This window comes from Pseudomonas sp. zfem001, assembly GCF_032621725.1.
GTDB classification, from domain to species: domain Bacteria; phylum Pseudomonadota; class Gammaproteobacteria; order Pseudomonadales; family Pseudomonadaceae; genus Aquipseudomonas; species Aquipseudomonas sediminis.
Genome location: NZ_JAVYJI010000009.1, coordinates 115,343 through 169,815, shown reverse-complemented (window position 1 = coordinate 169,815; position 54,473 = coordinate 115,343). Strand labels below are relative to the sequence as shown.

Sequence of the window (54,473 nt, the reverse complement as noted above, 5' to 3'; positions counted from 1 at the left end):
TCAACACCCATGTCGAAGAGCCGGATGCCGACGATCCTTACGCGGCCTATCAGATTCCTGATGATCTGATGTGGTAATACCGCATCGCAGGACACCGTAGGGTGCGCCGTGCGCACCGCGATGCCCTGCGATTAGCAGCGATTGCCGCTCAACAGCACTCGACCAAAACTGGCGCCTGCATCCTGTGGGGTGATTGCCAGCAGGCGGTCCATGCGCAGGCGCTGCTCGCCATCGGTTGTACGCACCAGCAGAAACTCTTCCTTGCTCGCCGTGGTTTCGGTGGTCAGGGCCTGGCCTAGTAGGGTCGAGCCGTCGACCAGTTCGATATCCAGTTGATAGCGGTGCATGCAGGCGATCTCCAGATAGTCGTAGAGATCACAGGCCAAGGGTTGATAGTTGTCCATCAAGTCGTCCTCCGAGATCGTTAGAGCCTAGCCGACTGTTTTTCAGATAGACAAAAAACGCCGCAACCCGTTACCGGTGTTGCGGCGCTTTCTTTTCGGCGTGGAGCTTACATCAACGGAATTGTGTAGCTGACGATCAGACGGTTTTCATCCAGATCGCCAATGCTCGCATTGGAACGCACCATCGCGTTACGCCAGCGTACGCCGAGGTTCTTCAGCGGGCCCTCCTGGATGATATAGCTGATATCGACGTCGCGTTCCCATTCCTTGCCACTCGCTCCACCCACACCGTCGAAGCCGTCACCGGTGACGTAGCGGACGAAGGCGGTCAGACCCGGAATGCCGTAGCTGGCGAAGTTGACGTCATAACGTGCCTGCCAGGATTTCTCGTCCTTACGGGTGAAGTCGAGAATCTGGATGTAGTTGACGATGTACGGATCGGTCTCGGTCAGGAAGGGGAAGGCGTTGTCGCCGCCGACCTTCTGGTAACCCACGCGGAAGGTGTGCGCGCCGATACCAGCCCACAGATTGACCGATGTCAGGTCGTTGTCCAGCTTGCCGCCGAGTTTGCGACCGTTATCCTGGGAGTCGAAGTAGGCCAGGTTGGCGCCCAGCTTCCAGTCGCCGATCGGCTGCACATGGATCAGGTTGTACAGCTTCTGGTCGTAGATATCCTCCAGTTCGCCGTACCACACGCCAACGGTGGTGTTGCCGCCGTTGAACTTGTAGTCGCCACCGGCGAAGTTGTAGCGGTCGCTCTCGCCGCCGACGTTGGTGGCGGTGATGTCGACCCGGTCGGTGGAGGCGCGCTGGTTGACCTCACGCAGTTGGCCTCCGTTGAGGGTCAGACCGTCGATTTCCTGCGAGGTGATCATGCCGCCGGTGAACACCTGTGGCAGCAGGCGCGAGTCACCGGAGGAGACGATGGGCAGCTTGGGCATCAGTCCGCCGACCTTGCCGACGGTCTTTGAGATGCGTGCCTTGACCGCGCCGCTGAACTCGGAATACTCGTCCGGTCCCTCGTTGCCGAAGCCGTTGGGCAGCAGGCCGGTTCCGGCGCGCTCGTCAGATGAGTCGAGCTTCAGGCCCAGGCCCGCATAGGCGTCCAGGCCAAAGCCGACGGTGCCCTCGGTAAAGCCGGACTCGGCCTTGAGGATAAAGCCCTGTGCCCATTCCTCGCGCTTGGATTGCTGCGCGGCGGTGGTGTCGCGCAGGTCCCGATTCATATAGAAGTTACGCAGCTCCAGAGAGGCTTTGCTGTCACCGATGAAGTCAGCCTGTGCCAGGCTTGGCAGGGTCAGGCTGGCGCCCAGCGTGGCGATGGCCACGGCGCGGGCGAGGGGAGTTTTACTCATTATTGTTGTCTCCTCGTTGTTATAAGCAGGTCGGCCACGAAATGACCGGCCAGTTACGGCGCGATGAAATAAAGCATTTCGCCTGCGAGTCGACTGTAAGACTTTAGTCTGTCGAGCCTTGAGTGGAGCCGGAGCGTAAACAGCCGTGGGCTCTAGGTCGTGCTTATCAGGGATTTTCGGCGGCTGGCCATCGATCGGGAAAATTTCGCTGGAGCACAATCGAGCTGAGAAAAATCGACAACCGTTGGTCGATAAAGGTTAAAGCTTGCCTTTCAACGGCCGTTAAGTTCGGCAGATAACTTGTTCGGGTGCCCAGTCATGAATCCTTTGAACTCACTGAATTCCGCCGCTTCCCGCGCTGCGCAAGCCAGCCAGTCCATGGCGGCGCGCAGCAATAGCGCCGATGCCCAAGCCACCTTGGCCAATCGCCTCGCCGAGAAGCTCGGTGTCCCGGCCGGCTCGTTGTCCGGAACGCGTGATGACTACACCCCGGAGAAAGTGGCTGGGCGGATTCTGGGTTTTATCGAGCAACGCCTGCAAAGCGAGGCCGCTGCAGGCGCTGATCCGGCCAAGCTGGACAAGCTGTTGTCCCAGGCGCGTGATGGCGTCGAGAAGGGTTTTGCTGAGGCACGCAAGATCCTCGATGGCATGGGCGTGCTCAAGGGGCAGGTGGCTAGCGATATCGACGATACCTACAAGCGTATTCAGGATGGCTTCGGCGATCTCGACAAGCGTTTCGGCAGCGCCGCCCCTGGCGCCTCGGGCCAGGTGGCGATGGCGGGTTACAGTGAGCGCTTCAGCGCGCTGGCGGAGACCTTCGATTTGTCCGTCACTACTCGCGATGGTGACCGCCTGCGCATTTCCGTGGCGCAGGCTTCCGCCAGTTGGTCGCAAAGCAGCTTCGCCGCGTCCAGCGATGGCAAGTCCACCACCGTGAGCGGTAGCAGCCAGTCTGGCAGCATGCGCATTGGTGGCTGGCAAGTGGATGTCGAAGGCGAGCTGGACGATGATGAGATCAAGGCGCTGGAGAAGCTCTTCAGCCAGGTTCAGGATCTCTCCGACAAGTTCTACGCCGGTGACCTGGCAGGCGCTTTCGATCGCGCCATGGCGCTGGACATGGATGGTGAGCAATTGGCTTCTATGTCGCTGCGTCTGACCCAGACCACTGTGCGTCAGGCCACCGATGCCTATGGCGCCGTGGCTGGGCAGGGCGCCAGTGCGGTCAATGCCGGGCTGCAGGAATATGCCCAGGGCCTGCTCGATGCGCTGCGCAGTGCCGGCGACCTGGCGCAGGATGCCGGCGGCATGCTCAAAGAGTTGCTCAAGGGCGGCTTCTCGCTCGATGAGCGCTTCGACCTGCCGCGCCTGGAAAAGGCCGACAGCCTCAACCGCAGCCTGCTCGACGGTTTGCAGTCGCTGCTCGCTGGCCAAGCGGGCAAGGGCGTTGACGCGAGCTGATCGACAGCCGGTGCTAAACTGCGCACCTTGCTGATAGTGAGGTGCGCTCATGACGCCTGAATGCCAACTTTTCGGAACCCTGGGCTGCCATCTTTGCGAGGTGGCCGAGGCGTTGCTCATGCCGTTCGTCGAGAATGGCCTGTTGGTCGAGTTGATCGACATTGCCGAGCATGAGGGGATGGTCGAGCAATACGGATTGCGTATTCCGGTATTGCGCCGTTGCGATAATGGCCGCGAGCTGAACTGGCCATTCGATGCCGAGCAGGTGGTGGTCTTTCTGAGTTGAGAGAGTCAGTTCGACAAAACGCAGCCAATAAAAAACCCGCCGATTAAGGCGGGTTTTTGATTTGGTCGGAGAGACAGGATTCGAACCTGCGACCTTCTCGTCCCGAACGAGACGCGCTACCAAGCTGCGCTACACTCCGAATGCCGCGTATTCTACCGAAAAACTTTTACCGCACAAGGGGTTAGCCCGAAAAAAACTACGAGTCGGCAACCCGGTTGTCGACTCGTATCATTCATCTGGCTGGCCGATATAGGCGCTCAGGCTGTTGCCTCAGAGCTCCTTGACGGTCTGCACCTGATCCTTGTTGATCGTGGCGCGTTTGCCGTCGAGCTGTTCGAACTCGTAAAAGCCGGATTCTTCATCGAATTTGGGCTTGTCCACGGTCTGGATCTCACGGCCGTCATTCAGCGTGATTACCGACGGCGAGGAGCAGCCGGCCAGCACAGCGAGGCCGATCGTCATAAGCAGGGCGGGGATTATCCGTTGGTTCATGGTCTGTCTCCTTGAGTACAAAAGGTGGGGCTATACCCTCGCTCAGACGTAAAACTGTCGTATGAGTTCCGCTGAGTGCGCGGTGTTTCAGTGCGAAGGGGCATGACCTGCCAAGGTTTCCGGCGTATTGAGGTTGGCTAGTCGTGCATCCTCTATAGGGCAATCGACAGCGATGGGCGCTAATTTACCGAACCAGCGCTGCGGGCTGCGTTCTCCGGATTGCCATGCACGTTCCAGGTCGTCTTTCAGTCGTGTCGGCAGCAGGCAGAACAACGGTTGCCAATAGTTGCCCTGGCGAATCACCACCGGGTGGGGCCCCGCGTGCGCTAGCAGCGACTCGATCAGCGCGTGGTCGACCAGCGGAGCGTCGCAGGGCAGGACCAGCATTTGCTCATGGCGTGCCGTAGCCATGCCGGCGCGGATACCAGCCAGTGGGCCCTGAAAATCCTGATCTTCGTCGGTGACCAGTTGGTCGGCATAAGGCGCATAGCGCTCGGTGTTGCGGTTGCAGGAGATGATCAGGTCGTCGCTCAAGGGTCTGGTCAGGTCATGCAACCAGGCGATCAGTGGGCGGCCGCGCCAGTCCAGCAAGCCCTTGTCGCGGCCACCCATGCGCTGGCCTCGGCCGCCGGAAAGCAGCAGCACCGAGCAGGTGGGAAGGGGGTTGGATACGGGCATGCGGGCAGTCTCCGAAGACAGGCTGTGTGATATAACAGCGCCCATTCTCTCCCAATTGGATGCCTGCCATGAACCACAAGGCCGATGCGGTTTTCGTGCCGCTGAACATTGCCGTGCTTACCGTCAGCGACACACGCACGTTGGAGACCGACACCTCGGGTCAACTGCTGGTCGACCGCCTGACCGCCGCCGGCCACCAGTTGGCCGCTCGCGTTCTGCTCAAAGATGATCTGTACAAGATCCGCGCCCAGGTGGCGACCTGGATCGCCGAGGATCAGGTGCAGGTGGTGGTGATCACCGGCGGTACCGGTTTCACTGGGCGTGACAGCACGCCGGAGGCGGTCGCCTGCCTGCTGGACAAGCAGGTCGATGGTTTCGGCGAGTTGTTCCGGCAGATCTCTGTGGCCGATATCGGCACTTCTACCATCCAGTCGCGCGCGCTGGCCGGTCTGGCCAACGGCACCCTGGTGTGCTGCCTGCCGGGCTCGACCAACGCCTGCCGCACTGCCTGGGACGGCATCCTCGGTGAGCAACTGGATGCGCGCCATCGTCCCTGCAACTTCGTGCCGCATCTGAAGCAGGTGGGCGCCTGCGAGACGCGCGGATGAGTGGTTGCGATCATCCCGGACTGTTGCCGATGGAGGCAGCGCTGGAGCGCCTGCTGGCGTTGGCAGAGGCGGCGCCCATCGAGCAGAACCAGCTGGTTGCGCTGGCCGAGGCCGATGGACGGGTGCTGGCCGAGCCGCTGATTGCGGCGCTGGATTTGCCACCATGGGCCAACAGCGCCATGGACGGTTATGCGCTGCGCCTGGCTGATTGGAGCGGCCAGGCTCTGCCGGTCAGTCAGCGTATTCAGGCCGGGACTGCGCCTGTGTCGCTGGAGCCGGGTACCTGTGCGCGCATCTTTACCGGTGCGCCGCTGCCGGCAGGTGCCGATACCGTCGAAATGCAGGAGAACGTCGAGCTGGATGAGGCGGGGCGGGTGCATTTCCGTGAGCCGCTGAAAATCGGCCAGAACGTTCGAGCTCAAGGTCAGGAAACTCGCGTCGGCGAAGGTGTGTTGCCAGCCGGTACGCGCCTGGGGCCTATCGAGCTAGGGTTGGCGGCGTCTTTGGGGGCGGCGCAGCTTTCGGTGCGCCGGCGCCTGCGCGTTGCCGTGCTGTCTACTGGCGACGAACTGGTAGAGCCGGGTCAGGCGCTTGGCCCGGGGCAGATCTACAACAGCAATCGGCGTCTGCTGATTGCCTGGTTGCAGCGGCTGGGCTGCAGCGTGGTGGATGCGGGCATCTTGCCCGATGACCTGCAGCGTACCCGCGAAGCGCTGGGGGCCTTGGGCGAGGTCGATCTGATTCTCTCCACGGGTGGCGTTTCGGTGGGGGAGGCGGATTTCCTTGGCATAGCCCTGCGTGAGGCGGGCGAACTGGCGCTGTGGAAACTGGCGATCAAGCCGGGTAAGCCGCTGACCTTCGGTCATTACCAGGGGGTTCCGGTAATAGGTCTGCCGGGCAACCCGGCTTCGACACTGGTTACCTTCGGACTGCTGGCGCGTCCTTATATGTTGCGTCGTCTTGGCGTGCATCGGGTCGAGCCGTTGGGCTTCGCGGTACCGGCAGGTTTTAACTGGCGCAAGCCGGGCATGCGCCGAGAGTACCTGCGGGCGCGTATCGAGCAGGGGCGTGTGGTGCCTTACGCCAACCAGAGTTCTGGCGTTTTGCGCAGCGCCGCCTGGGCAGAAGGCTTGGCCGAGGTGATGGAAGGCAGCACGCTGAGCGAAGGGGATATGCTGCGCTTTATCCCGCTGAGCGAGATTCTCGGCTAGCGTTTCGCAAGCCCGACCAAGCAAGTGGTCGGGCGCTTTAGATGTCGCGGCGAAACTACTGGGTCACATTTATAACGATAGAATTTGCAAATGGGCTTGGTAGAGGGCATAGTCGCCAACTTGTAAATCCAACCGACACGGTCGTGCCCATGCTAAAACGCTTCGCACCCCTCGTGCCTCTCGCACTCACAGTCTTTCTCGCTGCCTGCGCCGGCCACTCGCCGCAACCGCAGATCAGCGAAGCCACGGTCGAGCCAGTTGCTCGTCCGCTCTCTCAGCAGGTTGAGCCTGCCGATGATGATGAAATCACCGCGCTGATCGACGACAAGCCCTATGAAATGCCGCAGCTGGCAGACAGCCTGCTCGATCTCGGCCGTTCGCTGATTGGCACTCGCTATCGCTATGGCGGCACTTCGGTGCAATCCGGTTTCGATTGCAGCGGTTTTGTTGGCTACCTGTTCCGCGAGGAAGTCGGCCTGGAATTGCCACGTTCCACTCGTGAGCTGATCAACCTCGATGCGCCGAAGGTGGCGCGTGCCGATCTGGAGCCAGGTGACCTAATCCTGTTCAACGATCGCGGTCGTGGTCGCGTCAGCCACGCTGGCATCTATCTGGGTGATGACCAGTTCATCCACTCCAGCAGCAGCCGCAGCGGTGGTGTGCGCATCGATAGCCTGGACGACAGCTACTGGAACCGCAGCTATCTGCAAGCCAAGCGCGTGCTCGCCCTGGCTCCGGTTGAAGATCAGGTCGCTGTCAAGCGTCATAACTGATGCATACGGCGTAACTGCAGAATCTGTTCAAAGGCTGTCTTGTCAGCCTTGAGCAGGTGCTGAGGGTTGCGCCGTTTGTCTGCAAGCGGCAGAGTAGAGCGCATTCAGGCTCAGGATCGCCTCGCTTATGCCCGTCACGACCCGTGTTGCCCTCATCGCTCTCGCTCTGCTGCTGAGTGCTTGCAGCAGTCACGCTCCCTCTCCCCAGCCTATCTATAGTCCTCCAGTCTCTGCTTCGTCCTATCAGGGTGGTGCCGAAGATGTGCTGTTCCGCGCCCTCGGCCTGGTTGGTACGCCCTATCGTTATGGTGGTAATACCCCGGAAGGCGGTTTCGACTGCAGTGGCCTGATTGGCTACGTTTATCGCGATGCTGCCGGTATCAGCCTGCCGCGTTCGACGCGTGAGCTGAGTGCCATGCGCACCCCAGATGTGCGTCGCGACGCGCTGCAGAGCGGTGACCTGGTGTTCTTTGCCACCAATGGCGGACGCACCGTCAGCCATGCCGGCATCTATGTCGGCGACGGCCGCTTCGTGCATGCTCCCTCTACCGGCGGTACGGTGCGCCTGGACAGCCTCACCAGCGGTTATTGGCAGGGCGTCTATCTCGATGCCAAGCGCGTCATCACGCCAGAGCTAGCGCGTAACCCCTGAATTACTGTCCATGGTCGATCCCATTCGCCTACCGCCTCAGCCCGAGGTGTGCGAGCTGTGCGCGCGGCCCGTTGCGTTGACGCGTCATCATCTGATTCCCAAGGCCCTGCACGACAAGACCTACGTGCAGAAGCGTTTCGCTCGTCATGAGCGCATCACGGCTACGCTCTGGGTCTGCCGCGCCTGCCACAACCAGATTCATCGGTTGTTCAGCGAAAAGGAGCTGGCGCTGACCTACAACAGCCGTGACGCGCTGCTGGGTGATGAGCGACTGCGCACCTTCGTCGAGTGGCTGGCCAGCAAGCCGCCGGGCTTCACCCCCAGGCATTGAGCGGTCTCGGCGTTGACGCGCAGGGCTGCCAGCCTCTACCCTGCGCGCCTTGCTTCAGGTGCCCCGAGTTGCCGTGAATGGCGGCCAAGGGGTGAAACAGGGAAGCCGGTCCGAATGCCGGCGCTGCCCCCGCAACGGTAGGTGAGTCAAACACCGCATAAGCAGACCGAGTGAATACGTCAGTTTTCACACAGCCTGCAAGGCCACTGTGCACTGCACGGGAAGGCGCGGTGCTGAACCCTGGTTCGCTCACAAGCCCGGAGACCGGCCTGTCGCATTTTCACGGCATCGCGGAGGGCGTTGTCCGGCCGACGCTCCGGTTTTCCCGGGGTGTTGTGCTTCCTGTCTTCCGCTCGCCTGACCAGCCATTGGCGCCTGGGTGAGGACGCGCGGACCATCGCGATCTGCTCCCCATCGTTGCTCGTACTGTTTACCGACAGCCGACGCGGGTGCCTGATGTACAGGAGCACAGCATGAGCGAGTCCACCGAACGCGATGCCCGCCACAAGGCGCGCATGCAGCGCAAGAAAGCCCTGATCGACGAAAAGATCGCTCAGGCTCAGGACGAATACGGCCTGTTGCTGGTGCATAGCGGCAATGGCAAGGGCAAGAGCAGCAGTGCCTTCGGTATGGTCGCGCGTGCGCTCGGTCATGGTCTCAAGGTCGGTGTGGTGCAGTTCATCAAGGGCGCTGCCAGCACCGGTGAAGAAACCTTCTTCCGCCGCTTTCCCGAGGAAGTCAGCTACCACGTGATGGGTGAGGGCTTTACCTGGGAAACCCAGGACCGCCAGCGCGATATCGCCAAGGCGCAAGAGGCCTGGGCGGTGGCTCGGCGCCTGTTGAACGACGAGTCCGTCGGCCTGGTGGTGCTGGACGAGCTGAACATTGCCCTCAAGCATGGCTACCTCGAACTGGACGCAGTGCTGGCCGATCTCGAGGCTCGGCCGCTGCTGCAGCACGTGGTAGTGACCGGGCGTGGTGCCTTGCCGGGGATGATCGAGGCGGCCGACACGGTCACCGAGATGAGCCTGGTCAAGCATGCGTTCAAATCCGGGGTAAAGGCGCAGAAGGGCATCGAATTCTGATGGAAGCACGTCACTGTCCGGCTCTGTTGATTGCCGCCCCGGCTTCCGGCCAGGGTAAGACCACCGTGACTGCTGCCCTGGCGCGCCTGCACACGCGCCAGGGACGGCGGGTGCGAGTGTTCAAGTGCGGACCGGACTTTCTCGACCCGATGATCCACGCTCGTGCCAGCGGTGCACCGGTGTATCAGCTCGACCTGGCCATGGTCGGCGAGGCGGAAAGCCGTCGCCTGCTGTGGCAGGCCGCTGGCGAGGCTGATCTGATCCTTATCGAAGGGGTCATGGGCCTGTTCGACGGCAAGCCTTCGGCGGCCGACCTGGCGCGCCATTTCGGCGTACCGGTGTTGGGGGTTATCGATGGTGCGGCCATGGCGCAGACCTTCGGTGCGCTGGCCCACGGCCTAGCCACCTTCCAGCCTGACTTGCCCTTTGCCGGGGTGCTCGGCAACCGCGTCGCCAGCACGCGCCATGGCGATATCCTGCGCGATGCCCTGCCGCCCAGCATTCGCTGGTTCGGCGCCTTGCCACGCAGTGCCGCGGTGGAGTTGCCGAGTCGGCATCTGGGCCTGGTGCAGGCAGCTGAGTTGGCCGATCTGGATGCGCGCCTGGATGCTGCGGCCGATGCGCTGGCGGCCAGCGCCGATGTCGACCTGCCGCCAGCGGTGAGTTTTGCCGCGCCGCAGTTCGATGAACCTGCGCCCTTGCTGAATGGCGTACGCATCGGCGTCGCTCGCGATGCCGCGTTCGCCTTCCTTTATCAGGCCAATCTCGACTTGCTGCAGGCGCTCGGCGCCGAACTGCGCTATTTCTCGCCGCTAACCGATCAAGCGCTGCCGGACGTGGACAGCCTGTACCTGCCTGGTGGTTACCCCGAGTTGTACCTGTCCGAACTGGAGAGCAATCAGGCCATGGCCTACGCGATTCGAGCCCATCACCAGGCCGGCAAGCCGATGCTCGCCGAATGTGGCGGCATGCTCTATCTGCTCGATGAACTGCGCGACAAACAAGGTGCCAACGGGCGCATGCTCGGCCTGCTCAGCGGCAGCGCGGCCTTGCAGCCGCGGCTGACCGCGTTGGCCCTGCAGGAAGTGACGTTGCCCGAAGGCGAGCTACGTGGCCACAGCTACCATCACTCGCGTCTGGAAAGCCCCTTGCAGCCCCTGGTGCTTGGCCGTTGCCCGAATGGCAAACCAGTGGCCGAAGCGGTGTATCGCCTAGGCCGACTCACCGCCAGCTATATCCACTTCTACCTGCCCTCCAACCCGGAGGCAGCCGCCGCGCTGTTGCGTCCGTGACCGACCATGCCTTCAGCGCGCAGGAGCGTGCTGCGGTATACCGCGCCATCGCCGAGCGCCGTGACATGCGCCATTTTGCCGGCGGCGAGGTGCCGCCCGAGGTGTTGGCGCGACTGCTCGAAGCGGCGCACCACGCGCCCAGCGTCGGCCTGATGCAGCCGTGGCGCTTCCTGCGCATTCGCGATCCGCAATTGCGTGAGGCGGCTCATGCGCTGGTGGAGGCCGAGCGTGTGCGTACCGCTGAAGCTTTGGGCGAGCGCAGCGACCAGTTCATGCGGCTGAAGGTCGAGGGCATTCGTGACTGCGCCGAGCTGCTGGCCGTGGCGCTGATGGAGGGACGCGAAGCGCATGTCTTCGGGCGGCGCACCTTGCCGGAAATGGATATGGCATCGGTGGCCTGCGCCATTCAGAATCTGTGGCTGGCTGCACGAGCCGAAGGGCTGGGCGTGGGCTGGGTGTCGCTGTTCGACCCCGAGGCGCTGGCCGAGCTGCTGGGCATGCCTGCTGGTAGCAAACCGGTGGCGTTGCTGTGCCTGGGGCCAGTGCACGCCTTCTATGAGAAACCGATGCTGGTGGAAGAGGGCTGGGCCACGCCACGGCCGCTGAGCGAGCTGCTGTTCGAGAATCAATGGGGAGTTCGGGGTGACTGAAAGATGAGTCTGGCGCTGATCACCTGTGTCGGTGTGGCGCTGGACGCCGTACTGGGCGAGCCCCGACACGCGCACCCGCTGGTGGCCTTCGGTCGCCTGGCCGAGCGCCTGGAGCAGCGTTTCAACCCGGCTGGCGGCGGCTGGCGCAGTCATGGCGTCACCGCCTGGTGCCTGGCGGTGCTGCCGCTTACCCTGCTCACCTGGCTGCTGGTACAGATCAGTGGTCTGGGCTGGGCCGTGGAAATCTTCGCTCTGTATTTCGCCCTCGGCCTGCGCAGCCTTTACGAGCATGCGCAACCGGTGGCGCAGGCGCTACGCCTGGGGGACCTGGCTCTGGCGCGCGAGCGCGTCGGCTGGATGGTCAGCCGCAACACCAATGAGCTGGACGCCAGTGGCGTGGCGCGTGCCGGCACCGAGTCGGTGCTGGAGAACGGCTCCGATGCGGTCTTCGCCGCCTTGTTCTGGTTCATCGTTGCGGGCGCACCGGGTGTGGTGCTGTACCGCCTGAGCAATACCCTCGATGCCATGTGGGGCTACCGCAACGAGCGTTTCGAGCGTTTTGGCTGGGCAGCGGCGAAGATCGATGACGTGCTCAATTACCTGCCGGCGCGCCTGGTGGCGCTGACCTACGCACTGCTTGGGCACGCCGCCCTGGCGCTTAGGTGCTGGCGCAAGCAGGCGCCGCTGTGGGACAGTCCCAATGCTGGCCCGGTGATGGCGTCTGGCGCAGGCAGCCTGGGCGTGAGCCTGGGCGGGGCGGCGGAGTATCACGGCGAGCGGCATGAACGCCCGCAGTTGGGCGAAGGCCCGGCGGCGCGTGCGCGGGATATCGAGCGGGCGATGAATCGAGTCGTCGCGGGCGTTGGCTTATGGTTGCTGTGCCTGATCGTATGGGAGGTCTGGGTTGCTTGAGCATGGAGGTCGACTGCGCGCCGCTGCGCAGCGCTATGGCATCCCGCTGGAGGATTGGCTGGACCTGTCCACCGGGGTTGCGCCCTACGGCTGGGATCTGCCTGCTGTACCGGGGTCTGCCTGGGCACGCCTGCCTGAGGCGGATGACGGCCTGGAGCAGGCCGCGCGCGATTATTACGGCGCCGTCAGCCTGCTGCCGGTAGCCGGTTCGCAGGCGGCGATCCAGGCCTTGCCGCGTCTACGTCGTAACGCCAGCGTGGGCATCATCGCGCCCACCTACGCCGAGCATGCTGCTGCCTGGCGTCGTGAAGGCCATCGCGTCACTCGACTCAGCGAGGGTTCTGTGCATCGCGCCTTGCCGCAGTTGGATGTGCTGCTGGTGGTCAACCCGAACAATCCGACAGGCCGGCTGATCGAGCCGGCGCGCCTGCTTGACTGGCATGACGAACTGGCCGAGCGCGGCGGCTGGCTGGTGGTCGACGAAGCCTTCATCGATTGCACGCCGGAGCACAGCCTGGCTGCCTACAGCGACATGCCGGGGCTGATCGTGCTGCGCTCGTTCGGCAAGTTCTTCGGTCTGGCTGGACTGCGTCTGGGCTTCGTCCTGGCTGCTCAGGCTCTGCTGGAGGAGCTGGAAACGCTGCTGGGGCCCTGGGCCGTCAGTGGCCCAGCGCGCAGTGTGGCGCTCAGCCTGCTGGTCGATGGCGAGGGGCAGCGCCTTCAGCGTGAACGCCTGCTGGCCGATGGCGAGCGTCTGGCGGCGCTGCTGCGTGATTGCGGCATGCCGGTGACCGGTGGCTCGGCGCTGTTCCAGTTCTGTTGCACCCGTCGCGCCGTGCCTTGTGCCGAGCTGTTGGCGCGGCGCGGCATTTTGGTGCGGCTGTTCGCCGAGCTGGACAGTCTGCGTTTCGGCCTGCCGGCGGATGAGGCTGGCTGGCTGCGGCTGGAGCAGGGGCTGCTGGAATGTGCGCCGATCCTGGCCAGTCTCGAGGAAACGCCCTGATGGCCACCTTGATGGTGCAGGGCACCACCTCCGATGCCGGCAAGAGCACCCTGGTGACGGCCCTGTGCCGCTGGGCGCGGCGCCAGGGCATTTCCGTGGCGCCGTTCAAACCACAGAACATGGCACTCAATTCCGCCGTGACTGCCGATGGCGGCGAGATCGGCCGGGCGCAGGCAGTGCAGGCGCAGGCGGCCGGGCTGCAGCCACATACCGACATGAACCCAGTGCTGCTCAAGCCCAACAGCGACATGGGCGCCCAGGTGATCATCCACGGCCGGGCCATCGGCAATATGCAGGCGCTGACCTATCACGGCTACAAGCCGGTGGCGATGGCGGCGGTGCTGGAGTCCCATGCCCGGTTGCTGCAGCGTCATCAGCTGGTGTTGGTCGAGGGCGCCGGCTCACCGGCCGAGATCAACCTGCGTGCCGGCGACATTGCCAACATGGGCTTTGCCGAGGCCGTCGATTGCCCGGTAATCCTGATCGCCGATATCGACAAGGGCGGCGTGTTCGCCCATCTGGTCGGCACCCTGGAGCTGCTCAGTCCGAGCGAGCAGGCACGGGTCCAGGGCTTCGTGATCAATCGCTTTCGCGGAGATATCGCACTGCTCAAGGCGGGGTTGGACTGGCTCGAACAGCGCACCGGCAAGCCGGTGCTCGGCGTGCTGCCGTACCTGATGGATTTTCATCTGGAAGCCGAGGACGCCGTCGATACCCGTCAGCAGGCCAAGGATGAACAGGCCTTGCGCGTGGTGGTGCCAGTATTACCGCGCATCAGCAACCACACCGATTTCGATCCGTTGCGCCTGCATCCACAGGTGCAGTTGACCTTCGTCGGGCCGGGTCAAGCCATCCCGCCAGCGGACTTGATCATCCTGCCTGGCTCCAAGAGTGTGCGCGCCGATCTCGCGCGGCTGCGCGAGCAGGGCTGGGACGCCGCCATCACCCGCCACCTGCGTTATGGCGGCAAGCTGCTGGGTATCTGCGGTGGCCTGCAGATGCTCGGGCGGCAGATTCACGATCCGCACGGCCTGGAAGGTGTTGCCGGCAGTAGCGAAGGTCTCGGTCTGCTGGATTTCGAGACGCTGCTGGAGCCGGAGAAACAGTTGCGCAACGTGCGCGGTCGGTTGTGCCTGGAGCAGGCTGATGTCAGCGGTTACGAGATTCATGCCGGCGTCAGTAGCGGGCCAGGGCTCAATGGCGCCGTGCGGCTCGATGACGGGTGTAGCGACGGTGGCCTTAGCGCCGATGGCCAGGTGTTCGGTACCTACCTGCATGGCCTGTTCGAGCAACCCTCGGCGTTCGCTGCGCTGTTGCGCTGGGCCGGGTTGCATGAGGTGCAGGCGGTGGATTACCAGGCGCTGCGCGAGCGCGATATCGAACGCCTGGCGGATCAGGTGGAACTGCACCTGGATACCGAAAAACTCAAGGCGCTTTGCGGCCTGGGCTAGGGGGCGCGGCGCCCGCAGGTTTTGAAATGGTGCGCACAGCGCACCCTACGGAGTGAAGATGCTTGAATTGATCCTCGGCGGTGCTCGTTCCGGCAAGAGCCGGCTGGCCGAGAAGCTGGCCGACGAGTCCGGATTGGAGGTCGTATACATCGCCACCAGCCAGCCGCTCGATGGCGAGATGAACGAGCGTGTCGCTCAGCATCGCGCACGGCGGCCAGAGCATTGGGCGCTGGTCGAAGAGCCGCTGGCGCTGGCCCGCGTGCTGCGCGAACAGGCTGCGCCCGGCCGTTGCCTGCTGGTGGACTGTCTGACCCTGTGGCTGACCAACCTGCTGATGCTGGATGATCCTGCTCGTCTGGCAGCCGAGCGTGAGGCGCTGCTCGACTGCGTGGAGCAACTGCCGGGGCGCATTCTGCTGGTCAGCAATGAAACCGGGCTGGGCGTGGTGCCGCTGGGCGAGCTCACCCGTCGTTATGTCGATGAAGCCGGCTGGCTGCACCAGGCACTGGCCGAGCGCAGCCAGCGCGTGCTGTTCACAGTTGCCGGTTTGCCCATGGTGTTGAAGGGGGAGGCGTTATGAGCCTGCAATGGTGGCAAGGGCCGTGTCAGCCGCTGGATCATGTTGCACGGATCAAGGCCGAGACGCGTCAGCAGCAATTGACCAAGCCGGCGGGTTCGCTGGGGCGACTGGAGAGTCTCGCCATCCATCTGGCCGCATTGCAGGGGCGCGAGCGGCCGAGCCTGGACAAGCTGTGGATCGCCATCTTTGCCGGTGATCATGGCGTGGTGGCTGAGGGCATTTCCGCCTATCCGCAGGCAGTGACCGGACAGATGCTGGCCAACTTCGTCACTGGCGGTGCGGCCATCAGCGTGCTCGCGCGTCAGTTGGACGCAGCGCTGGAGGTGATCGACCTGGGGACTGCCGAACCACTGCCGCCGCTGTCTGGCGTGCGTCATCTGCAGGTCGGCGCCGGCACGCAGAATTTCGCCCGCGATCCGGCGATGACCTTGGCCCAGGCGATGATTTGCCTGGAAGCTGGCCGCGACAGCGTCCAACGCGCGCGCGCCAGTGGTTGCGACCTGTTCGTCGGTGGCGAGATGGGCATCGGCAACACCACCACGGCGGCCGCGCTGGCTTGCTGGCTGCTGGATTGCCCGGCGAGCGAGCTGGCAGGCCCTGGTACCGGATTGGATGGCGCTGGTGTGGCGCACAAGGCACGGGTGATCGACGCCGCGCTGGCACTGCACCGGACGCAGATCGCCGATCCGCTGCAGGCGCTGATCCACTTGGGTGGCTTCGAGATCGCCGCCCTCGTTGGTGCTTACCTGGCCGCTGCGCAGCAGGGTGTCGCAGTATTGGTCGATGGCTTTATCTGCAGTGTCGCTGCCTTGCTCGCCGTGCGCCTGAACCCGGGTTGCCGCGACTGGCTGTTGTTCGCCCACCACGGCGCTGAGCCAGGGCACGTACGCGTGCTGCAGGCACTGCAGGCCGAACCATTGTTGGAACTCGGCTTGCGCCTGGGCGAGGGCAGCGGTGCAGCATTGGCCGTGCCGTTACTGCGCCTGGCCTGCGCCCTGCACGGACAGATGGCGACCTTCGCCGAAGCTGCCGTTGCCGAGAGACCGAGCTGATGCTGCAGCTGGAATTGCTGCGCCATGGCGAGACCGAACTGGGTGGCGGTTTGCGCGGCAGCCTGGACGATGCGCTCACCGAGCAGGGCTGGGCGCAGTTGCGTGCCGCCGTGCAGGGCGCTGGCCCCTGGGATCGCCTGATCAGCTCGCCGCTGCAGCGTTGTGCCCGCTTTGCCGAGGAGCTGGCCGCCGCCCATGGTTTGCCGCTGCACCTTGAGCCCGGCCTGCAGGAGCTGCATTTCGGTGACTGGGAAGGGCGTAGCGCTGCCGAGCTGATGGGCAGCGATGCCGATGCATTGGGCAGGTTCTGGGCCGATCCCTATGCGTTCACGCCGCCCAATGGCGAGCCGTTGCTGCAGTTCGAGGAGCGTATTCTGGCTGCCATGCGGCGCTTGCAGCAGAACCATGCGGACGAGCGCCTGCTGTTGATCACTCATGGCGGTGTCATGCGTCTGCTGCTGGCGCGAGCCCGCTGTCTGCCACGCCAGGAGCTGCTGCAGGTCAACGTCGGCTACGCCCAGCGTTTTCGCCTGAGCCTGGATGCCGACGGGCAGCTGACGGAATTGCCATGATTGCGCTGCTGATCGCCCTGCAGTTCCTCACTCGCTTGCCTGTCACGCTGCCTGGCATGCCCGCGCCGGAGCAGGTGGGGCGTTCGCTGCTCTGGTATCCGGCCGTGGGCCTGTTGCTCGGCCTGCTGTTATGGGGCGCGCACCTGCTGTTGGGGCAGACGTCGGCCTTATTACAGGCAGCGATCATTCTGGCGCTGTGGGTGGGGCTGAGCGGTGGCCTGCATCTGGACGGCCTGGCCGATACGGCTGATGCCTGGGTCGGCGGTTTTGGTGACCGTGAGCGCACCCTGGCGATCATGAAAGACCCACGCAGCGGGCCTATCGCAGTAGTGGTGCTGGTGCTGCTGTTGCTACTCAAGTTCGCTGCCTTGTTTACGCTGCTTCAGGCCGGGCAGGGGATCTGCCTGCTGCTGTTGCCCTGGCTGGGACGCAGCCTGTTACCATTGCTGTTGGCGACCACGCCCTATGTGCGCTCCGGTGGGCTGGGTCAGACGCTGGTCGATCACTTGCCGCGCCGACAATTGCCCTGGGTGCTGGGCCTGCACCTGCTGGGCATGCTGCTGTTCGGCTGGCAGGGCCTGCTGGTGCTGGCGACGGGCTTGCTGCTGTTCGCCTGGCTGCGCCACGCCTTGCTGCAACGTCTCGGCGGCACCACGGGTGATACGGCCGGTGCACTGGTCGAGCTGGCTGAGTGCGGCGCACTTTTAGCGCTAGCGCTGAGCCTCTGACACAACTGTTATGCCGACCCAGTGCATAACTGTATGAGTGTGAATCGTTGATGCGGGTATATACCTGTATTCATGTTGCCGACCTCCTGTCTCTGTACCCAACTGCGCCGCGCCAGTCGCGGTGTTACCCGTCTCTACGATGACGCCCTGGCTGCTGTCGGGCTTGGCGGTGCGCAGTTTTCCCTGCTGCGCCACGTACAGCGGCTCGGGCAGCCGAGCATTTCCGTGCTGGCCGAGGCCATGGGGCTGGATCGCAGCACGTTGGGGCGCAACGTGCGGGTGCTGGAAGAGCAGGGGCTAGTGCAACTGGGAGAAGGGCGCGATTTGCGCGCTCGCGAGGTACGGCTCACAGAAGCCGGCCTGCAACGCATCGACCAGGCACTGCCGCTATGGGAACAGGCGCAGCGCGAGGTGACCGCGCAACTGGGCGAGGGTCGCCGTGCTGAGTTGATGAGGTTGCTCGAACAACTGGCCTGATGGCCAACTCATTTTTACTGCCTGGACGGTCGTTAGCGGTCGTTCGCTGGAGAGACTGATGACCACTGCATGGCGTTCAACCACCTGGCTGTTGCTCGGTGCATCGCTGATCCTCGCGCTGTCGCTGGGCACGCGCCATGGCTTCGGCCTGTTCCTGCCGCCGATGAGTGCGGAGTTTGGCTGGGGGCGTGAGGTGTTCGCCTTCGCCATCGCCTTGCAGAACCTGATCTGGGGCATCGCTCAGCCGATCACTGGTGCGCTGGCCGACCGCTTCGGGGCACGCAAGGCCATCGTCGTTGGCGGTGTGCTGTACATGCTCGGCTTGATACTGATGGGCATGGCCGACTCGCCGCTATCGCTGTCGCTGAGTGCCGGCTTGCTGATCGGCATCGGGCTGTCCGGCACATCGTTCTCGGTGATCCTGGGTGTGGTCGGGCGCGCGGTACCTCCGGAGAAACGCAGCATGGCCATGGGCGTCGCTGCGGCGGCAGGCTCGTTTGGGCAGTTCGCGATGTTGCCGGGCACGCTCGGGCTGATCGGCTGGCTCGGTTGGTCGGCAGCACTGCTGGCCCTGGGGCTGTTGGTGGCGTTGATGATTCCGCTGGCAGCGATGATCAAGGAGACGCCTCCACCAGCGAGCAATGGTCCGCAGCAGACGCTGGTCGAGGCGCTGCGCGAGGCCACCAGCCACTCCGGTTTCTGGCTGCTGGCGCTGGGTTTCTTCGTCTGTGGTTTCCAGGTGGTGTTCGTCGCCGTGCACCTACCAGCCTACCTGGTCGATCACCACCTGCCGGCGCTGACTGGTACCACGGTGCTGGCGCTGGTCGGCCTGTTCAATATCTTCGGCACCTACATCGCCGGCTGGCTCGGCGGACGTATGTCCAAGCCGCGTCTGCTCAGTGCGCTGTATCTGCTGCGTGGCGTGGTGATCACGCTGTTCCTGCTGGCGCCGCTGACGCAATGGAGTGCCTACCTGTTCGGTATCGCCATGGGCCTGCTGTGGCTATCCACCGTGCCGCTGACCAACGGTACCGTGGCGACCCTGTTCGGCGTGCGCAACCTGTCGATGCTCGGCGGTATCGTGTTCCTGTTCCACCAGCTCGGCTCCTTCCTCGGTGGTTGGCTGGGCGGGTATCTCTACGACACCACCGGCAGCTACGACCTGGTCTGGCAAATTTCTATCGGCCTCAGCCTGATGGCCGCCGCGCTCAACTGGCCGGTGCGTGAGGTGCCGGTGGCGCGTCTGCAGGGCGCGCCGGCATGAGCCGTAAGGTGCTGACGCTCAGTGCCGTGGCGCTGGGCTTCGGCGTGCTGCTGGCGTTGGCCTGGTGGGGCTGGCGCCAGGGTGGGCTGGCTTTGCTGCAGCTGGGTGTCGGTATCTGCTAGTTGCTTGCGGCTGGGCCTGCGAGTAGCGTGGTGCAATCGCGTCATCGCTTGAGGTCACTGCCATGTCTCTTCGTCGTCTTGCCTGTTCCCTGTTGCTGTTGAGCCTGGCGTTGCCAGCGCTGGCCGCCGAATGCCCGGCCATGCTGCAGGGCGAACTGCCCAAGCTGCGCGCCAAAGGTGAAAACATCGAGCTCTGTCAGTTCTCGGGCAAGCCGCTGGTGGTGGTCAACACCGCCAGCTTCTGCGGCTTCACCCCGCAATTCAAAGGGCTCGAGGCGCTTTACCAGCGTTACAAGGATCAGGGCCTGGAAGTGCTCGGCGTGCCATCTGACGACTTCCGCCAGGAATCCGCCGACAGCAAGGAAACGGCCACTGTCTGCTACGTCAACTACGGCGTGACCTTCGCCATGACCGAACCGCAGCCGGTTTCCGGTGCCAACGCTATCCCATTGTTCAAGGGGCTGGCCGAGCAGAGCCGGCAGCCGCGCTGGAATTTCTTCAAGTACGTGGTCGACCGTCAGGGCAAGGTGGTGGCCAGCTTCTCCAGCCTGACCAAGCCGGATGATCCCGAGTTGATCGCCGCCGTCGAGAAGGCGATCGCTTCGCAACCCTGAGAACCTATTCAAAGTCTGCTGCGCGTCGGCCCTGCTGCGTTAAAAACAGGTTCGGAATGCTCATGTGCTACAGCACACTCCGCTTCCTCTCCTGCTTTTTCCTTGCATGACTCTAGCTCGCGAGACTTTGAACAGGTTCTGGGTCTTTTTGTTTCACGGCCCTTCACCCATCTGGGCGATGGGCCGTGTCCGTCCGCCTGCCTAGACTGGCCAGGCGCCGGACGCAGTTCACCCGGCGTGCCCTACAAGAACAATAAGGAGGCACCCATGCGTCGCGTCTATACCGCTGCCCTGGCAACACTCGCTCTGCTTGGCGCCGTCGAGGCCCAGGCCAACTACACCAAGACCAAGTACCCGATCGTGCTGGTACACGGCGTGACCGGTTTCAACACCATCGGTGGCCTGGTCAACTACTTCCACACCATTCCCTGGAACCTGGAGCGCGACGGCGCGCGAGTGCACGTCGCCAGCGTCGCGGCCTTCAACGATAGCGAGCAGCGTGGCGCCGAACTAGCCCGGCAGATCGTGCCCTGGGCCGCAGCTGGCGGCGGCAAGGTCAACCTGATCGGCCACAGTCAGGGCTCGCCGACCTCGCGCGTGGCGGCTTCGCTGCGTCCGGATCTGGTCGCCTCGGTGACCTCGATCAACGGCGTCAACAAGGGCTCCAAGGTCGCTGACGTAGTGCGTGGCGTGCTGCCACCGGGCAGCGGGATCGAAGGTGGTGCCAACGCCATCGCTAATGCCCTCGGTGCGGTGATCAACCTGCTGTCCGGGTCGAGCAACCCGCAGAGCGGTATCAACGCGCTGGGCACCCTGACCACCGCAGGTACCAGTTCGTTGAACAGCCGTCACCCGTGGGGCGTCAACACCAGCAGCTACTGCGCCAAGTCCACCGAAGTGCACAACGTGCGTGGGCACAGCATCCGCTACTACTCCTGGACGGGTAATGCCGCCTATACCAACGTGCTTGATGCGGCCGATCCCTTCCTGGCCTTCACCGGCCTGGTGTTCGGCAGCGAGAAGAACGACGGTTTGGTAGGCGTGTGTTCCACCTACCTGGGGCAGGTGATCGACGACAGCTACAACATGAATCACGTCGATGCGATCAACCATCTGTTCGGCATCCGTGGCTGGACCGAGCCGGTGTCGCTGTATCGCCAGCATGCCAACCGCCTGAAGAACAAGGGCGTCTGATCCCGGTGAACGCGGCGGGGTGACCCGCCGCAGCGAGGTTGCATGTCCAAGTTCTTCAGTCTTTCCCTGGTCGCCGTGGTGGTTGCGGGTGGTCTTACCCTGTACTGGCGCTGGCCGGCAGCGGTACCCGAGGTGTTGCCAACTGTCGCCGTGCCGTCACGGGCAGCGTCGTCTGAACCTCCGTCGCTTCCTATCGCCGAGGCATCTGTCGAGGCACAGCCGTCAGTGGCCGAGTCCTTGCCCAGCCTGGCCGATACCGACGTGGACGGCCAACTGCGCACCGATGCGGCCGGTAATCTGGTGCTGGACCTGGCGGTGCGCGACTATTTCGATTATTTCCTTAGCGCCGTCGATCATTCCGGGCTCGATGCGGTGATCGAGGCCCTGCTGGCCGATGCCGGCCGGCGTCTGCCGGAGCCCGCTCTCGGGCAGATGATCAGCCTGCTCGGTGATTATCTGGACTACAAGCGCGCCAGCATGGCACTTATGCAGCAGCCGCTGGATGCCCAGCAGCAGGTAGAACCGAAGGCGCAGTTGCAGGCGCTGCAGTCGGCTTTTGCCCGTCTCGACGAGTTGCGCCGCGCCCATTTCTCTGCGGCCGCGCAGGAGGCGCTGTTCGGCGCCGAACAGGCTTATGCCCGTTACACCCTCGATAGCCTGGCATTGCAACAGCGTGATGACCTCGGCGAGGCGCAGCGCGCGCAGATGCTCGAACAGTTGCGTGCGCGTCTGCCCAATGCACTGCGAGAAAGCGAACAGCGCCAGCAGCTCGCGCTCGAGCAATTGCAGCGCAGTGAGCAGTTGTGGCGTGATGGTGCGGATGAGCAGCAGGTGCGCGAGTTCCTGGCGATGACCTATGATCCGCAGACCGTGCAGCGCCTGCTGGATGAACAGCGCCGCGAGCGCGATTGGCAGCAGCATTACCAGGCCTATCGCAATGAGTTGGCCAGCCTGCAAGGGCGGGGGCTGAGCGAGGCAGATAACGAGCAACTGCAGCGTCAGCTACGCGAGCGCCTGTTCAGCAGTGAAGACCGACACCGTGTGGAAACCTATGACGCCATCGCCGCGAAGCAACCGGAGCCGCTCGACCCCTGACGGATACCGCCCATGAGTGAGCGCCTGCTGCTGGCCCAGCAGCGCCGAGGCTATCGCTCGCTGCGTTTCGCTGCCGAGCTGGAGGCGGGATTTGCCGAGCATCGGGTGCAGCGTATTCGTCGGCGCCTGCCGCTAATCGCCCCCATCGCAGCATTGTTTCAGCTGATTTATGCGCTGCTGGATTTTCTGCTCATGCCGCTGCCGGTCAGCCTGTCGGTGCTACCGCTGCGCATGCTCGCGCTGGCGGTGTTGGCGCTGTCCTTTTTCTACTGCCGCCGGGTCGAGGCACCGCCTGCCAGGGTGCCATTGGTCTATGCCGCGGCCTACTGGGTCAACGGCGTCAGCGTCGCGTTGATCGTTCACCTGTGCTGGCAGCAGGGCGTGGAGATGCCCTACGACGGCCTGTTCCTCATCCTGTTGTTCGGTTACGCCCTGCTTGGGCTGTCGTTTCGTGCGATCAGCCTTTGTAGCTGGAGTTTCTGCCTGCTGTTCATTGGCGTCGGCGTACTGTTCGGTGAAACCGGTGGCGCGCTGGCTTACCAGGGCTTGTTTCTGTTCTGCGCCAATCTGATCGGCAGCGTCGGCGCCTATATGCAGGAGCATGGTCAGCGTGGTGCCTGGCTGAACCTGCGCCTACTCGATCTGGCGCGCCAGCGCGCCGAAGCCGATGACGCGCGCAAGCTGCGCCTGCTCGCAGCGGCCAGTCACGATCTGCGCCAGCCGCTCAACGCCATGGGGTTGTACGCCGAACATCTGGTGGAACAGGGCGGTGACCTGCAGACCCGGCGCATCAGCTCGCGCCTGGCCGCGTCGGTGGAGCAGTTGGGACGCCTGCTGCAATCGCTGCTCGACTACACCCGTCTGACCTTGCCCGGTGGTGTGCAGGCCAGGTCGCATGCGTTTGCCCTGCGCCCCTTGCTCGAGCGGCTGATTGCCGAAGTGGCGCCAGAGGCGCAGCAACAAGAGTTGCAGCTTGAGCTGCACTGTGACGAGTGCGGGGTATACAGCGACCCGCTGTTGTTGGAACGCCTGCTGCGCAATCTGTTGAACAATGCCCTGCTACACGCGCAGGCGCAGCACCTGAGGTTGAGCGCAGCGCCTGATGGCGACGAGATCGTGTTGGAGGTGGCCGATGATGGTCGCGGCCTCAGTGAGGCGGAGCAGGCCTTGGTGTTCGAGGAATTTCGTCAACTGGACAATCCCGGGCGCAATGCCGAGCGCGGACTCGGTCTCGGCCTAGCCATCGTGCGGCAGCTGGCCGAGGTGCTGGAGCACCCCTTGCACCTGCATTCACAGCCGGGCGCGGGCGCACGCTTCGTCCTGCGTTTGCCGCTGGCCGAGGTGCCAGTAGCGGCGCCGCGCGCCGATACTGGATTGACCTTGCAGGGGCGCGTGCTGCTACTCGAAGACGACCCAGCCGGGCGTGAAGCGCTGGCTGGCTTGCTGCGTCGCTGGGGCTGCGAGGTGCAGGCTTGCGCTGACCTGACCAGTGCGCTGCAGGTATTGCGTGTCGATACGCCGCAGTTGCTGATCAGTGACTACCGGCTGGCCGAGCAGGAGGATGGCCTGCAGGCCATCGAGCGCCTGCGTGAGGCGGCCGGGCTGATGCTGCCGGCTCTACTGATCAGCGCTGACCTGAGCCCGGAGCTGCACGAGCGCTGCTTGCCCGCTCACGTCATTCCCCTGGGCAAACCGCTGTTGCCGGCGCGTTTGCGCCAAGTGCTGGCCACTCAGTTGCGAGCGCGCCAGACCGTCAGTTGATCACAGCCAGCCACGCTGGCGGGCGGCGCTGACACAGGCGGTGCGGGTATGCACGGCGAAGGTTTCGAACAGGGCCTTGAGGTGGGTCTTGACCGTGTCTTCGGCCAGGCCCAACTGGCGGCTGATGGCTTTGTTCGGCAGACCCTCGGCCAGTAGCTGGAGAATCTCCAACTGTCTCGGTGTCAGCGGTGAGGTGCTGCTTGGCGCCGGCAGGGTTTCACCCAGCAGGACGCGCGTCACAGCTTGGCGCAGGGCGTTGCTGTCGGAGCTCTTGGGGATGAAACCAAGTGCGCCGGCCGCCAGGCTCGCTTGGGCGTCCAGCGCCGAGTCACTGGCGCTGAGAATGGCCACCGGAGTGCTTTCGCCGCGCGCCAGCCAGCGCTGCAACAGCTCCAGGCCAGGCACGTCAGGCAGGCGCAGGTCGAGCAGAATCAGATCATAGCTGTGTTGGCGCAGGCACTGCTCGGCTTCGGCTGCGCTGTGCGCGGTGTGGATCTGCAGGTTCGCACTGAGCGGCGACAGAGCCAGGGACAGGCCATCGAGAAAAATGCGATGGTCGTCGACCAACAGCAGACGGAGATTGTCGGGCAGGGTAGTGCAGAGGGCAGTCATGATGTTCTCACGCGGCTTTTATTGTTGTTCTGCCGCGTGAGTTTAGCCAATGCAGTGGCCCGATTAGAAGCGGTAGCTGAGCGAGGCGCCAAGACCGTGTGCACTGTTCTTGTAACGTGCACTGTAGGTGCCTCGAGTGGCGCTGGCGTGGTTCACGTCCACCGACTCTTCCTGCAGGTAGGAGTAGGCCACATCGATGGTCATGTCCTGATTCGGGCTCCAGCCGGCACCGACGCTGAAGATGGTGCGGTCACCGGATGGCACGCGCGGCGAGCGGTCGACGTTGTTGATCGGCGACTGGTCGATGGCGACACCGGTGCGCAGCGTCCACTGCGGGTTGACCTTGTACGACAGGCCGACCGCATGAGCCCAGGTGTCGTGCCAGTTCTGCTCCTCAACGATGGTGGCGAGGTTGGCCGGCAAGGTGGCGGAGTCGTTCTCCACGCGGATTTCCTTGAAGCGGCTCCAGCGCGTCCAGGTGCTGCCGACATGCAGTGTCAGCGCATCGGTCAGGTCGTGGGTGATAGACATGTCCACCGATTCGGGCGTGGTCAGGTCCAGGTTGGCGTCGTACTTGCCGGCGATGCCGGCCAGAGCGCCACTACCGGAAACGCGAGTATCACCTTCCAGCTCGTACTTCACCCGCGAATGGTAGACCAAGCCGGCACGGGTCTGCGGGGTGAACTCGTAGAGCACACCAACATTGAAGCCGACGGCGGTGTCGTCGCCCTTGACCCGCACCTTGCCATCGTTGCTTCCCGGGCTCAGCGGGTTGAGCACGGAGGAGCTGAGTTCGCCCTCGATATGGTTGAAGGTCGGGCCGAAGCCGACTGACAGCTTGTCGTTGAAGCGATAGCTCAGGCTCGGCTGGATCGTGATCACTCGTACATAGCTCTTATCCGCGTGATAACGGCCTTGGAAATTACTCTCGTAGTCGGTCATCAGGCCGAAAGGTACGTAGACGCCCAGGCCGAAAGCGACCTTGTCGTCCAGCGGCTTGACGTAATAGCCCATGGGTACGCCGGTGGTCGGCACCATATCGCCGTCGTTACTGCCGGACAGCGCGAGCGGGCCCGCATTGGCGCTGGCGTGGCTGATATCGCTCTTGGCGTGAATCACCGCAGCACCGACGTAGACTTCGTCGCGCTTGAGGCGGGCCATACCGGCCGGGTTGCCGAACACGGTGCTGGCATCGTCGGCCGACGATGAGCGTCCGGCGAAGGACGTACCCATGCCCGAAATACTTTGTTCATTGAGGGCGAAGCCGCTGGCGAAACCATGGCTCGAGGTGGCAGTGATGGCGACGGCAAGACCGGTCTTGAGAAGACGTTTGCTCACGGGGAAGCTCCTGTGGTGAGGCGGGGGGGCGCACGCTACAGTTTTTCCTGACCCCTGCCAAGGCGCTGAAGTTCCCGAAATAGAGCGTATTGTCGGGAAAATAGGATTGATTCTGTATGGATCTTTCCAGCGTCATTTTCTGACGACTAGGTCAGGCAACCCGGCTGACTGGTTCGATGCAGCGTTGCCAGGCGTCGAGAAAGTCATGTTGACGAGCCAGGGGCTGGAAAACCTTGCACCAGATCCGGCCCAAGGCCGACAGATCATCGGCGGCTGGCAGCTCGAGTTTTTCACTTTCGATCATCAGCCAGGCAATGGCAGTGGCGTAACGCAGATTGACCGTCAGCTCCATGTGCGGTGCCTCGAGGAAGGCGTGTTGGCTGGCGAGGCCACGTACACGGCTGGCAAGATCCGGGTCGAAGGCCAGATGCTGGTCCCAGAGTATCTGGTGGCGCTGTTCGCTGATGCGATACAAACCGTGGCCTTGCGGGGTGTCCAGCGCACTGCCCAGAGCTGACTGACAAGCCGCAGCCCCTAGCAGCAGTGCCTCGGCAGTGGCGCTATGGCGTTCGAGATAGAGCAGGGTAGGGCGGATCACATGCTGGCTGAGATCGCAGGCGGCAATTCCCATGGCATCCTCGCAAGGGTGCCGGTAGGGCCGGGCGCGTGGCAGCTGTTTGCAGACCGATGAAAAACTATCTCGGCTTTGGCTTCCTGCGTCGCTCTACCTCCTGCATCCATGCAGTCGTGCGTTGGCAATCCTGCGTTAAAAACAGCCTCGTGTGCGAGCCCAGTCGAAATGCTCATTCACGCTTGTAAAATCGAGCGCGATTCCGACCGTTTCTCGGCTGTTTTTGCCTTGTCTTGCCTGCCTCGCTGACGTTTTTCAACGGTCTGGGCTTTTCGATAAAGGCCCCACCGGGAGCGGGGTTAGCCGCTCATTCTCAAGTCTAGTGTGATATTTCAGCTATAAAGGGCTGTTTTTAAATTAATTCCGGATTTGAGTTATTGGGCATATTTCGATTGGTGCTTAAAACCCTCGATCAATCACCCGTGGCTACCGGGCGCGTCGGATCGGTGATCCACTCGCTCCAGGAGCCTGCGTAGAGCGGCGCCAATGGATAACCGGCGAGGCTCATGGCGAACAGGTTGTGACAGGCCGTGACCCCCGAGCCGCAGTAAACCACCAGATTTTCCATCGGGCGTTCGCCGCGCAGCTCGTCGAAACGCTCGCGCAGTACCGTTGCCGGAAGGAAGCGGCCATCCTTACCCAGGTTGTCGGTGAACACGGCGCATCGTGCGCCGGGAATGTGCCCGGCGACCGGGTCGAGAGGCTCGACCTCGCCGCGAAAGCGTGGCAGTGCCCGTGCGTCGAGCAGGGTCAGCTCCGGGTTGCCCAAGTGCTGGGCCAGGTGATCGGCAGTCAGCAGTAGGCTGCTGTCGGGTTGCGCGGAGAAATCGCCCGGGGTGTTGCTAGGTGGCGTGGTGGTCAGTTCCTGTCCTGCTTCACGCCAGGCTTTCAGGCCACCATCGAGCAGGTACAAACCATCACGCTTGCCCAGCCACAGCAGCAACCACCAGGCGCGTGCGGCGAACGCACCGGGGCCGTCGTCATACAGCACGACCTGGCTATCCGCCCGCAGTCCGCAGCTGCGCAGGCGTTCGACCAGAGAACTCGGGTCGGGGAGCGGGTGGCGACCGGTTACGCCCTTGATCACCGGGGCGGACAGGTCCTGCTCCAGGTCGAGAAAGTGCGCGCCCGGGATATGCCCCTCGACGTAGCTGCGGCGCCCATAGGCTGGGTCTTCGAGGGCGAAGCGGCAGTCCAGTACCAGCAGGTCGTTTTGGCCTAGACGCTGTTGAAGGTGTTCCGCACTGATCAGTTGAGCGAGTGGCATGCAGCCTCCTGTTTCGTAGCAGGGTTTGCGGCATCATACCGCCTGGCCCTCTATTGGGCCTCTGCGAAGAAAAGCCTTCTCACACTCATTTGGGAAAGCTGTAACGCCAGCGGTGAGCTCGATCCAAACATGAGTGATCGATATTCGTGCGCGATAGGCCATTATTTGGTGCGTTTATGGGTGGGAATAATTGCGCGATAGAGGCATTTCAAATCTTTATTCGCTGTTAGCGCACTAAAAAGTTTCATCAAGGCGACATTTTGATCTGTTTTGGTGCTTTGCTGCCTGCTAGAGTGCCGGCCACTTTGTCTTTGTGGTGTCGAGGTGCCGCATGTCGTTGTCCGTCGATTCTTTCCTGGCGCGCCTGAAGCAGCGCGACCCCGATCAGCCGGAATTCCACCAGGCGGTGGAAGAGGTGGTGCGTAGCCTGTGGCCCTTCCTCGAGGCCAACCCGCGCTACCGCGATGCCGGCATTCTCGAGCGCATGGTCGAGCCGGAACGGGCCATTCTGTTTCGCGTGCCGTGGGTCGATGATCGTGGTCAGGTGCAGGTCAATCGCGGTTACCGTATCCAGATGAGCAGCGCCATCGGTCCCTACAAGGGCGGCCTGCGTTTCCACCCCTCGGTAAACCTGGGTGTACTCAAGTTTCTCGCTTTCGAGCAGGTGTTCAAGAACTCCCTGACCTCGCTGCCCATGGGCGGCGGCAAGGGCGGCTCAGACTTCGACCCCAAGGGCAAGAGCGAAGGCGAGGTTATGCGTTTCTGCCAGTCGTTCATGACCGAGCTGTACCGTCACATCGGCGCCGATCTGGACGTACCGGCTGGTGACATCGGCGTCGGCGGTCGCGAGATTGGTTACCTGTTCGGTCAGTACAAGCGCCTGTCCAACCAGTTCACCTCGGTGCTGACCGGCAAGGGCCTGAGCTACGGTGGCAGCCTGATCCGTCCGGAGGCCACCGGCTATGGCTGCGTGTACTTCGCCCAGGAGATGCTCAAACGTATCGACCAGGGTTTCGAGGACAAACGTGTGGCTATTTCCGGCTCCGGCAACGTTGCCCAGTACGCCGCGCAGAAGGTCATGGAGCTGGGCGGCCGGGTGATTTCGATGTCCGACTCCGAAGGCACCTTGTATGCCGAGGGCGGCCTCAGCGATGAACAGTGGCAGTACTTGATGGAGCTGAAGAACGTGCGTCGTGGCCGCCTGCGCGAGATGGCTGAACACTATGGTCTGCAGTTCCTCGCCGGGCAGCGTCCGTGGGGCCTGGCCTGCGATATCGCCTTGCCTTGCGCGACGCAGAATGAGCTGGACGGCGAGGATGCCCGCGCGCTGCTGAAGAACGGCTGCATCTGCGTGGCCGAAGGCGCCAATATGCCTTCGACCCTGGAAGCGGTGGACCTGTTCGTTGAGGCCGGCATCTGCTACGCACCAGGCAAGGCGTCCAACGCCGGCGGTGTGGCCACCAGCGGCCTGGAAATGAGCCAGAACGCCATGCGCCTGCACTGGAGCGCTGGTGAGGTGGACGAGCGTCTGCACGGCATCATGCAGAACATTCACCATGCCTGCGTGCATCACGGTGAAGAGAATGGCCGCATCAACTACGTCAAGGGCGCCAATATCGCCGGCTTCGTCAAGGTCGCCGATGCGATGCTGGCGCAAGGCGTGGTCTGAGCCCATCGCAGTAGACTCGAGGCCCCGCGTGAGAACGCGGGGCCTCGTCGTTTTTGGCGGGGCTGTGTTGCCAGGCCGATTCAGGCATGCTGCCTGCCCTCTGGCTCGCTACTCAGGTCTTCGCCTTCTATGAAACGCTTCGTTCTGCTCGATACCGCTCCTATTCCCGGTACGGATGGTGCGCTCAACCTGTTCGAATACGGCGAAGATTTCGTGATCAAGATTGCCGGCGGCGATGGCGGGCAACTGATGAATACGCGCATGCACGGCTCGGAAGATGCCCTGGCCGCGATTCCCTGCAAGCAGATCGCGAGTCGGCCACAGGTGCGGGTACTGATCGGTGGTCTGGGCATGGGCTTCACCCTGGCTTCGGCGCTACAGAACCTTGGAGCCGACGCCGAGGTAGCGGTGGCCGAGTTGGTGCCTGGAGTGGTCGAATGGAACCGTGGCCGGCTCGGGGCGAAGTCCGGTTATCCGTTGAATGACCCGCGTGCAGTGATCATTCAGGAGGACGTCGCCAAGGTGCTGCAGGCCGCTGAGCAGTGTTACGACGCGATCATGCTGGACGTCGACAACGGCCCCGAGGGGCTGACCCAGAAGGGCAATGACTGGCTTTACAGCATGGACGGCCTGCGTCAGTGCGCCAAGGCACTGAGGCCCAAGGGCATGCTGGCGGTGTGGTCATCCAGCGCCGACCGGGCGTTCTCGGAGAAGGTGCGTAAGGCCGGCTTCAAGGGCGAAGCGGTGCAGGTGTATGCCCACGGTAATCGGGGCACGCGGCACACCATCTGGATTGCCCAGAAGGTCTGAGCGGGCTGCCCAGGTCTTGAGTGACCTGGGCAGCTGTGTGCTCAGTGAATCTGCAGTTTACCGATGCGATCGTTGTCCAGGCTGCCGAAGTACAGGTAGTCGCCTACCGGTTTCACCGAGGTGACCATGCGCAGATGCGTGCCGCTGGTGTCATGCAGGCTGCGGACGATCTCGCCTTGCTCGTTGAGGGCGATGGCGAAGCCGTAAGGGATCGCTTTCGGCCACAGCGCGCGCGGCAGTTTGGCCATTTGCGCCTTGAGCCAGGGGTGGCGATGGAGGAAGTCGGCATCGGCCTTGCGTGGGGTCGGCAGGGCCACCCAGAAGGTGCCCTTGCGGTCGCCCTGCAGGTTGTCCGGCAGGCCCGGCAGGTTGTCGATGAAGATGTCGTGCTGGCCGGCCTTGTCGCCCTTGAGCCAGTAGCGGGTGATGCGGTAGCGATAGGTTTCGTTGACCAGCACGAAGTCCTCGTTCGCCGACAGCGCCACGCCGTTGGCGAAATACAGGTCTTTCAGCAGTACACGGGTCTCGCCGCTGGCCGGGTTGTAGCTGAGCAGGCGGCCGTGAGGGCGTGCCTCGAGCAGATCGAGCAGGTAGTCCGGCTGTTCGAAGCGCGAGGAGGCGTCGCTGAAATAGATGGTGCCGTCGCTAGCGATGTCCAGGTCATCGGTGAAGGCGAAACGCAGGCCTTCAGCCTCAGTGGTCAGCACCTTGATCGCGCCCTGCGGGTCGATGCTCAGCAGGCCCTTGTAGGCATCGGCGACGATCAGATTGCCGCTGGCGTCGAAGTTCATGCCCAGCGGGCGGCCGCCGGTGTCGGCGAAGGTTTCCAAGCTGTCGTCTTCCTGCACGCGAACGATGCGGCCATCATGCAGGCCGGCGTACACCCGGCCCTGGCTGTCGACGGCGGTGTCTTCCGGGCCATGCACCTGGCCGCGCGCCAGCAGCTCGGCTTTCATCAGGGTGTCGTTGGGCTCCAGTGTTCCAGTCATCGCCGGGGGGGGCGCGGCATCCCAGGGCAGCGGATCGATCGGGCTGGGCGTCAGGGCCAGGTAACTGGCCGCTGCGGCCAGCAGCATGACGACCAGGGCAAGCAGTTTCTTCAGCATTGTTGTTCTTCCGTTTCGGAGGTGGTGCGCGGCACAGATTACACAGTTCCCGTTATCGGCGGCAGGCTGCTGCCCCGTGCGCTGGCCTGGGCATATATACTGCGCGGCATTCTAGACGGGAGAGCCGCGTGGCTAACGACATTCACTGGATTCTCGACGACGCCAGCCTGGCCGAGCATTGCGCTGCCTGGCAGGCGCAGCCCTTCGTCGCGTTGGACACCGAGTTCATGCGCGTCGACACCTTCTATCCCATCGCCGGTTTGCTGCAAGTCAGCGCTGGCGACGGCGCCTACCTGATCGACCCCCTGCGCATCAGCGACTGGCGTCCGTTCGCCGCGCTGCTCGGAGCGCCGACCGTGGTCAAGGTGCTGCATTCATGCAGTGAAGACCTGGAAGTCTTTCTACGTCTGACCGGCAGCCTGCCGACGCCGCTGTTCGACACGCAACTGGCGGCCGGTTATCTCAATCTCGGTTTCTCCATGGGCTACTCGCGCCTGGTGCTGGCCTTGCTGGACATCGAGCTGCCCAAGGGTGAAACCCGCTCCGATTGGCTGCAGCGGCCGCTGTCTGAGCTGCAGGTGCGCTACGCCGCCGAGGACGTGCTGCATCTCGTTGAAGTGTACCGCGCCCTGATGGCCCGCCTGGCGCCGCAGAAGGTCGAGTGGATTCTGGAGGACGGTGCCGAACTGGTCGCCAATCTGGGCCGTGAGATCGCCCCGGAAGACGCCTGGCGCGAGGCCAAGCTGGCGTGGAAACTGTCGCGTCAACAGCAGGCCGTCCTGCGCGCACTGTGCGCCTGGCGCGAGCGCGAGGCGCGGGCGCGCAACCAGCCGCGTAATCGCGTGCTGCGCGAGCATTCGCTGTGGCCGCTGGCGCGTACCCAGCCGGATAACCTGGTGACGCTGGCGCGCATCGAGGACATGCACCCGAAAACCGTGCGTCAGGACGGAGAGACACTGCTGCAGCTGATTCGTGATGCCGCTGCGCTGCCGCCCGAGCAGTGGCCCGAAGCCTTGCCCGAGCCGCTGCCCATCGAAGCCTCTGCGCTGCTGAAGAAATTGCGCGTCATCGGCCAGCAAGAAGGTGAGCGCCTTGACATCGTCCCTGAGCTGATGCTGCGCAAGAAAACCCTGGAAGCCCTGTTGAAAACCGGCTTCCCCCATGGCCCGTACCAATTGCCCGACTCCCTGCGCGGCTGGCGCCGGGAGCTGATGGGCCAAGCGCTGTTGGATTGCCTGGCCGCCGAAGGAGAATCCGCGTGAAACGCATCTGTTCCATCTACAAGAGTTCGCGCAAGAACGAGATGTACCTTTACGTACTCAAGGCCGATGCTCTGGCGCGTGTACCTGAAGGACTGCTCAGTGTCTTCGGCCCGCCCGCGCATGCCTTCGACCTGGTGCTCAGCCCCGAGCGTCAGTTGGCCCGCGAGGACATTGCCCAGGTGCTGGAGAACCTCGAGAAGCAGGGCTATCACCTGCAGATGCCGCCGCCCGAGGAAGAGTACATCGAGCACCTGCCTGACGAACTGCTGCGCCGCAACGATCCGGTGTAAACGATGCGCCTGCTGATCGCCGAAGAGGAGCATACGTTCTACGCCGAGCGTATCCGTAGCGCCTGCCCCGACCTGCAGTTGGTCGCCAGCGCGCAGCTCGAACAGCTGCGTGTGGTCGCCGGCGAGTGCGACCTGTGGCTGGGGCAACCCGACCTGCTCGCACCGCTGTTGCGCGACGGCGCGCGACCGCAGTGGTTGCAATCGACCTGGGCCGGCATCACGCCGCTGCTGGCGGAAGGTTTGCCGCGTGATTACCGCCTGACCCGTGCGGTCGGCATCTTCGGACAGGTAATGGCCGAATACGTGCTCGGCCATATGCTGGCCCACGAGCGGCGTCTGTTCGCCCGCCTGGCGGCGCAGGTCGAGCAGCATTGGGATCACAGCCTGCCGCGCAGCCTGTGCGGGCGCCGCGTGCTGGTGGTCGGTTGCGGTGATATCGGTCAGGCCGTGGCCGAGTTTCTGCAACCCTTCGGCGTGGAACTGCGTGGCGTCGCCAGTCAGGCGCGCGAGCAGGTGCCTTTTGCCGAAGTGGCAAGCATGGATGACCTACCGCGGCTGACCGCCTGGGCCGATTACGTGGTCAACCTGCTGCCGGACACGCCGGCCACGCACGATCTGTACGATGCTCGGCTGCTCGCCCAGTTCCGCCCGCAGGCGGTGCTGATCAATGCCGGGCGCGGCGTTGCCGTGGTCGATGCCGACCTGGTGGCCGCGCTGGAGCAGAACCAGTTGGCCGCAGCCGTGATCGACGTCTGCCGTGAAGAACCTTTGCCGCCAGGCCATCCGTTCTGGACGGCGCCGCGTTTGCTACTCACCGGCCACAGCTCGGCGCCCACCGATCCGGCCTTGATGGGCGAGTTGTTCATCGACAACCTGGCGCGTTGGCAAGCCGGACAGCCGTTACGGGGTGAAGTGGATTTCGCCCGCGGTTACTGAGCATCCAGTTGGTGCGCATGGGTGCACCGTACGGGCGGCTGCCCAGGGCCGCCGTTCGGCATGCGCCGCTTGGCCGGGGCGGATGCCCACGCTAGACTGCCGCGATTTTTCCGCTTGAATCCATACTGCTGCCATGGCTGCCGACCTCGAACCCTTCTGGAAACGCAAGACACTCGCCCAGCTAGATGCGCGCGAGTGGGAGTCGCTGTGTGACGGTTGCGGTCTGTGCTGCCTGCAGAAGCTCGAGGACGAAGACGACGGCGCCGTCTACTACACGCGCATCGCCTGCAAGCTGCTGGACCTGCAAACCTGCCGTTGCAGCGATTACCCCAATCGGGTCAAGCACGTGCCTGACTGCATTCAGCTCACCCCGGCGCAGGCCGATCAGTTCCGCTGGCTGCCGCCGACCTGTGGTTATCGCCTGGTCAGCGAAGGTAAGGACCTGCCGCACTGGCATCACCTGGTCTGCGGCGACCCGGGTGCCGTGCACGCCGAGCGCATTTCCCAATCAGGACGTATGCTCAGTGAGAACAGCGTGGCCGAAGACGACTGGGAAGATCATCTGATTTTTCGCGCAGGTTGATTGCCACGCGGCTTCGTGGCAATTCTGTTTGCCGTCCATGGAATTTGCCCTGTGGCGCAGCTGTCATATGCCGCCACGTTCAGCATCAGGAGTTCGCTCGATGTCCCTTCGCTTGCCGTTGTACTCGTCTTTGCTGCTTCTGAGTCTGCCGGCCTTCGCCGCCACGCAGAAGGTCGATCTGGATTACCGCGTGCGCTTCTTGCCGGAGAGCAATCAGGCTGAAGTCAGCATCACCCTGGAGAAGGGCGAGCGCGTGCGCAGTCTTGACTTCAACCTCGGCGAAGACGGTCGCTTCAGCGACTTCAAGGCCGACGGCCAGTGGTCGCAGGAGCAGGCCGGGCGCGGCAAGTGGCAGCCGGGAGAGGGCAAGAGCGTTTTGAGTTACCGCGTGCTGATCGACAACGAGCGCAAGCCGGGTCGCTACGACGCCCGGATGACCCAGGACTGGGCGCTGTTTCGCGGTGATGACCTGGTGCCAGCGGCCAAGCTCGACCAGAGGGACAAGACTGATCTGGTGGCGCGCCTGCAATTCGACCTGCCCAAGGGCTGGAAGAGCGTGGAGACTGGCTGGCCGCGCATCGGCAAGAACCGTTTCCGCATCGACAACCCGCAGCGCAAGTTCGACCGCCCGACCGGCTGGATGCTCGCCGGCAAGCTCGGCACCCGTCGCACCCGTCTGGGCGACACCGAAGTCGCCATTTCCGCGCCCATCGGCGAGGGCATGCGGCGCATGGACATCATGACCTTCCTCACCTTCGTCTGGCCGCAGATGCAGCAGGTGTTCCCACGTGATCCGGACAAGCTGCTGATCGTCGGCGCTGGCGACCCGATGTGGCGCGGCGGTCTGTCGGCGGCCAACTCCTACTTCATGCATGCTGATCGCCCGCTGGTCAGCGAGAATGGCACCAGCTCCCTGGTGCACGAACTGGTGCACGTGTTCGGCCGTATCTATGGCCGTGAGCGCAGCGACTGGATCGCCGAAGGCCTGGCCGAGTATTACGCCATCGAGTTGATGCGCCGTGCTGGCGGCATCAGCGAGGACCGCTATCAGAAAATCCGCGAGCAGCTGATTCGCTGGAGCAAACCGGTCAACAGCCTGCGTACCGACAACGCCAGTGGCCCGGTCACGGCGCGTGCGGTGTTGCTGTTGCAGGAGCTGGATCGCGAGATTCGGCAGAAGACCAAGGAAAAGGGCAATCTGTCGCTCGATGACGTCACTCGTGGCCTGATGCGCCTGGACAAGGTCAGCACCAAGGATTTCATAGACATCACCGAGAACGTCATCGGCGGTCCGTCGAAGACCCTGGACACGCGTTTGCTGCGTTGAGCGTTAGCGCTTCGTGGTCAGAACAGGGGGCCGGAGCGGGTGTTGTTACCTTTGGCCAGGCGGTCGTAGAGCACCACGTTGACCGTCGCGGCCAGGTTCATGCAGCCCTGGGTCGGGATGTACACCACTTCGGCGCCACACCAGTCGAGAATCTCCTGCTGCAGTGAGCCGTCCTCCGGGCCGAAGATGTAAAGCGCCCGGTCGGGATGGGTATAGGCGGGCAGGGCGCGGGCATCATCGACCAGTTCCACCGCTACCGGGGTGCAGCCCAGCGGCAGGATCTTGCGCAGATCGTCGATGTTGATCAGCGGGATGTCCTGATGAACCTTCTTGGTATCGGTGATGAAATCCTTGGCGCGGTCATAGCGGGTTCCGGTGTAGAACACCGAACTGACGCCATAACAGCCTGCCGCACGCATGATAGAACCGACGTTTTCCGGCGATTTCGGATTGAACAGGCCGATGCAGGCGTATCTCTTGTTGGCCACGGTGGCACTCGCAAAAGCACCGATTATACGGTGCCGAGTGCCACGCCCTAGTCCTTTTTCAGCAGGCTGGCCAAATCGCCGAAGGCCTTGTAGGTCGATTTGGCGGCCTGAGGGCTGGCGGTGGAGCCTTCGGCGAAGTACTGCTGGTCGGTGTAGCGCGAGTGTTCGTTGTCGTGACAGAACAGGCACAGCAGCTCCCAGTTGGAACCATCGGCCGGGTTGTTGTGGTGGTTGTGGTCGCGGTGGTGCACGGTCAGTTCGCTCAGGCGCTTGCCAGAGAACTCACGGGCGCAGCGGCCGCAGACGTGGGGGTACATTTTCAGCGCTTTCTGCCGGTAGCCTTCTTCGGCCTGGGCGGACAGATAATAGGGGTTGTTGCTGGTGCTCATGGCGGAACCTGTTATCGGAGGTGAACGCTTGTCTGGATATGTTGCCAGAATAGAACGAAAGCCAGCTGCACAGGAGAAATGTCATGCGCTTGCCTCTGTTCGCCGTGATGATTCTGGCCACCAGCCTTGGCAGTCTGGCCTGGGCTCAGGAACCGATGCGTATGCCGTCCGCCCCTGGGGCGGGCGCACCGGGCACCGCCACGCCGCAGCCATACGGCCAGCCTTCCACGCCCAGTACGATCAAGCGCCAGGGATCGGCGCCCCTTTTACCGCCGCCCCAGGGCCAAACGCCCCCAGGGACTGCGCCGAAATCCACCGGTGACCAGCCAATTCCGCAACTGGATGAGCAACTGCGCCGCAACAGCCAGGGGCTGGATGGGCAACGCAAGCAGGACTGATCATCGGTTTTCGTAGGAGCGACTTCAGCCGCGATGCTTGGTGTCTCGCTGCTGAAGCGCAATGCCGCCCAACCGCTCCTACGGGTGTGCTATCCCGAGCACACGGAATAGAAACGCGTACTCCAACGCCACATCCTTGATGCCCTGATAACGCCCACTCATGCCGCCATGGCCGGCGCCGAGATCGGTCTTGAGCAGCAGCGGGTTGTCGTCGGTCTTGTCACGACGCAGCTTCGCCACCCATTTGGCTGCTTCCCAGTACTGCACGCGGCTATCGTTGTAGCCGGCGACGGCGAGGATGGGCGGGTAGGCCTGGGCGTGGACGTTCTCGTAAGGTGCGTACGCCTTGATGCGCTCGAAGACCTCGGGCTGATTCGGATCGCCCCATTCGTCGTACTCGGTCACGGTCAGCGGCAGGTCCGGGTTGAGCATGGTGTTGAGCACATCGACGAACGGCACTTCGGCGATGGCGGCGGCGAATAGCTCGGGACGCTGGTTGAGTACGGCGCCAATCAGCAGGCCGCCGGCGCTGCCGCCGCTGATCGCCAGTTGCGAAGTGGTGGTCAGCCCTTCGGCGATCAGGCGCTCGGCGCTGGCGATGAAATCGTCGAAAGTATTTTGTTTGTGTTCGAGCTTGCCAGCGCGGTACCAGGCTTCGCCCATCTCGCCGCCGCCGCGTATGTGCGCGATGGCGAAGACAAAACCGCGTTCCAGCAGGCTCAGGCGCGCATGGGAGAACCAGGGGTCGAGGCTCGCCCCGTAGGCGCCGTAACCATAGAGATAGAGCGGTGCCGGTTTGCCGGCGGCGAATACCTCGCGGCGCGCTACCAGGCTGATCGGGATCTGCGTACCGTCGGCCGCGCTGGCCCAGAGACGCCTACTCTCATAGGCATCTGCATCGAACGGGCCTTCCACCGGTGTCTGTTTGAGAACTTGCTGTTCGCCCGTAGCCAGTTTCAGTTGGCGTACCTGCGCAGGGCGGTTCAGCGCTTCATAGCGCAGGCGGATCACCGGGCTGTGGAATTCCAGGCTGTCCTGCACATAGAGGCTGTAGGCCGCATCCGGCAGTTGCACGCGATAGGGCGCCAGCCCCTGCGGCTGTACTTCGAGGATCGGCAGGCCGCCTTCACGTAACGCAAGGGTAAGCGCACGCTGATTCAGCGTGGCGCCTTCGAGCATCACCTGTGGGTCGTGAGCGCGAATCTGTTGCCAGTGCGGGCGCTGTGGCTTGTCCTCGGTGGCGCGGTACAGCGCGAAGTTGATGCCACTCTGGTTGCTGCGGATCAACCAGCACCACTGGCCGTCCAGCATGCCGTGATCGACGTCATATTCATGGTCTTCTTCGCGCGGGGCCAGGCAGCTGAAGTCGCCCTGCGGCTGTTGCGCATCCAGCACCCAGACTTCGCTAGTGGTCTTGCTGCCCAGTTGCAAAATCAGCTGGCGCTCGGAGCTGGAGCGGTAGCAATGCAGGAAAAAACGGCCATCCGCTTCCTCGAATACGGCTTGCGCAGCGTTGTCACCGAGGCGGTGGCGGTAGAGCTTGTAGGGGCGGTGGGTCTCGTCCAGTTCGGTAAAGAACAGCGTCTGGCTGTCATTGGCCCAGGTCATGCTGCCGTCGCAGTCGTCGAAGGGCAGTTCGCTGATTTCGCCGCTGGCGAGCTCCTTGACGAACAGGCGGTAGATCTCGTCGCCGCTGCTGTCGAGGCTGTAGGCCAGGCGCTGCTGGTCGGGGCTGATGCTGAAAGCCCCGACGGAAAGAAAGCCGCCGTCGGCCAGCGCGTTGGGGTCGAGCAGCAGCGTTTCGCTGGCCGCGTCCACCTGCAGCGAATCATCGGCTGGGCGACGGCAGCGGTAGTGCCGTGGATACTCGTCACCGGCCGTGGTGCGCTGGTAATAGAGGTAGTCGCCCCAGGGCGTTGGCAGCGACAGGTCAGTCTCGCGGATGCGCCCCTTGATCTCCTCGAACAGTTGCTCGCGCAGGGCTCGTTGCGGTTCCAGCACGGCATCCAGGTAGGCGTTTTCTGCCTGCAGGTGCGCCAGGACCTCATCGCTGTCGCGGTTTTCCAGCCAGCGATAGGGATCTTTGCCGGCTTCCTGGCGGGCGATGGGGGCAGAGGACATGGCGTAGCTCCAGAGAACGAGAGGGCGACGGCGGGGGCGCCGCATTGGGCAAAAGCCGTTATCATAAGCGCCCCTTTGCCAGACCTGCCACGCCGGCGCCTGCTTATGATGAATGAAAACGACTACCTCATGGCCTGGGCGGCCTACGGGATTGCTGCCCTGGGTTGCCTGTTGGTGTGGATGCGCCTGACCAGCTGGATGTGGCGCTACCTGCGCGAGCCGCTCGCCGTGCTGGTGGCCGTGTTGCTGTTCAGCCCTACCATTGTCGACCCGACGCGCGAGCTGTTCGCGCCGGCTCTTGCGGTCACCGCCATGGACGTATTGCTCAAGGTCGGCAACAACGCCTGGCGTGCTGTCGCCGATCTGGCGCTCTACAGCCTGATTGCCTTGGCTGTTTACCTGCTGTTCGTCGCCGTGCGCTGGCCCATCGAGCGCTGGTGGAAAGGGCGCAAGGGCGAGCAGGTGGCCGAGGCCGACGAGGACCCGCGTACCTTGCGCGAACGCATGGAAGAAGACGACGACCTGCCAGCACGCGATTACGGGCGTGATCGTTCGGGTCGCATGGAGCCGCGTATTTGATCTGACCCCTTGCGCCTGTCGGCCCAGGCGTTCAGCATGATGGCCTTGTGCAAGGGAGGCCCGATGGATTGCGTGTTTTGTGCCATTGCCGAGCAACGGCTACCCGCTCATCGTTTGTACGAAGACGAAGATTTCATCGTGCTGCTGGATATCTTCCCGATGCGGCCGGCCCATGTGTTGATCGTCAGTCGTCTGCATGCACCGTTTCTGCGTGACTTGCCGCCGGCGGTGCGTGAGCGTCTGCTGACGCTGGCCGAGCGTATCGCCGCCGCGCTGCGCGAGGCGGGCTTTGGCAAGAACGGCATCAACCTGCTGATCAACGATGGTCCAGATTCCAATCAGCACGTGCCCCACCTTCATTTACACCTGATTCCACGCCAGCCAGGCGACCTGCCGGCGCTGCTCTGGCGATTGCTGGTGCGTTTTCTGCCAATGGGCCGCAAGCGAATCGAAGCGCGTCTGCAAGATGAAGCCGATCGTCTACGCCTGATCCTCGGCAAGGAGAATTGATTCGATGTGCGAATTGCTCGGCATGAGCGCCAATGTACCCACCGATATCGTGTTCAGTTTCACCGGGCTGATGCAGCGTGGTGGCCGCACCGGCCCGCATCGCGATGGCTGGGGCATCGGCTTCTACGAAGGGCGCGGCCTGCGTTTGTTTCAGGACCCGCGGGCGAGCAGTGAGTCCGAGGTGGCGCAGTTGGTGCAGCGCTACCCGATCAAGAGCGAGGTGGTGATCGGCCACATTCGTCAGGCCAACGTCGGCAAGGTTTGCCTGGTCAACACTCATCCTTTCAGCCGTGAGCTGTGGGGGCGTAACTGGTGTTTCGCACACAACGGGCAACTGGCCGGCCTGCAGGGCTCCACCAGTTTCTACCGACCGATAGGCGAGACCGACAGCGAGGCAGCGTTCTGCGACCTGCTCAACCGCGTGCGCCGGGCCTTTCCCGAGCCGGTATCGGTGGAAATGCTGCTGCCGGTGCTGGTAGCGGCTTGTGCCAGCTACCGTCAGCTTGGCGTATTCAACTGCCTGCTCAGCGATGGCGATTGGCTGTTCAGCTTCTGCTCGACCAAGCTGGCGCATATCACCCGGCGCGCGCCGTTCGGCCCCGCGCAACTCAAGGACGCCGACCTGAAGGTGGATTTCCAGTCGGAAACCACGCCCAACGACGTGGTGACGGTCATCGCCACCGAACCCCTGACCGACAACGAACAATGGTCGCTGTATCAGCCGGGCGAATGGCGCCTGTGGCGACGCGGCGAATGCATCACTCACGGCAAGGCCTGACCCCATGCTTAGAAGCTACCTGCGTCTGACGCTGTTCGCCTTCGGCCTGTTGCTTGGCGTGCAGGTGCCGGGTTTCATCGATGACTACGCCAAGCGCGTCGAAGCCCATCGCCTGGAGTCGCAGCAAAGCCTCAAAGGCTTTCAGGAAACTGCGCGCAATTTCTTCAAGGGCGATATGGACGCACTGGTGGCGCACTACCGCGTCAGCGACGACCCGGTGATGCGCAGCGATGCCAATAGCGTCGGGCACCTGGTGCAGCGCTCGGCCTTGCTCGAACGGGAATGGCAGGCCATGCAGGGCCCCTGGTACACCCAGGCCTGGCACCTGGCGACCGCTGCCGATCACGAGTTGTTCGAGGAAACCTTGCAGGCTTACCGGTACCAGGTGCTGTTCACCCCGGATGCGATTCTCTGGGGTGTGATCAGCGCCTTGCTGTTGGCCTGGTTGATCGAGGTGCTGGTGGTGCTGTGCGGCTGGCTGTTCGGAGCGGGCCGCACCCGGCGAGCGCAGCAACGGCACTGGCACTGACGACAGGCGAGCGCCGGGCGTGTTTTGCGCTGATCCGGCGGTTGGTTGCCTGGGATCAAAAGCCACAAAAAGTGCACTGGTTCGCCTGGGCACGAGGCAGGGCGTGTTAATGTAATACGGCGTTACATTTAACCCTCTCTCGTGTTACTGGAGTTTCCATGTCGATCAAGGATTCGATCCTGGCAGCCGCGCTGGCTGCCGTCCTGCCATTCACCTGTGTAGCCTACGCCAACCCCGAGATCGAGCCAGACAGCGCTGCGGTCAGCGAGGACGTCAGCGAGAGCGATGATTCGGCGCAGTACATCAGCCCGGAAGAATTCGTCGCCAGCCTGGAGTTCAAGAGCGGCCGCGTCGTCCTGGGCAATGATCTTGCCACCCTCAACCTGCCCGATTCGCTGGTGTTTCTCGACGGTGAGAATGCCCAGCGCCTGCTGGTCGACGCTTGGGGCAACCCGCCGGATGATGTCCCGCCGCTGGGCATGATGCTGCCGGCCGGCGTGTCGCCGTTGGCCGATGAGTCCTGGGGCGTGACCGTCGAATATGAAGACAGTGGCTACGTGTCCGACGAGGACGCCGCTGACATCGACTATGGCGACATGCTCAAGGACATGCAGGCCGACATGCGCGAGGCCAACACCTGGCGTGAAGAGAACGGTTACGAGCCGGTACAACTGGTCGGCTGGGCCGCAGCGCCACGCTACGATGCCGAAGGCAAGAAGCTGCATTGGGCCAAGGAACTGAAGTTCGGTGACAGTGAGACCAACACCCTGAACTACAACATCCGCGTGCTCGGCCGTAAGGGCGTGCTGGTGCTGAACTTCGTCGCCAATATGGATCAACTGGCGGAAATCGAGGCCAATGTGCCGGCCGTGCTGGCTGCGACCGACTTCAACCCCGGTCAGCGCTATGCCGAATTCGACCCGGATCTGGATACCGTGGCGGCCTACGGCCTGGGTGCGCTGGTGGCTGGCAAGGTAGCGGCTAAGACCGGTTTGCTGGCGCTGTTGCTGGTACTGCTGAAGAAGTTCTGGTTCATCCCGGTGGTGCTGGGCGGTTGGCTGTTCAAGCGCATCGGCCTGCGCAAGAAGGACGCGCCCAGCGAAGCGGCGAGTGCGCCGCAAGCGCCCGTAGTCACTGCCGAGAGCAAGCCGGAAGAGCCTTTGCAGACCCCGGCGCAGACGGTGATGGACTTGAACAAGCCGGACGATGCGGACAAGCGGTGAGTTTGAAGCGTAGTAGCGCCATGTGCAGGAATGCGTTACGCGGTGCCTCTGTTGCCGTTGTACTGATGCTGAGCGCCGGTTGTGGCGAAGCGAATCGCTTCGCTGACGGCTGGGACCGTGGCGGTACGCTGCATGACGCGAGCATGCGTGAATGGGCCTTTGCCGTCGATGCCAATCGACTGGCCACCAGCGCTGATTTCGTCCGCGAGCGCATTCCCGATATGCCTGAGGAAGGGTTGCCGATTAGCAGCGCCCTGGTCGAGAAATGTCTGAGCGACATGTCGCTCCGTTCCGCGGTGGACTATCTCAAGGCGCACGAGAAACTGGACTACTGCTTCGACTACACCGAGAGGATGCTCGGTCGGTTGGCCCAGGAATATGCAAGCCAGGCGTCTGCCTCCGAATAGCGAAACGCCGCGAACCCTATACAGGGTTCGCGGCGTTTTTCGTTGCGGCTCGATGTCTTACTTGGACAGGTACTTCATGCCGTCTTCCAGCCCCTGCAGGGTCAGCGGGTACATGCGATCTTCGATAAGCTCGCGCACCAGGCCGGTGGAGGCGGTGTAGTTCCAGGTGTCCTTGGGGTAAGGGTTGATCCAGATGATTTTCTTGAATTTCTCGGTGAAGCGCTTCATCCAGACGTAGCCGGCTTCTTCGTTCCAGTGCTCGACGCTGCCGCCGGCCTGGGTGATTTCGTAGGGCGCCATGGCCGCATCGCCGACGAACACCACCTTGTAGTCGGCGCCGTACTTGTGCAGCAAGTCCAGGGTCGAAGTGCGCTCGCTGGTGCGGCGCATGTTGTTCTTCCACACGCTCTCGTAGATGAAGTTGTGGAAGTAGAAATATTCCAGATGCTTGAACTCGGTCTTGCAGGCGCTGAACAGCTCTTCGCAGACCTTGACGTGGGCATCCATCGAGCCGCCGATGTCCAGCAACAGCAGGAGCTTGACCGTGTTGCGTCGCTCCGGGCGCATCTGGATGTTGAGCAGGCCGCCATCTTTCGCCGTGTGATCGATGGTACCGTCCAGATCGAGCTCTTCGGCTGCGCCCTGGCGGGCGAACTTGCGCAGACGGCGCAACGCCACCTTGATATTGCGCGTGCCCAGCTCGACCTGATCGTCGAGGTTCTTGTATTCACGCTGATCCCACACCTTGGCGGCCTTGCCCTGGCGCTTGCCGGCATCGCCGACGCGAATGCCTTCGGGGTTGTAGCCGCCGGAGCCGAACGGGCTGGTGCCGCCGGTGCCGATCCACTTGTTGCCGCCGGCGTGCTTCTCTTTTTGCTCTTCGAGGCGTTTCTTGAACTCCTCGATCAGCTTTTCGAGGCCGCCCAGGCTCTGGATCTGCGCCTTTTCCTCGTCGCTCAGCAGGCGTTCGAATTCCTTGCGCAGCCACTCCTCGGGGATCATCGCCTCGATGTGTTCGTTGAGGTTTTCCAGGCCCTTGAAGTAGGCCCCGAAGGCGCGATCGAACTTGTCGAAGTGACGTTCGTCCTTCACCAGGATCGCGCGCGCCAGGTAATAGAACTCGTCCATGTCGGCGAACACGACGTTGTGCTTGAGCGCGTTGATCAGGTCGAGCAACTCGCGCACCGACACCGGCACCTTGGCCGCGCGCATTTCGTTGAACAGGTTGAGCAGCATGTTATGCCCTCATGAAAGTCTGTGACTGCCTGTGGCCACTGCCCGCACCAAAGGAAGGGCGAGCGAGCTAGAGTCAGGCAAAGCGAGAGCAGGCGAGCAAGCGCAGTGTACTTTTGTACATGAGCATTGCGAGCCTGCTCTCAACGCAGCCTGGCCGACGCGCAGCCGCCCGATGTTTACCGCGAAGCGCGGCGGGTCATGAAGGCCAGGCGCTCGAGCAACTGCACATCCTGCTCGTTCTTCACCAGAGCACCGGCCAGTGGCGGGATGGCCTTGGTCGGGTCGCGTTCGCGCAGCACGGCTTCGCCGATGTTGTCGGCCATCAGCAGCTTGAGCCAGTCCACCAGTTCGCTGGTCGAGGGCTTCTTCTTCAGGCCCGGTACTTTGCGCACGTCGAAGAACACGTCCAGCGCCTCGGCCACCAGCTCGCCGCTGATGTTGGGGTAGTGCACGTCGACGATCTTCTTCAGCGTGTCGCGATCAGGGAAGGCGATGTAGTGGAAGAAGCAGCGGCGCAGGAAGGCGTCCGGCAGTTCTTTCTCGTTGTTCGAGGTGATGATGATGATCGGGCGCTGCTTGGCCTTGATCGTCTCGTTGGTCTCGTAAACGTAGAACTCCATCTTGTCGAGTTCCTGCAACAGGTCGTTGGGGAACTCGATGTCGGCCTTGTCGATCTCGTCGATCAGCAGAATCACGCGCTCGTCGGCCTCGAACGCCTCCCACAGCTTGCCTTTCTTGATGTAGTTGCGAACGTCGTGAACCTTGTCCGAGTCGAGCTGCGAGTCGCGCAGGCGGCTGACCGCATCGTATTCGTACAGGCCCTGATGTGCCTTGGTGGTGGACTTGATGTGCCAGGTAATGAGCTTGGCGCCGAAGGCGTCGGCCAGTTGCTCGGCGAGCATGGTCTTGCCGGTGCCCGGCTCACCCTTGACCAGCAGCGGACGTTGCAGGGTGATGGCGGCGTTGACCGCGAGCTTGAGGTCGTCGGTGGCGACGTAGGACTGGGTGCCTTCGAACTTCATCGGAAAATCCTCGCAACGGTAACGCGCGGGGCCGGCCCGCAGCAGAAATTCAGAGCGCGACTATAACGCGCAGCTCAGGTGGCTGTGAACGCAGACGCAGTATTCAGTCACTGAATGGGCGGTCACCGCTGCTTATGACTACAGCTCAGCTGCCGTCCTGCTGGGGTGGTGGGCGTTCGTAGCGGGGTGTGAAGGCTTCGACGAACGCGTTGCGCAGGATGGCGATGAAGGCCTGGAATGCACTGGTCTGCTGGTCGTGAACGCTGCCGCTGAGTTCGACGCGGGTGGCGAACTGGTCGCGGCGCTGATTCTTCAACAGCGTCTCGCTGCCGCCGACGATGGCCTCCCAAAGCGAGCGCAGTACGCTTTTATCTTCGTCTTCGACGTCCTGCTCCCAGTCGAACACCTCGACATCACGCAGCAGGGGTTTGATGTAGCCGTTGAGCTGAGCATTTTTGGCCTGCGCTTCGATCACCAGGTCGCCGTTGCCGCGTTTGAAGTCGAAGCGGCCGTAGGCGCGAGCGAAGTCGTTGAAGCGCGTCAGGTCGATGTCCTTCGCGCGCAGGCGCAGTTCGAAGTCCTCGAATTGCTCGAACGGGTCGAAGGTCGTCTCGGCTTCCAGTGGCGCGTGCTCCAGCAACAGCGCGCGACCTCCGAAGTGCGCGACGCGGTCGCCCGGCTCGTCACCGACATTGGTGAGGTTGTAGAGGCTGGCGTTGACCTGGTCAGCGCTCAGTTCCACCTGGGGATCGGTGCTGAAGTTGTGGAAGCTGATGCGGCCGTCGATCACCCGCAGTTCGTTGAGGGTGATGGGCAGCAGCTTGTTCAACTGATCGCGCCAGTCGGTGCCGGCACCGGTCTGGGTGGCCTGGTCGTTTTCGCCGCCATCGACGAAATTCAGTTGTGGGCGCTCGAAGAACACTTCCGCGACCACGGCGTGTTCCGACCACAATGCCCGCCAGCTTACCGCCAGATCAATCAGCGGCGCGTCGAGCAGCGGCACTGGTACGTCGCCGCTACTCTTGACGATGCGCAGGTCGTTGATGCGATAGGCGCCGCGCCACCAGGCCAGGTCGATATCAGCGATATGCCCGCGGTAGTCGCCCATGTCGGCGAGCTTGCCGTTGAGGTAGTCGCGGATCAACCAGGGCAGCGTAAGCTGCGCCGCCAGCACCAGCAGCAGTGCGACAAGCAGAGCCCTGAGGGGCCAGCTGTAGCGTCGTTTCATCGGACAGTCCATCGAGTGATCTATCTTCGATGGACTGCGTGCGCGGCATTCTGTTCGGCTGGACTGACGCTGCACCTGGGCATAGGCTGGTGCCCCTTATTCATCGTCCATCTGCTTAGGAAGGAATCATGAGCCGCATTTTCGCTGACAACTCCCAGGCCATCGGTAACACGCCGCTGGTGATGATCAATCGCCTGGGACCGAAAGGTGTGACCATCCTCGCCAAGATCGAGGGGCGCAACCCGGCCTATTCGGTCAAGTGCCGTATCGGTGCCAGCATGATCTGGGATGCCGAGGAGCGCGGTGTGCTCAAACCGGGCATGACCATCGTCGAACCAACCTCGGGCAACACCGGCATCGGCCTGGCCTTCGTCGCTGCCGCACGTGGCTACAAGCTGGTGCTGACCATGCCAGCCTCGATGAGCCTGGAGCGGCGCAAGGTGCTCAAGGCCCTTGGCGCCGAACTGGTACTGACCGAGCCGGCCAAGGGCATGAAGGGCGCCATCGAGAAGGCCAACGAACTGGCCGCTGCCAACCCTGACTATTACCTGCCGCAGCAGTTCGAGAACCCGGCCAATCCGTCCATACACGAGAAGACCACCGGCCCGGAAATCTGGCGTGATACCGAAGGTGCCATCGACGTGCTGGTAGCGGGCGTGGGGACTGGCGGCACCATCACCGGGGTTTCGCGTTACATCAAGCAGACCCAGGGCAAGCCGATCCTCTCGGTTGCGGTGGAGCCAGTGGGTTCGCCGGTAATCAGCCAGACCCTGGCGGGTGACGAGGTCAAGCCGGCCCCGCACAAGATCCAAGGCATCGGCGCCGGTTTCGTGCCGAAGAACCTCGATCTGGCGATGGTCGATCAGGTCGAGCAGGTCAATGACGACGACGCCAAGGCCATGGCCCAGCGCCTGATGCGTGAGGAGGGCATTCTCTGCGGTATCTCTTGCGGCGCTGCGATGGTGGCGGCGGTGCGTCTGGCGGAGAAACCGGAGATGCAGGGCAAGACCATCGTGGTAATCCTGCCGGACTCCGGGGAGCGCTACCTGTCGAGCATGCTATTCAGCGATATGTTCACCGAGCAGGAGTTGCAGCAGTAAGGCAGTTGCAGGCTACAGGCAACAGGCTAAAAAGCTGAGCCAAGCGTAGGGTGGATGTCGCTTTTCACATCCACCGCTTTGGTGGATCGATAAAGCGTGATCCACCCTACGTCCCGACTACGTTCTGCTCACGCTCGGGCGCACCACCAGCCACAGCGCCAACGCGATCAACACGCAGCCAGGCAGGTAGGCCCAGCTCAGTGGCTCACCCAGCAGCAAAGCGCCCCATAGCACGCCGAATGGCGGGATGAGGAAGGTGGTGGTGCTGGCCTTGATCGGTCCGATATCGGCCAGCAAACGGAAATACAGCACGTAGGCGAACGCGGTGCAGACCAGGCCAAGGCCGGCCAGCGACAGCCACACCTCAATGCCGCCCCAGCTCGGCGGCGGTTGCAGCGCCAGGCTGCCGCCGAACAGCGGTAGCAGGAACAGGCTGGCACCCGCGAGGCTGGCGAAGGCAGTGAGGCGATTGTCCAGGCCGCCCTGTTGGCCGATCCAGCGCCGGGTAAGAAAGCCGGCAAAGCCGTAGCAGGTGGTGGCCACCAGGCAGGCGCCGGCACCGAGCAGCAGTTGCAGGTCGAAGGCCACCGGGCCGGTGCGAGTCAGCACCGCCACGCCAAGCAGACCGAGGAATACGCCCGCCGCCTTGCTGCGGGTGATGTCCTCATGGAAAAACAGTGCGCCGATCAATACACCCATCAGCGGAGTGGTGGCGTTGAAGATCGCCGAGTAACCAGCCGGTAGGATCAATGCCGCCAGGCAATACATGGCTGAAGGCAGGCCGGCATTGATCACGCCCAAACCCAGGCAGATGCGAAATTTGCCGCGGAAGTCCCAGTCCGTGCGCAGCAGCAAAAGCAGTGCGAGCAGCCCCAGCGCGCCGAAGCTGGCGCGAAAGAACGCGGTCGGCATGCTTCCCAACACGGGGGCGGCAACGCGCATGAACAGGAAGCTGGCACCCCAGATGGCGGCGAGCAGCAGCAGGCGGAGCAGGTCGGCGGTACGCAAGGCGGAGTATCCGGCAGGGTGGGGCCGAGAGTGTTGCCGCTGGGCGGGGTTCTGGCAATCCGCATTGCACTTTCGAATATGTGTGGCGGTGCTGCGCGTGAGGGTGTGGGAGGGGCTTTAGCCGCGACATGCAATCGTGGAGGCTGTGGCGATTCCCGGTTGCATCCAGGCCAGCGTTGTCGGCTAAGCTCGGCTGATCACTGCAGATGAGGCATGCGTAATGGGGCAGCAATGGCCGGCTGGCGAGATCGCTCGCCTGATCCTCGAGGGGTTCGACGATTACCGCGAGCATTTTCGTCAGATCACCGATGGCGCGCGCGTGCGCTTCGAGCAGGCGCAATGGCAGGAGGCACAGCAGGCCTCGGCGGCGCGTATCAATCTATATGAGGAGAAGGTCGCAGAAACCCGCGAGCACTTGTTGCAAGGGTTTGATGCTTCGCTGCTGGAGGTCGGGCAGTGGCCGCTGGTCAAGAGTGCCTACATTGCCCTGATCGACCTGCGTTTCGACGACGAACTGGCGGAAACCTGGTTCAACTCGATCTTCTGCAGCCTGTTCAGCCATGACCAGATCAGCGATGGCTGCATGTTCATCCATACCACGCGGCCATCGCTACGCAACCAGCCCAGCGCGGCGCAGACGCGCAGTTACCGGCCTTCTGGCGAGCTGCACCTGGCACTGCAGACGATCTTCGACGATTACCGTTTCGATGCTCCTTACGAGGACCTGCCTCGCGACCTGCAGCGTCTGGAAGAGCAACTGCGCGCCAGCCTGCCGGACTGGGTCTGCAAGGACCCGCAGCTGTGCATCGAGCTGTTCTCCTCGGTGCTGTATCGCAACAAGGGCGCCTACCTGATCGGGCGCATCTACAACCTTGAGGAGCAGTGGCCGCTGGCGATCCCGCTGCTACACCGCGAAGGGCAGGGTATCCAGGCCGATGCAGCGATCATTGACGAGGCGGAGGTGTCGATCATCTTCTCCTTCACCCGCAGCTACTTCATGGTGGACGTGGCCATCCCGGCCGAGTTCGTCGGCTTTCTCAAGCGCATCCTGCCAGGCAAGCACGTTGCTGAGCTGTACACCTCGATCGGCTTCTACAAGCACGGTAAGTCCGAATTCTACCGGGCGCTGATCGGCCACCTGGCCAGCACCGATGATCGCTTCATCATGGCGCCCGGTGTGCGCGGCATGGTCATGAGTGTGTTCACCCTGCCGGGCTTCAATACCGTTTTCAAGATCATCAAGGACCGTTTCGCCCACGCCAAGACGGTGGACCGCAAGACGGTGATCGAGAAGTACCGCCTGGTGAAAAGCGTCGACCGGGTAGGGCGCATGGCCGATACCCAGGAGTTCGCCGATTTCCGTTTTCCCAAGGCCAAGTTCGAGCCCGAGTGCCTGGCTGAGCTGCTGGAAGTGGCGCCGTCGACCGTGGTGGTGGAGGGCGATACCGTGCTGGTACGCCACTGCTGGACCGAGCGGCGCATGACCCCGCTCAACCTCTATCTGGAGAGCGCCAACGAGGCGCAGGTGCGCGAGGCGCTGGACGACTACGGCCTGGCCATCAAGCAACTGGCCGCCGCGAACATCTTCCCCGGCGACATGCTGCTGAAGAACTTTGGCGTCACCCGCCATGGCCGCGTGGTGTTCTACGACTACGACGAGATCTGCTTTCTCACCGAGGTGAATTTCCGCCGCATCCCGCCGCCGCGTTTCCCCGAGGACGAGATGAGTTCCGAACCCTGGTATTCGGTGGGGCCGATGGACGTGTTCCCCGAGGAGTTTCCGCCGTTCCTGTTCGCCGATATCAAGCAGCGCCGGCTATTCAGCCAGCTGCATGGCAACCTGTACGAAGCCGATTACTGGAAACAGTTGCAGGAGGCGATTCGCGCAGGCAAGGTGATCGACGTGTTCCCTTATCGGCGCAAGAGCCCGGTAATTTGACGGCGCCTGGTTGAAATCCGGTTTGTCCGGCCTAATCTGATAAATGAGCCGCTGGCTCTTCCCTTTACTTGGCAGGAGGTCGTACCCATGCTCGCCAAGCTGCAAGAACAACTGCAAGCCCTGTTGCAGGCCCTTGGCCTTGTCCCGCAACCTCAGCCAATTCGTATCAGCGAAGCCGAGCAGGAGCGTCTACGGCGCGAAGCGCAGCAGCGTCGCTGAAACGCTCAAGTGAGCCGATGGGCGTCGAACCAGGCGCCTATCATCTCGCGCATCCGCTGCCCCGAGAAACTGCCGAAATGCCCGCCATGCACGGTGCGTACGGGTAGTTCGCGCAAGCGTGCAAGACTCTGTGCGTAATCCTCCAGATTCGAATGGTAGGCGTCCTCGATCAACGGGCCGTCGTAGAGGATGTCGCCAGAAAACAGCGTCTGCGTCTTCGCTTCCCATAGGCTGATGCCGCCCGGTGAATGACCGGGCGTGTGCAGCACCTGCAATACCCGATTACCTAGATCCAGCACGTCGCCATCTTCGATCAGACGCGTGGCCGGCGCTGCGCGTACGCGGTACTCGGCGTAACACAGCGGGCAATCCGGGTGCGCCTCGAACATGTCGTCGCCGACGAAGTCCGTAGCCAGGGTATTGGCGCCATCCGGTGCGGCGAGAATGTCGGCCTCGGCCGGATGCACCAGGCGCTCATCGAACTCGTGATGTCCGGCGATATGATCGAAGTGGCAGTGGCTGGCCACCGCCAGCAGCGGCTTTTCGGTCAGCCAGGGCAGTTGCTCGCGCAAGCTAACCAGCCCAGAGCCGGAGTCGATCAGCACATCATGCTCGCGACCCTGCACATGCCACATGTTGCAGCGGTAGAAGGGGCGCACGTAGGGCTCGTGGATCAGGCAGATGCCGTCGTGGCGGTGCTCGACCTCGAACCAGCGGTCGCGACTGACGATTTTCATGAGCGGAACTTACCTCACTGGCGGGTTGCACCCGCCACGGTTGTTATCACGCTACGCCAGCTGTGCTCGCGGCACCAGCACCCAGCGACGCAATACCGCGTAGCTGGCAGCGGTAATCAGGAACACCGGCAGCGAGGCGCCCCAGGCCAGCGGTGAGACCCAGCCCCAGTAGTAGGCCAGCACCGCGCCCAGGCCGTAGGCGACGAAGGCCGCAGGGTTGAAGCCGTTCAGGTAACGATAGCGGCCGCCATCTTCACTGAGCAGTTCGTCCACGGCGTAGTCGCCCTTGTGGATCAGGAAGTAGTCGGCGATCAGCACGGCGAAGGCCGGGATGAACACGCTGCCGATCACCAACAGGAAGTTCTGGAAATTGTCGAGGATGCCGGGGATCTGCGAGCCGAGAATCGACAGCACGCCGATGGTCAGCGCCGGCTTCCAGAACGGTGTTTTCGGGCTGATGTTGAGGTACGACAGCGAGGCGCTGTAGACGCACATGACGTTGGTGGTCATCACCGAGAGGAACACCACGATGGCCGCCGGCAGGCCGAAACCGAAGCCGGCCAACAGCACCGCCGGATCGTAGGTCTGCTCCATGCCGGTCAACACCGAGAAGCCGGACACCGTGGCGCCCAGACCCATGGCCAGTAGAGTGGCAGCGACATAGCCGACCCAGGTGCCGACCGTCGCCACGCCCTGGCTGCGGCAGTTGCGGTTGTAGTCGGCGGCCAGTGGAATCCATGAAAAAGCAGTGGCGATGACGATATCGAAGGCGATACCCGGGGTGATTTCGTTGCGCGGTTCGGTCGGCATGGCCAGCAGGCTGGCGAACTCGAACTTCTGTCCCATCACGTAGAACACCGCAGCGGCCAGCAGGAGCATGCCGATGGCGGCCCAGCGCTCGACCCGCTCGATGCCCAGGTGGCCGCGCAGGGCGATCAGCAACACCAGGGTTTCGCAGAGGATGGTGAACAGCGGCAGGTTGGAGTAGCCGGTCAGATGTTCCACCGCGTAGTTCAGGCTCATGCCGGCCAGCAGCGCCTGGATCCAGCTCCAGGCGAGCAGGGTCAGCAGGTTGACCAGCGACGGCAGCTTGGCGCCACGCGAGCCGTAGCTGCCACGTGCCAGCACCATGGTGGTCAGGCCCGAGCGTTGGCCCATCAGCCCGACCAGTACCAGCGGCAGGATGCCGATGCCCGAACCGATCAGCACGATGAGCATGGCCTGGGTGAATTTCAGATCCGGCACCAGCAGCATGCCGGTGAGGATGGTGGTGACCACCACGTTGGCGCCCAGCCACAGGGCGATGGTGCCGCCGAGGCCGAGGCTGCGATGCGCCTTGTCGGTAGGAGCAAGGCCGTCCTGGCCGAAATGCTGGCTGAGATTCTTGAACATGGAACGACTCCCCGATGCTTGATTATTGGTATTGGTGGGCGGCAGTCAGTGGTACAGCTGAATCTTGTGGTTATGGTCACGCGGGCTCGCGGCTAAAGCCCCTCCCACAGGGGCACCTCGATTTCCGTGGGAGGGGCTTTAGCCGCGATTGATCTAGTCAGGGATGAAAGGGCGCAGCCTCCTGCACTTCGACGATCAAGGGGCGGTCTTCGGGCGCGCTGCGCAGCAGCTCGGCCAGATGGGCATGGTCGCGCGCACGCTCGGCGGCGCAGCCAAAGCCACGGGCGATGGCCAGCAGATCCGGCGTGTAGATGTCGACGGCAATCGGGGTGATATCGCGGCGCTGCATGTAGCGCTTGATCTCGCCGTAGCCGGCGTTGTTCCACAGCAGCACGATGATACCGACCCCTGCCTCTACGGCACTGGCCAGCTCGGCGATGGTGAACTGAATACCGCCGTCACCCATCAGGCTGATCACCGGGCGAGTCGGTTCAGCCAGCTTGGCGCCGATGGCTGCCGGCAGACCGTAGCCGAGGGTGCCGTAGCCGGTGGAGGCGTTGAACCAGCGCCGCGCGCCGTCCAGCTCGACCAGATGGTTGCCGCTGTACACGGTCTGTGTCGAGTCGCCGACGAAGCGGGCATCGGGCAGGGTATCGAGGATGCAGTCGAACAACTGGCGGTAGTGCGCCCAACCACTGAAATCCTCGGCCAGCCGCTCCTGCAGGGCAGCAGTACGCTGGGCGCCGGTGCTGTGTTCGCCCGGCTGACGGAGATCGAACTCGGCCAGCAACATGCGCATGGCCAAGCGCGCATCGCCCTGAATCGCCAGGTGCGGGGTGAAGTTGCGCTGCAGTTGCTGGCCGTCGATGTCGATGCGGATCAGCCGGCCAGGCAGGCGGAAGTCGCCGTCGAACACCACATCGTAGTCGGTCTCGCCCAGCTCGGTGCCGATGGCCAGTACCACGTCGGCCTCCAGCGCCAGGTCGCGCACCGGGCGCAGCGACTGGTTACTGCCCAGCAGCAGCGGATCGCCCGGCGGAAGCAGGCCTTTGGCGTTGATGGTCAAGGCAGTCGGTGCATCCAGCGCGGCAGCCAGGGCGCGGGCCTCGGCCTCGGCGGCGACGCAGCCACCACCGAGCAGCAATAATGGGCGTTCGGCCTGCTTGAGCAGCCCGGCGGCCTCGCGGATCAGCGTGCGGTTCGGCGCCGGGCGGCGCACCGTCGGGCGCGGCGCCAGGG

61 protein-coding genes, 1 tRNA gene and 1 riboswitch (2 of these 63 running past the window's edge) are annotated in these 54,473 nt (G+C 63.2%); of the genes, 42 read left to right on the top strand and 20 right to left on the bottom strand.

The genetic code is table 11. The features are described from left to right. Positions 1-77, top strand: partial view of a DUF2058 domain-containing protein gene (locus RTH74_RS23610; RefSeq protein WP_074914125.1) — the final stretch only. It extends 463 nt beyond the left edge of the window; 77 of the gene's 540 nt are visible here — the last part of the coding sequence; its start codon lies off the left edge, out of view; it ends in the stop codon at positions 75-77. 54 nt (positions 78-131) lie between these two features. Here RTH74_RS23610 and RTH74_RS23605 read toward each other — a convergent pair whose 3' ends face one another. Continuing rightward, positions 132-404 carry a Rho-binding antiterminator gene (locus tag RTH74_RS23605; protein WP_316916264.1) on the bottom strand — a complete coding sequence of 91 codons (273 nt, stop codon included), beginning with the start codon at positions 402-404 and terminating at the stop codon, positions 132-134. Positions 405-511: 107 nt separating this feature from the next. After that, positions 512-1,759 (bottom strand): OprD family porin, encoded by a 1,248-nt coding sequence (locus tag RTH74_RS23600; RefSeq protein WP_316916263.1) that lies wholly within the window; start codon positions 1,757-1,759, stop codon positions 512-514. Positions 1,760-2,077: 318 nt separating this feature from the next. Here RTH74_RS23600 and RTH74_RS23595 point away from each other — a divergent pair, with 318 nt between their 5' ends. Both RTH74_RS23595 and RTH74_RS23590 read left to right on the top strand, forming a co-directional pair. Next, positions 2,078-3,217, top strand: coding sequence for a DUF5610 domain-containing protein (locus RTH74_RS23595; protein ID WP_316916262.1), 1,140 nt, complete (start codon positions 2,078-2,080; stop codon positions 3,215-3,217). Positions 3,218-3,266: 49 nt separating this feature from the next. Beyond that, on the top strand, positions 3,267-3,503 hold the full coding sequence (locus RTH74_RS23590) for a glutaredoxin family protein (protein WP_316916261.1): 237 nt from the start codon (positions 3,267-3,269) through the stop codon (positions 3,501-3,503). Between the two features lie 62 nt (positions 3,504-3,565). On the opposite strand, the gene RTH74_RS23585 is transcribed toward RTH74_RS23590, so the two are convergent. The 3 genes from RTH74_RS23585 to mobA form a co-directional block, all read right to left on the bottom strand. Continuing rightward, positions 3,566-3,642 (bottom strand) — tRNA-Pro (locus tag RTH74_RS23585). A gap of 131 nt (positions 3,643-3,773) precedes the next feature. Continuing rightward, a complete protein-coding gene (locus tag RTH74_RS23580; RefSeq protein WP_099525269.1) occupies positions 3,774-3,995 on the bottom strand; it encodes a YgdI/YgdR family lipoprotein in 222 nt (73 codons plus the stop codon). Positions 3,996-4,082: 87 nt separating this feature from the next. Next, positions 4,083-4,673, bottom strand: coding sequence for a molybdenum cofactor guanylyltransferase MobA (gene mobA / locus RTH74_RS23575; RefSeq protein ID WP_316916260.1), 591 nt, complete (start codon positions 4,671-4,673; stop codon positions 4,083-4,085). A 68-nt stretch (positions 4,674-4,741) separates the two neighbouring features. Between mobA and moaB the strand changes: the two genes are divergently transcribed. From moaB to RTH74_RS23465, 22 genes are all read left to right on the top strand, one after another. Then, the gene (gene moaB / locus RTH74_RS23570; RefSeq protein ID WP_045732987.1) at positions 4,742-5,281 is read left to right on the top strand and encodes a molybdenum cofactor biosynthesis protein B; all 540 of its coding nucleotides are present in this window, start codon (positions 4,742-4,744) and stop codon (positions 5,279-5,281) included. Next, a complete protein-coding gene (gene glp / locus RTH74_RS23565; RefSeq protein ID WP_316916259.1) occupies positions 5,278-6,492 on the top strand; it encodes a gephyrin-like molybdotransferase Glp in 1,215 nt (404 codons plus the stop codon). The genes moaB and glp overlap by 4 nt, the downstream gene beginning before the upstream one ends. A 149-nt stretch (positions 6,493-6,641) precedes the next feature. Further along, positions 6,642-7,265, top strand: coding sequence for an NlpC/P60 family protein (locus tag RTH74_RS23560; RefSeq protein ID WP_316916258.1), 624 nt, complete (start codon positions 6,642-6,644; stop codon positions 7,263-7,265). Positions 7,266-7,392: 127 nt separating this feature from the next. After that, positions 7,393-7,917, top strand: coding sequence for a C40 family peptidase (locus RTH74_RS23555; protein WP_316916257.1), 525 nt, complete (start codon positions 7,393-7,395; stop codon positions 7,915-7,917). A gap of 10 nt (positions 7,918-7,927) precedes the next feature. Beyond that, positions 7,928-8,248, top strand: a complete 321-nt coding sequence (locus RTH74_RS23550; protein WP_099525274.1) for a hypothetical protein — start codon at positions 7,928-7,930, stop codon at positions 8,246-8,248. A gap of 39 nt (positions 8,249-8,287) precedes the next feature. Continuing rightward, positions 8,288-8,536: riboswitch (cobalamin riboswitch) on the top strand. Positions 8,537-8,721: 185 nt separating this feature from the next. Beyond that, entirely contained in the window at positions 8,722-9,333 is a 612-nt protein-coding gene (cobO, locus tag RTH74_RS23545) for a cob(I)yrinic acid a,c-diamide adenosyltransferase (protein ID WP_316916256.1), read from the top strand. Further along, positions 9,333-10,625: a cobyrinate a,c-diamide synthase gene (locus RTH74_RS23540; RefSeq protein WP_316916255.1), complete on the top strand. Its 1,293-nt coding sequence runs from the start codon at positions 9,333-9,335 to the stop codon at positions 10,623-10,625. Before cobO ends, RTH74_RS23540 begins: the two co-directional genes overlap by 1 nt. Further along, positions 10,622-11,275, top strand: a complete 654-nt coding sequence (gene bluB, locus RTH74_RS23535; RefSeq protein WP_316916254.1) for a 5,6-dimethylbenzimidazole synthase — start codon at positions 10,622-10,624, stop codon at positions 11,273-11,275. The genes RTH74_RS23540 and bluB overlap by 4 nt, the downstream gene beginning before the upstream one ends. Before the next feature lie 3 nt (positions 11,276-11,278). Then, a complete protein-coding gene (gene cbiB / locus RTH74_RS23530) occupies positions 11,279-12,187 on the top strand; it encodes an adenosylcobinamide-phosphate synthase CbiB (RefSeq protein ID WP_316916253.1) in 909 nt (302 codons plus the stop codon). Further along, complete coding sequence (cobD, locus tag RTH74_RS23525; protein WP_316916252.1) at positions 12,180-13,190, top strand: threonine-phosphate decarboxylase CobD; 1,011 nt, start codon at positions 12,180-12,182, stop codon at positions 13,188-13,190. The genes cbiB and cobD overlap by 8 nt, the downstream gene beginning before the upstream one ends. Continuing rightward, on the top strand, positions 13,190-14,641 hold the full coding sequence (locus tag RTH74_RS23520) for a cobyric acid synthase (RefSeq protein ID WP_316916251.1): 1,452 nt from the start codon (positions 13,190-13,192) through the stop codon (positions 14,639-14,641). The genes cobD and RTH74_RS23520 overlap by 1 nt, the downstream gene beginning before the upstream one ends. Positions 14,642-14,699: 58 nt before the next feature. Continuing rightward, positions 14,700-15,221 (top strand): bifunctional adenosylcobinamide kinase/adenosylcobinamide-phosphate guanylyltransferase, encoded by a 522-nt coding sequence (cobU, locus tag RTH74_RS23515; protein WP_316916250.1) that lies wholly within the window; start codon positions 14,700-14,702, stop codon positions 15,219-15,221. Continuing rightward, positions 15,218-16,273, top strand: coding sequence for a nicotinate-nucleotide--dimethylbenzimidazole phosphoribosyltransferase (gene cobT / locus RTH74_RS23510; RefSeq protein WP_316916249.1), 1,056 nt, complete (start codon positions 15,218-15,220; stop codon positions 16,271-16,273). Before cobU ends, cobT begins: the two co-directional genes overlap by 4 nt. After that, a complete protein-coding gene (gene cobC / locus RTH74_RS23505; RefSeq protein ID WP_099525283.1) occupies positions 16,273-16,845 on the top strand; it encodes an alpha-ribazole phosphatase family protein in 573 nt (190 codons plus the stop codon). The genes cobT and cobC overlap by 1 nt, the downstream gene beginning before the upstream one ends. Next, the gene (locus RTH74_RS23500) at positions 16,842-17,573 is read left to right on the top strand and encodes an adenosylcobinamide-GDP ribazoletransferase (RefSeq protein WP_316916248.1); all 732 of its coding nucleotides are present in this window, start codon (positions 16,842-16,844) and stop codon (positions 17,571-17,573) included. Before cobC ends, RTH74_RS23500 begins: the two co-directional genes overlap by 4 nt. 72 nt (positions 17,574-17,645) lie before the next feature. Continuing rightward, the gene (locus RTH74_RS23495) at positions 17,646-18,050 is read left to right on the top strand and encodes a MarR family winged helix-turn-helix transcriptional regulator (protein ID WP_316916247.1); all 405 of its coding nucleotides are present in this window, start codon (positions 17,646-17,648) and stop codon (positions 18,048-18,050) included. A 58-nt stretch (positions 18,051-18,108) separates the two neighbouring features. Beyond that, a complete protein-coding gene (locus tag RTH74_RS23490; RefSeq protein ID WP_316916246.1) occupies positions 18,109-19,314 on the top strand; it encodes an MFS transporter in 1,206 nt (401 codons plus the stop codon). Next, positions 19,311-19,436, top strand: a complete 126-nt coding sequence (locus RTH74_RS23485) for a hypothetical protein (protein ID WP_316916245.1) — start codon at positions 19,311-19,313, stop codon at positions 19,434-19,436. The genes RTH74_RS23490 and RTH74_RS23485 overlap by 4 nt, the downstream gene beginning before the upstream one ends. Before the next feature lie 62 nt (positions 19,437-19,498). Beyond that, entirely contained in the window at positions 19,499-20,050 is a 552-nt protein-coding gene (locus tag RTH74_RS23480; protein WP_316916244.1) for a redoxin domain-containing protein, read from the top strand. 267 nt (positions 20,051-20,317) lie between these two features. Next, a complete protein-coding gene (locus tag RTH74_RS23475) occupies positions 20,318-21,244 on the top strand; it encodes an esterase/lipase family protein (protein ID WP_099525288.1) in 927 nt (308 codons plus the stop codon). A 42-nt stretch (positions 21,245-21,286) separates the two neighbouring features. Continuing rightward, entirely contained in the window at positions 21,287-22,339 is a 1,053-nt protein-coding gene (locus tag RTH74_RS23470) for a lipase secretion chaperone (protein ID WP_316916243.1), read from the top strand. Positions 22,340-22,351: 12 nt separating this feature from the next. Further along, positions 22,352-24,100, top strand: coding sequence for a hybrid sensor histidine kinase/response regulator (locus RTH74_RS23465; RefSeq protein WP_316916242.1), 1,749 nt, complete (start codon positions 22,352-22,354; stop codon positions 24,098-24,100). Here the strand turns inward: RTH74_RS23465 and RTH74_RS23460 are convergent, their stop codons facing one another. From RTH74_RS23460 to RTH74_RS23445, 4 genes are all read right to left on the bottom strand, one after another. Further along, the gene (locus RTH74_RS23460; protein ID WP_316916241.1) at positions 24,101-24,712 is read right to left on the bottom strand and encodes a response regulator transcription factor; all 612 of its coding nucleotides are present in this window, start codon (positions 24,710-24,712) and stop codon (positions 24,101-24,103) included. It abuts the gene before it with no gap. Positions 24,713-24,775: 63 nt separating this feature from the next. Beyond that, positions 24,776-26,050 carry an outer membrane protein transport protein gene (locus RTH74_RS23455; RefSeq protein WP_316916240.1) on the bottom strand — a complete coding sequence of 425 codons (1,275 nt, stop codon included), beginning with the start codon at positions 26,048-26,050 and terminating at the stop codon, positions 24,776-24,778. Positions 26,051-26,201: 151 nt separating this feature from the next. Continuing rightward, the gene (locus RTH74_RS23450; protein ID WP_316916239.1) at positions 26,202-26,681 is read right to left on the bottom strand and encodes a hypothetical protein; all 480 of its coding nucleotides are present in this window, start codon (positions 26,679-26,681) and stop codon (positions 26,202-26,204) included. A gap of 412 nt (positions 26,682-27,093) precedes the next feature. Next, positions 27,094-27,948, bottom strand: coding sequence for a sulfurtransferase (locus RTH74_RS23445; RefSeq protein ID WP_316916238.1), 855 nt, complete (start codon positions 27,946-27,948; stop codon positions 27,094-27,096). Between the two features lie 331 nt (positions 27,949-28,279). Between RTH74_RS23445 and gdhA the strand changes: the two genes are divergently transcribed. Next, positions 28,280-29,617, top strand: a complete 1,338-nt coding sequence (gdhA, locus tag RTH74_RS23440; protein ID WP_316916237.1) for an NADP-specific glutamate dehydrogenase — start codon at positions 28,280-28,282, stop codon at positions 29,615-29,617. Between the two features lie 129 nt (positions 29,618-29,746). After that, positions 29,747-30,427, top strand: a complete 681-nt coding sequence (locus RTH74_RS23435) for a hypothetical protein (protein WP_316916236.1) — start codon at positions 29,747-29,749, stop codon at positions 30,425-30,427. A gap of 41 nt (positions 30,428-30,468) precedes the next feature. On the opposite strand, the gene RTH74_RS23430 is transcribed toward RTH74_RS23435, so the two are convergent. Next, entirely contained in the window at positions 30,469-31,530 is a 1,062-nt protein-coding gene (locus tag RTH74_RS23430) for an SMP-30/gluconolactonase/LRE family protein (protein WP_316916278.1), read from the bottom strand. A gap of 131 nt (positions 31,531-31,661) precedes the next feature. On the opposite strand from RTH74_RS23430, the gene rnd reads away from it, so the two are divergent. The 5 genes from rnd to RTH74_RS23405 all read left to right on the top strand — a co-directional run bounded on the left by rnd (position 31,662) and on the right by RTH74_RS23405 (position 35,931). Next, entirely contained in the window at positions 31,662-32,795 is a 1,134-nt protein-coding gene (gene rnd / locus RTH74_RS23425) for a ribonuclease D (RefSeq protein ID WP_316916235.1), read from the top strand. Next, on the top strand, positions 32,792-33,085 hold the full coding sequence (locus RTH74_RS23420) for a YcgL domain-containing protein (RefSeq protein ID WP_099525298.1): 294 nt from the start codon (positions 32,792-32,794) through the stop codon (positions 33,083-33,085). Before rnd ends, RTH74_RS23420 begins: the two co-directional genes overlap by 4 nt. A 3-nt stretch (positions 33,086-33,088) precedes the next feature. Beyond that, entirely contained in the window at positions 33,089-34,021 is a 933-nt protein-coding gene (locus RTH74_RS23415) for a D-2-hydroxyacid dehydrogenase (RefSeq protein ID WP_316916234.1), read from the top strand. 133 nt (positions 34,022-34,154) lie between these two features. Beyond that, entirely contained in the window at positions 34,155-34,604 is a 450-nt protein-coding gene (locus tag RTH74_RS23410; protein ID WP_316916233.1) for a YcgN family cysteine cluster protein, read from the top strand. Positions 34,605-34,704: 100 nt separating this feature from the next. After that, complete coding sequence (locus RTH74_RS23405; RefSeq protein ID WP_316916232.1) at positions 34,705-35,931, top strand: hypothetical protein; 1,227 nt, start codon at positions 34,705-34,707, stop codon at positions 35,929-35,931. A gap of 17 nt (positions 35,932-35,948) precedes the next feature. Here the strand turns inward: RTH74_RS23405 and RTH74_RS23400 are convergent, their stop codons facing one another. Both RTH74_RS23400 and RTH74_RS23395 read right to left on the bottom strand, forming a co-directional pair. Then, positions 35,949-36,419, bottom strand: a complete 471-nt coding sequence (locus RTH74_RS23400; RefSeq protein ID WP_037002491.1) for an RNA methyltransferase — start codon at positions 36,417-36,419, stop codon at positions 35,949-35,951. 47 nt (positions 36,420-36,466) lie between these two features. Continuing rightward, positions 36,467-36,808: a YajD family HNH nuclease gene (locus tag RTH74_RS23395; RefSeq protein WP_099525302.1), complete on the bottom strand. Its 342-nt coding sequence runs from the start codon at positions 36,806-36,808 to the stop codon at positions 36,467-36,469. 83 nt (positions 36,809-36,891) lie between these two features. On the opposite strand from RTH74_RS23395, the gene RTH74_RS23390 reads away from it, so the two are divergent. Continuing rightward, the gene (locus tag RTH74_RS23390; protein WP_316916231.1) at positions 36,892-37,206 is read left to right on the top strand and encodes a hypothetical protein; all 315 of its coding nucleotides are present in this window, start codon (positions 36,892-36,894) and stop codon (positions 37,204-37,206) included. 78 nt (positions 37,207-37,284) lie between these two features. Here RTH74_RS23390 and RTH74_RS23385 read toward each other — a convergent pair whose 3' ends face one another. Beyond that, complete coding sequence (locus RTH74_RS23385) at positions 37,285-39,327, bottom strand: S9 family peptidase (RefSeq protein WP_316916230.1); 2,043 nt, start codon at positions 39,325-39,327, stop codon at positions 37,285-37,287. Positions 39,328-39,432: 105 nt separating this feature from the next. Here RTH74_RS23385 and RTH74_RS23380 point away from each other — a divergent pair, with 105 nt between their 5' ends. From RTH74_RS23380 to RTH74_RS23355, 6 genes are all read left to right on the top strand, one after another. Continuing rightward, positions 39,433-39,906: an MFS transporter gene (locus RTH74_RS23380; RefSeq protein ID WP_143504186.1), complete on the top strand. Its 474-nt coding sequence runs from the start codon at positions 39,433-39,435 to the stop codon at positions 39,904-39,906. Positions 39,907-39,969: 63 nt separating this feature from the next. Next, positions 39,970-40,416, top strand: coding sequence for an HIT family protein (locus tag RTH74_RS23375; RefSeq protein ID WP_316916229.1), 447 nt, complete (start codon positions 39,970-39,972; stop codon positions 40,414-40,416). Positions 40,417-40,420: 4 nt separating this feature from the next. Beyond that, positions 40,421-41,194 (top strand): class II glutamine amidotransferase, encoded by a 774-nt coding sequence (locus RTH74_RS23370; RefSeq protein WP_099525306.1) that lies wholly within the window; start codon positions 40,421-40,423, stop codon positions 41,192-41,194. A gap of 4 nt (positions 41,195-41,198) precedes the next feature. After that, positions 41,199-41,723, top strand: a complete 525-nt coding sequence (locus RTH74_RS23365; protein WP_316916228.1) for a DUF2937 family protein — start codon at positions 41,199-41,201, stop codon at positions 41,721-41,723. 158 nt (positions 41,724-41,881) lie between these two features. Further along, complete coding sequence (locus RTH74_RS23360; protein ID WP_316916227.1) at positions 41,882-42,946, top strand: DUF2167 domain-containing protein; 1,065 nt, start codon at positions 41,882-41,884, stop codon at positions 42,944-42,946. Then, entirely contained in the window at positions 42,943-43,353 is a 411-nt protein-coding gene (locus RTH74_RS23355; RefSeq protein ID WP_316916226.1) for a hypothetical protein, read from the top strand. The genes RTH74_RS23360 and RTH74_RS23355 overlap by 4 nt, the downstream gene beginning before the upstream one ends. A 57-nt stretch (positions 43,354-43,410) precedes the next feature. Here the strand turns inward: RTH74_RS23355 and RTH74_RS23350 are convergent, their stop codons facing one another. From RTH74_RS23350 to RTH74_RS23340, 3 genes are all read right to left on the bottom strand, one after another. Next, complete coding sequence (locus RTH74_RS23350) at positions 43,411-44,589, bottom strand: VWA domain-containing protein (protein WP_316916225.1); 1,179 nt, start codon at positions 44,587-44,589, stop codon at positions 43,411-43,413. Positions 44,590-44,765: 176 nt separating this feature from the next. After that, positions 44,766-45,611 carry an AAA family ATPase gene (locus RTH74_RS23345; RefSeq protein WP_079784028.1) on the bottom strand — a complete coding sequence of 282 codons (846 nt, stop codon included), beginning with the start codon at positions 45,609-45,611 and terminating at the stop codon, positions 44,766-44,768. Positions 45,612-45,756: 145 nt separating this feature from the next. Continuing rightward, positions 45,757-46,839, bottom strand: a complete 1,083-nt coding sequence (locus RTH74_RS23340; RefSeq protein ID WP_316916224.1) for a DUF748 domain-containing protein — start codon at positions 46,837-46,839, stop codon at positions 45,757-45,759. 128 nt (positions 46,840-46,967) lie between these two features. Here RTH74_RS23340 and cysK point away from each other — a divergent pair, with 128 nt between their 5' ends. Then, the gene (gene cysK / locus RTH74_RS23335; RefSeq protein WP_316916223.1) at positions 46,968-47,939 is read left to right on the top strand and encodes a cysteine synthase A; all 972 of its coding nucleotides are present in this window, start codon (positions 46,968-46,970) and stop codon (positions 47,937-47,939) included. Between the two features lie 117 nt (positions 47,940-48,056). Here the strand turns inward: cysK and RTH74_RS23330 are convergent, their stop codons facing one another. Continuing rightward, on the bottom strand, positions 48,057-48,947 hold the full coding sequence (locus RTH74_RS23330; protein WP_316916222.1) for a DMT family transporter: 891 nt from the start codon (positions 48,945-48,947) through the stop codon (positions 48,057-48,059). Between the two features lie 220 nt (positions 48,948-49,167). Here RTH74_RS23330 and aceK point away from each other — a divergent pair, with 220 nt between their 5' ends. Continuing rightward, positions 49,168-50,886 (top strand): bifunctional isocitrate dehydrogenase kinase/phosphatase, encoded by a 1,719-nt coding sequence (gene aceK, locus RTH74_RS23325; protein ID WP_316916221.1) that lies wholly within the window; start codon positions 49,168-49,170, stop codon positions 50,884-50,886. Between the two features lie 87 nt (positions 50,887-50,973). After that, on the top strand, positions 50,974-51,105 hold the full coding sequence (locus tag RTH74_RS23320) for a PA1414 family protein (RefSeq protein WP_316916220.1): 132 nt from the start codon (positions 50,974-50,976) through the stop codon (positions 51,103-51,105). A 5-nt stretch (positions 51,106-51,110) separates the two neighbouring features. On the opposite strand, the gene RTH74_RS23315 is transcribed toward RTH74_RS23320, so the two are convergent. The 3 genes from RTH74_RS23315 to RTH74_RS23305 form a co-directional block, all read right to left on the bottom strand. Further along, positions 51,111-51,842 (bottom strand): MBL fold metallo-hydrolase, encoded by a 732-nt coding sequence (locus tag RTH74_RS23315; RefSeq protein WP_316916219.1) that lies wholly within the window; start codon positions 51,840-51,842, stop codon positions 51,111-51,113. 51 nt (positions 51,843-51,893) lie between these two features. Then, on the bottom strand, positions 51,894-53,234 hold the full coding sequence (locus RTH74_RS23310) for a cytosine permease (RefSeq protein WP_316916218.1): 1,341 nt from the start codon (positions 53,232-53,234) through the stop codon (positions 51,894-51,896). A gap of 157 nt (positions 53,235-53,391) precedes the next feature. Then, positions 53,392-54,473, bottom strand: the 3' portion of a protein-coding gene (locus RTH74_RS23305) for a 5-guanidino-2-oxopentanoate decarboxylase (protein ID WP_316916217.1). Its footprint extends 520 nt past the window's final position; the window shows 1,082 of its 1,602 coding nt (coding positions 521-1,602); the start codon falls outside the window, past its right edge — the gene reads right to left on this strand; the stop codon is at positions 53,392-53,394.

Bases quoted from the DNA above. Each gene is read 5' to 3' on its own strand.
- RTH74_RS23605 (WP_316916264.1), bottom strand. From the start codon at position 404: ATGGACAACTATCAACCCTTGGCCTGTGATCTCTACGACTATCTGGAG.
- RTH74_RS23600 (WP_316916263.1), bottom strand. From the start codon at position 1,759: ATGAGTAAAACTCCCCTCGCCCGCGCCGTGGCCATCGCCACGCTGGGC.
- RTH74_RS23595 (WP_316916262.1), top strand. From the start codon at position 2,078: ATGAATCCTTTGAACTCACTGAATTCCGCCGCTTCCCGCGCTGCGCAA.
- RTH74_RS23590 (WP_316916261.1), top strand. From the start codon at position 3,267: ATGACGCCTGAATGCCAACTTTTCGGAACCCTGGGCTGCCATCTTTGC.
- RTH74_RS23580 (WP_099525269.1), bottom strand. From the start codon at position 3,995: ATGAACCAACGGATAATCCCCGCCCTGCTTATGACGATCGGCCTCGCT.
- mobA (WP_316916260.1), bottom strand. From the start codon at position 4,673: ATGCCCGTATCCAACCCCCTTCCCACCTGCTCGGTGCTGCTGCTTTCC.
- moaB (WP_045732987.1), top strand. From the start codon at position 4,742: ATGAACCACAAGGCCGATGCGGTTTTCGTGCCGCTGAACATTGCCGTG.
- glp (WP_316916259.1), top strand. From the start codon at position 5,278: ATGAGTGGTTGCGATCATCCCGGACTGTTGCCGATGGAGGCAGCGCTG.
- RTH74_RS23560 (WP_316916258.1), top strand. From the start codon at position 6,642: ATGCTAAAACGCTTCGCACCCCTCGTGCCTCTCGCACTCACAGTCTTT.
- RTH74_RS23555 (WP_316916257.1), top strand. From the start codon at position 7,393: ATGCCCGTCACGACCCGTGTTGCCCTCATCGCTCTCGCTCTGCTGCTG.
- RTH74_RS23550 (WP_099525274.1), top strand. From the start codon at position 7,928: ATGGTCGATCCCATTCGCCTACCGCCTCAGCCCGAGGTGTGCGAGCTG.
- cobO (WP_316916256.1), top strand. From the start codon at position 8,722: ATGAGCGAGTCCACCGAACGCGATGCCCGCCACAAGGCGCGCATGCAG.
- RTH74_RS23540 (WP_316916255.1), top strand. From the start codon at position 9,333: ATGGAAGCACGTCACTGTCCGGCTCTGTTGATTGCCGCCCCGGCTTCC.
- cbiB (WP_316916253.1), top strand. From the start codon at position 11,279: ATGAGTCTGGCGCTGATCACCTGTGTCGGTGTGGCGCTGGACGCCGTA.
- RTH74_RS23520 (WP_316916251.1), top strand. From the start codon at position 13,190: ATGGCCACCTTGATGGTGCAGGGCACCACCTCCGATGCCGGCAAGAGC.
- cobU (WP_316916250.1), top strand. From the start codon at position 14,700: ATGCTTGAATTGATCCTCGGCGGTGCTCGTTCCGGCAAGAGCCGGCTG.
- cobT (WP_316916249.1), top strand. From the start codon at position 15,218: ATGAGCCTGCAATGGTGGCAAGGGCCGTGTCAGCCGCTGGATCATGTT.
- cobC (WP_099525283.1), top strand. From the start codon at position 16,273: ATGCTGCAGCTGGAATTGCTGCGCCATGGCGAGACCGAACTGGGTGGC.
- RTH74_RS23500 (WP_316916248.1), top strand. From the start codon at position 16,842: ATGATTGCGCTGCTGATCGCCCTGCAGTTCCTCACTCGCTTGCCTGTC.
- RTH74_RS23495 (WP_316916247.1), top strand. From the start codon at position 17,646: ATGTTGCCGACCTCCTGTCTCTGTACCCAACTGCGCCGCGCCAGTCGC.
- RTH74_RS23490 (WP_316916246.1), top strand. From the start codon at position 18,109: ATGACCACTGCATGGCGTTCAACCACCTGGCTGTTGCTCGGTGCATCG.
- RTH74_RS23485 (WP_316916245.1), top strand. From the start codon at position 19,311: ATGAGCCGTAAGGTGCTGACGCTCAGTGCCGTGGCGCTGGGCTTCGGC.
- RTH74_RS23480 (WP_316916244.1), top strand. From the start codon at position 19,499: ATGTCTCTTCGTCGTCTTGCCTGTTCCCTGTTGCTGTTGAGCCTGGCG.
- RTH74_RS23475 (WP_099525288.1), top strand. From the start codon at position 20,318: ATGCGTCGCGTCTATACCGCTGCCCTGGCAACACTCGCTCTGCTTGGC.
- RTH74_RS23470 (WP_316916243.1), top strand. From the start codon at position 21,287: ATGTCCAAGTTCTTCAGTCTTTCCCTGGTCGCCGTGGTGGTTGCGGGT.
- RTH74_RS23465 (WP_316916242.1), top strand. From the start codon at position 22,352: ATGAGTGAGCGCCTGCTGCTGGCCCAGCAGCGCCGAGGCTATCGCTCG.
- RTH74_RS23460 (WP_316916241.1), bottom strand. From the start codon at position 24,712: ATGACTGCCCTCTGCACTACCCTGCCCGACAATCTCCGTCTGCTGTTG.
- RTH74_RS23450 (WP_316916239.1), bottom strand. From the start codon at position 26,681: ATGGGAATTGCCGCCTGCGATCTCAGCCAGCATGTGATCCGCCCTACC.
- RTH74_RS23445 (WP_316916238.1), bottom strand. From the start codon at position 27,948: ATGCCACTCGCTCAACTGATCAGTGCGGAACACCTTCAACAGCGTCTA.
- gdhA (WP_316916237.1), top strand. From the start codon at position 28,280: ATGTCGTTGTCCGTCGATTCTTTCCTGGCGCGCCTGAAGCAGCGCGAC.
- RTH74_RS23435 (WP_316916236.1), top strand. From the start codon at position 29,747: ATGAAACGCTTCGTTCTGCTCGATACCGCTCCTATTCCCGGTACGGAT.
- RTH74_RS23415 (WP_316916234.1), top strand. From the start codon at position 33,089: ATGCGCCTGCTGATCGCCGAAGAGGAGCATACGTTCTACGCCGAGCGT.
- RTH74_RS23410 (WP_316916233.1), top strand. From the start codon at position 34,155: ATGGCTGCCGACCTCGAACCCTTCTGGAAACGCAAGACACTCGCCCAG.
- RTH74_RS23405 (WP_316916232.1), top strand. From the start codon at position 34,705: ATGTCCCTTCGCTTGCCGTTGTACTCGTCTTTGCTGCTTCTGAGTCTG.
- RTH74_RS23395 (WP_099525302.1), bottom strand. From the start codon at position 36,808: ATGAGCACCAGCAACAACCCCTATTATCTGTCCGCCCAGGCCGAAGAA.
- RTH74_RS23390 (WP_316916231.1), top strand. From the start codon at position 36,892: ATGCGCTTGCCTCTGTTCGCCGTGATGATTCTGGCCACCAGCCTTGGC.
- RTH74_RS23385 (WP_316916230.1), bottom strand. From the start codon at position 39,327: ATGTCCTCTGCCCCCATCGCCCGCCAGGAAGCCGGCAAAGATCCCTAT.
- RTH74_RS23380 (WP_143504186.1), top strand. From the start codon at position 39,433: ATGATGAATGAAAACGACTACCTCATGGCCTGGGCGGCCTACGGGATT.
- RTH74_RS23375 (WP_316916229.1), top strand. From the start codon at position 39,970: ATGGATTGCGTGTTTTGTGCCATTGCCGAGCAACGGCTACCCGCTCAT.
- RTH74_RS23370 (WP_099525306.1), top strand. From the start codon at position 40,421: ATGTGCGAATTGCTCGGCATGAGCGCCAATGTACCCACCGATATCGTG.
- RTH74_RS23365 (WP_316916228.1), top strand. From the start codon at position 41,199: ATGCTTAGAAGCTACCTGCGTCTGACGCTGTTCGCCTTCGGCCTGTTG.
- RTH74_RS23360 (WP_316916227.1), top strand. From the start codon at position 41,882: ATGTCGATCAAGGATTCGATCCTGGCAGCCGCGCTGGCTGCCGTCCTG.
- RTH74_RS23350 (WP_316916225.1), bottom strand. From the start codon at position 44,589: ATGCTGCTCAACCTGTTCAACGAAATGCGCGCGGCCAAGGTGCCGGTG.
- RTH74_RS23345 (WP_079784028.1), bottom strand. From the start codon at position 45,611: ATGAAGTTCGAAGGCACCCAGTCCTACGTCGCCACCGACGACCTCAAG.
- RTH74_RS23340 (WP_316916224.1), bottom strand. From the start codon at position 46,839: ATGAAACGACGCTACAGCTGGCCCCTCAGGGCTCTGCTTGTCGCACTG.
- cysK (WP_316916223.1), top strand. From the start codon at position 46,968: ATGAGCCGCATTTTCGCTGACAACTCCCAGGCCATCGGTAACACGCCG.
- aceK (WP_316916221.1), top strand. From the start codon at position 49,168: ATGGGGCAGCAATGGCCGGCTGGCGAGATCGCTCGCCTGATCCTCGAG.
- RTH74_RS23320 (WP_316916220.1), top strand. From the start codon at position 50,974: ATGCTCGCCAAGCTGCAAGAACAACTGCAAGCCCTGTTGCAGGCCCTT.
- RTH74_RS23315 (WP_316916219.1), bottom strand. From the start codon at position 51,842: ATGAAAATCGTCAGTCGCGACCGCTGGTTCGAGGTCGAGCACCGCCAC.
- RTH74_RS23310 (WP_316916218.1), bottom strand. From the start codon at position 53,234: ATGTTCAAGAATCTCAGCCAGCATTTCGGCCAGGACGGCCTTGCTCCT.